Source organism: Ralstonia sp. 25mfcol4.1 (assembly GCF_900104095.1).
GTDB lineage: Bacteria > Pseudomonadota > Gammaproteobacteria > Burkholderiales > Burkholderiaceae > Cupriavidus.
Genome location: NZ_FNJO01000009.1, coordinates 1 through 56,107, shown reverse-complemented (window position 1 = coordinate 56,107; position 56,107 = coordinate 1). Strand labels below are relative to the sequence as shown.

The 56,107-nt window shown below is 67.2% G+C and carries 56 protein-coding genes; 41 read left to right on the top strand and 15 right to left on the bottom strand.

Features of this window, described 5'->3' with window-relative positions:
• The first annotated feature begins 14 nt into the window (after positions 1-14).
• From BLQ58_RS16890 to pcp, 3 genes are read left to right on the top strand one after another with little or no spacing between them, the layout of a single operon-like run.
• Entirely contained in the window at positions 15-755 is a 741-nt protein-coding gene (locus BLQ58_RS16890) for a DUF969 domain-containing protein (protein WP_092600373.1), read from the top strand.
• Positions 756-758: 3 nt separating this feature from the next.
• Positions 759-1,709: a DUF979 domain-containing protein gene (locus BLQ58_RS16885; RefSeq protein WP_092600371.1), complete on the top strand. Its 951-nt coding sequence runs from the start codon at positions 759-761 to the stop codon at positions 1,707-1,709.
• Positions 1,710-1,719: 10 nt separating this feature from the next.
• Positions 1,720-2,382 (top strand): pyroglutamyl-peptidase I, encoded by a 663-nt coding sequence (pcp, locus tag BLQ58_RS16880; RefSeq protein WP_092600369.1) that lies wholly within the window; start codon positions 1,720-1,722, stop codon positions 2,380-2,382.
• Between the two features lie 31 nt (positions 2,383-2,413).
• On the opposite strand, the gene BLQ58_RS16875 is transcribed toward pcp, so the two are convergent.
• From BLQ58_RS16875 to BLQ58_RS16855, 5 genes are all read right to left on the bottom strand, one after another.
• Positions 2,414-3,697, bottom strand: a complete 1,284-nt coding sequence (locus BLQ58_RS16875; RefSeq protein ID WP_092600367.1) for a VanZ family protein — start codon at positions 3,695-3,697, stop codon at positions 2,414-2,416.
• A 49-nt stretch (positions 3,698-3,746) separates the two neighbouring features.
• Entirely contained in the window at positions 3,747-4,427 is a 681-nt protein-coding gene (locus BLQ58_RS16870) for an ABC-type transport auxiliary lipoprotein family protein (RefSeq protein WP_254776002.1), read from the bottom strand.
• A 77-nt stretch (positions 4,428-4,504) separates the two neighbouring features.
• A complete protein-coding gene (locus BLQ58_RS16865; protein ID WP_175459937.1) occupies positions 4,505-5,446 on the bottom strand; it encodes an MlaD family protein in 942 nt (313 codons plus the stop codon).
• Positions 5,446-6,306 (bottom strand): ABC transporter ATP-binding protein, encoded by an 861-nt coding sequence (locus tag BLQ58_RS16860; protein WP_254775991.1) that lies wholly within the window; start codon positions 6,304-6,306, stop codon positions 5,446-5,448. Before BLQ58_RS16860 ends, BLQ58_RS16865 begins: the two co-directional genes overlap by 1 nt.
• Positions 6,303-7,403, bottom strand: coding sequence for an MlaE family ABC transporter permease (locus tag BLQ58_RS16855; protein ID WP_254776001.1), 1,101 nt, complete (start codon positions 7,401-7,403; stop codon positions 6,303-6,305). Before BLQ58_RS16855 ends, BLQ58_RS16860 begins: the two co-directional genes overlap by 4 nt.
• Positions 7,404-7,586: 183 nt before the next feature.
• Between BLQ58_RS16855 and BLQ58_RS16850 the strand changes: the two genes are divergently transcribed.
• The 3 genes from BLQ58_RS16850 (at position 7,587) to BLQ58_RS16840 (ending at position 10,140) form a co-directional block, all read left to right on the top strand.
• A complete protein-coding gene (locus BLQ58_RS16850; RefSeq protein ID WP_092600363.1) occupies positions 7,587-8,465 on the top strand; it encodes a biotin--[acetyl-CoA-carboxylase] ligase in 879 nt (292 codons plus the stop codon).
• Entirely contained in the window at positions 8,462-9,289 is an 828-nt protein-coding gene (locus BLQ58_RS16845) for a type III pantothenate kinase (protein ID WP_092600362.1), read from the top strand. Before BLQ58_RS16850 ends, BLQ58_RS16845 begins: the two co-directional genes overlap by 4 nt.
• Positions 9,290-9,351: 62 nt before the next feature.
• Positions 9,352-10,140, top strand: coding sequence for an SPOR domain-containing protein (locus BLQ58_RS16840; RefSeq protein ID WP_092600360.1), 789 nt, complete (start codon positions 9,352-9,354; stop codon positions 10,138-10,140).
• A gap of 69 nt (positions 10,141-10,209) precedes the next feature.
• Here BLQ58_RS16840 and rfaE2 read toward each other — a convergent pair whose 3' ends face one another.
• The 6 genes from rfaE2 to BLQ58_RS16810 all read right to left on the bottom strand — a co-directional run bounded on the left by rfaE2 (position 10,210) and on the right by BLQ58_RS16810 (position 15,948).
• Entirely contained in the window at positions 10,210-10,704 is a 495-nt protein-coding gene (gene rfaE2 / locus BLQ58_RS16835) for a D-glycero-beta-D-manno-heptose 1-phosphate adenylyltransferase (RefSeq protein ID WP_092600358.1), read from the bottom strand.
• Between the two features lie 93 nt (positions 10,705-10,797).
• Positions 10,798-11,643, bottom strand: coding sequence for a ferritin family protein (locus BLQ58_RS16830; RefSeq protein ID WP_092600356.1), 846 nt, complete (start codon positions 11,641-11,643; stop codon positions 10,798-10,800).
• 129 nt (positions 11,644-11,772) lie between these two features.
• The gene (locus BLQ58_RS16825; protein WP_254776000.1) at positions 11,773-12,954 is read right to left on the bottom strand and encodes a patatin-like phospholipase family protein; all 1,182 of its coding nucleotides are present in this window, start codon (positions 12,952-12,954) and stop codon (positions 11,773-11,775) included.
• 62 nt (positions 12,955-13,016) lie between these two features.
• Complete coding sequence (locus BLQ58_RS16820; protein ID WP_092600352.1) at positions 13,017-13,928, bottom strand: PhaM family polyhydroxyalkanoate granule multifunctional regulatory protein; 912 nt, start codon at positions 13,926-13,928, stop codon at positions 13,017-13,019.
• A gap of 51 nt (positions 13,929-13,979) precedes the next feature.
• The gene (locus BLQ58_RS16815) at positions 13,980-14,804 is read right to left on the bottom strand and encodes an enoyl-CoA hydratase/isomerase family protein (RefSeq protein WP_092600350.1); all 825 of its coding nucleotides are present in this window, start codon (positions 14,802-14,804) and stop codon (positions 13,980-13,982) included.
• A 163-nt stretch (positions 14,805-14,967) separates the two neighbouring features.
• Positions 14,968-15,948: a fumarylacetoacetate hydrolase family protein gene (locus BLQ58_RS16810; RefSeq protein ID WP_092600348.1), complete on the bottom strand. Its 981-nt coding sequence runs from the start codon at positions 15,946-15,948 to the stop codon at positions 14,968-14,970.
• 114 nt (positions 15,949-16,062) lie between these two features.
• Between BLQ58_RS16810 and BLQ58_RS16805 the strand changes: the two genes are divergently transcribed.
• The 4 genes from BLQ58_RS16805 (at position 16,063) to BLQ58_RS16790 (ending at position 19,307) form a co-directional block, all read left to right on the top strand.
• On the top strand, positions 16,063-16,935 hold the full coding sequence (locus BLQ58_RS16805) for an IclR family transcriptional regulator (protein ID WP_092600730.1): 873 nt from the start codon (positions 16,063-16,065) through the stop codon (positions 16,933-16,935).
• Positions 16,936-16,960: 25 nt separating this feature from the next.
• Complete coding sequence (locus BLQ58_RS16800; protein WP_092600346.1) at positions 16,961-17,959, top strand: DUF3108 domain-containing protein; 999 nt, start codon at positions 16,961-16,963, stop codon at positions 17,957-17,959.
• A 46-nt stretch (positions 17,960-18,005) separates the two neighbouring features.
• Entirely contained in the window at positions 18,006-18,836 is an 831-nt protein-coding gene (pcaD, locus tag BLQ58_RS16795; protein WP_092600345.1) for a 3-oxoadipate enol-lactonase, read from the top strand.
• Between the two features lie 213 nt (positions 18,837-19,049).
• Complete coding sequence (locus BLQ58_RS16790) at positions 19,050-19,307, top strand: BTH_I0359 family protein (protein WP_061956410.1); 258 nt, start codon at positions 19,050-19,052, stop codon at positions 19,305-19,307.
• A gap of 81 nt (positions 19,308-19,388) precedes the next feature.
• Here the strand turns inward: BLQ58_RS16790 and BLQ58_RS16785 are convergent, their stop codons facing one another.
• Positions 19,389-19,781 (bottom strand): rhodanese-like domain-containing protein, encoded by a 393-nt coding sequence (locus BLQ58_RS16785; protein WP_092600343.1) that lies wholly within the window; start codon positions 19,779-19,781, stop codon positions 19,389-19,391.
• A gap of 251 nt (positions 19,782-20,032) precedes the next feature.
• Here BLQ58_RS16785 and BLQ58_RS16780 point away from each other — a divergent pair, with 251 nt between their 5' ends.
• From BLQ58_RS16780 to BLQ58_RS16760, 5 genes are all read left to right on the top strand, one after another.
• A complete protein-coding gene (locus BLQ58_RS16780) occupies positions 20,033-21,097 on the top strand; it encodes a homocysteine S-methyltransferase family protein (protein WP_092600341.1) in 1,065 nt (354 codons plus the stop codon).
• Positions 21,098-21,134: 37 nt separating this feature from the next.
• Positions 21,135-23,882, top strand: a complete 2,748-nt coding sequence (gene metH / locus BLQ58_RS16775) for a methionine synthase (RefSeq protein ID WP_092600339.1) — start codon at positions 21,135-21,137, stop codon at positions 23,880-23,882.
• A gap of 328 nt (positions 23,883-24,210) precedes the next feature.
• Positions 24,211-24,600 carry a hypothetical protein gene (locus BLQ58_RS16770; RefSeq protein WP_092600337.1) on the top strand — a complete coding sequence of 130 codons (390 nt, stop codon included), beginning with the start codon at positions 24,211-24,213 and terminating at the stop codon, positions 24,598-24,600.
• Positions 24,601-24,909: 309 nt separating this feature from the next.
• Positions 24,910-25,542, top strand: a complete 633-nt coding sequence (locus BLQ58_RS16765) for a response regulator (RefSeq protein WP_061956399.1) — start codon at positions 24,910-24,912, stop codon at positions 25,540-25,542.
• 70 nt (positions 25,543-25,612) lie between these two features.
• Positions 25,613-26,020, top strand: a complete 408-nt coding sequence (locus BLQ58_RS16760) for a response regulator (RefSeq protein ID WP_092600335.1) — start codon at positions 25,613-25,615, stop codon at positions 26,018-26,020.
• Positions 26,021-26,318: 298 nt separating this feature from the next.
• Here the strand turns inward: BLQ58_RS16760 and BLQ58_RS16755 are convergent, their stop codons facing one another.
• The gene (locus BLQ58_RS16755) at positions 26,319-27,710 is read right to left on the bottom strand and encodes a sensor histidine kinase (protein WP_092600333.1); all 1,392 of its coding nucleotides are present in this window, start codon (positions 27,708-27,710) and stop codon (positions 26,319-26,321) included.
• Between the two features lie 282 nt (positions 27,711-27,992).
• Between BLQ58_RS16755 and BLQ58_RS16750 the strand changes: the two genes are divergently transcribed.
• Positions 27,993-28,157 carry a DUF1328 domain-containing protein gene (locus tag BLQ58_RS16750; RefSeq protein ID WP_066734861.1) on the top strand — a complete coding sequence of 55 codons (165 nt, stop codon included), beginning with the start codon at positions 27,993-27,995 and terminating at the stop codon, positions 28,155-28,157.
• Between the two features lie 72 nt (positions 28,158-28,229).
• On the top strand, positions 28,230-28,649 hold the full coding sequence (locus tag BLQ58_RS16745) for a DUF883 family protein (protein ID WP_092600331.1): 420 nt from the start codon (positions 28,230-28,232) through the stop codon (positions 28,647-28,649).
• 322 nt (positions 28,650-28,971) lie between these two features.
• On the opposite strand, the gene BLQ58_RS16740 is transcribed toward BLQ58_RS16745, so the two are convergent.
• On the bottom strand, positions 28,972-29,292 hold the full coding sequence (locus BLQ58_RS16740) for a DUF1840 domain-containing protein (RefSeq protein WP_092600329.1): 321 nt from the start codon (positions 29,290-29,292) through the stop codon (positions 28,972-28,974).
• 185 nt (positions 29,293-29,477) lie between these two features.
• On the opposite strand from BLQ58_RS16740, the gene argS reads away from it, so the two are divergent.
• The 5 genes from argS (at position 29,478) to BLQ58_RS16715 (ending at position 34,616) form a co-directional block, all read left to right on the top strand.
• Positions 29,478-31,298: an arginine--tRNA ligase gene (gene argS, locus BLQ58_RS16735; protein ID WP_092600327.1), complete on the top strand. Its 1,821-nt coding sequence runs from the start codon at positions 29,478-29,480 to the stop codon at positions 31,296-31,298.
• A gap of 54 nt (positions 31,299-31,352) precedes the next feature.
• Positions 31,353-32,090: an SPOR domain-containing protein gene (locus BLQ58_RS16730; protein WP_092600325.1), complete on the top strand. Its 738-nt coding sequence runs from the start codon at positions 31,353-31,355 to the stop codon at positions 32,088-32,090.
• A gap of 114 nt (positions 32,091-32,204) precedes the next feature.
• Complete coding sequence (locus BLQ58_RS16725; protein WP_092600323.1) at positions 32,205-32,843, top strand: thiol:disulfide interchange protein DsbA/DsbL; 639 nt, start codon at positions 32,205-32,207, stop codon at positions 32,841-32,843.
• Positions 32,844-32,991: 148 nt separating this feature from the next.
• Positions 32,992-33,789 carry an SDR family oxidoreductase gene (locus BLQ58_RS16720; protein WP_092600320.1) on the top strand — a complete coding sequence of 266 codons (798 nt, stop codon included), beginning with the start codon at positions 32,992-32,994 and terminating at the stop codon, positions 33,787-33,789.
• Positions 33,789-34,616, top strand: coding sequence for a helical backbone metal receptor (locus BLQ58_RS16715; protein ID WP_092600318.1), 828 nt, complete (start codon positions 33,789-33,791; stop codon positions 34,614-34,616). The genes BLQ58_RS16720 and BLQ58_RS16715 overlap by 1 nt, the downstream gene beginning before the upstream one ends.
• Here BLQ58_RS16715 and BLQ58_RS16710 read toward each other — a convergent pair.
• Complete coding sequence (locus BLQ58_RS16710; protein WP_092600316.1) at positions 34,613-35,689, bottom strand: MBL fold metallo-hydrolase; 1,077 nt, start codon at positions 35,687-35,689, stop codon at positions 34,613-34,615. The two genes, BLQ58_RS16715 and BLQ58_RS16710, sit on opposite strands and share 4 nt — an antisense overlap.
• Positions 35,690-35,865: 176 nt before the next feature.
• On the opposite strand from BLQ58_RS16710, the gene BLQ58_RS16705 reads away from it, so the two are divergent.
• From BLQ58_RS16705 to BLQ58_RS16615, 19 genes are all read left to right on the top strand, one after another.
• Positions 35,866-36,291: a MerR family transcriptional regulator gene (locus BLQ58_RS16705; RefSeq protein WP_092600728.1), complete on the top strand. Its 426-nt coding sequence runs from the start codon at positions 35,866-35,868 to the stop codon at positions 36,289-36,291.
• 160 nt (positions 36,292-36,451) lie between these two features.
• Positions 36,452-37,633, top strand: a complete 1,182-nt coding sequence (locus tag BLQ58_RS16700) for an isovaleryl-CoA dehydrogenase (protein ID WP_092600314.1) — start codon at positions 36,452-36,454, stop codon at positions 37,631-37,633.
• A gap of 124 nt (positions 37,634-37,757) precedes the next feature.
• Positions 37,758-39,569, top strand: coding sequence for a bifunctional isocitrate dehydrogenase kinase/phosphatase (gene aceK, locus BLQ58_RS16695; RefSeq protein ID WP_092600312.1), 1,812 nt, complete (start codon positions 37,758-37,760; stop codon positions 39,567-39,569).
• A complete protein-coding gene (gene can, locus BLQ58_RS16690; RefSeq protein WP_092600310.1) occupies positions 39,566-40,237 on the top strand; it encodes a carbonate dehydratase in 672 nt (223 codons plus the stop codon). Before aceK ends, can begins: the two co-directional genes overlap by 4 nt.
• 42 nt (positions 40,238-40,279) lie before the next feature.
• Positions 40,280-41,470, top strand: a complete 1,191-nt coding sequence (locus BLQ58_RS16685) for an acetyl-CoA C-acetyltransferase (protein ID WP_092600308.1) — start codon at positions 40,280-40,282, stop codon at positions 41,468-41,470.
• 43 nt (positions 41,471-41,513) lie between these two features.
• On the top strand, positions 41,514-42,194 hold the full coding sequence (locus BLQ58_RS16680; RefSeq protein ID WP_092600306.1) for an SDR family oxidoreductase: 681 nt from the start codon (positions 41,514-41,516) through the stop codon (positions 42,192-42,194).
• 12 nt (positions 42,195-42,206) lie between these two features.
• On the top strand, positions 42,207-43,337 hold the full coding sequence (locus BLQ58_RS16675; protein WP_092600304.1) for an acyl-CoA dehydrogenase family protein: 1,131 nt from the start codon (positions 42,207-42,209) through the stop codon (positions 43,335-43,337).
• Between the two features lie 51 nt (positions 43,338-43,388).
• Positions 43,389-44,048 (top strand): 2-hydroxychromene-2-carboxylate isomerase, encoded by a 660-nt coding sequence (locus BLQ58_RS16670; RefSeq protein ID WP_092600302.1) that lies wholly within the window; start codon positions 43,389-43,391, stop codon positions 44,046-44,048.
• Positions 44,045-44,731 (top strand): HAD family hydrolase, encoded by a 687-nt coding sequence (locus BLQ58_RS16665; protein WP_092600300.1) that lies wholly within the window; start codon positions 44,045-44,047, stop codon positions 44,729-44,731. The genes BLQ58_RS16670 and BLQ58_RS16665 overlap by 4 nt, the downstream gene beginning before the upstream one ends.
• On the top strand, positions 44,728-45,162 hold the full coding sequence (locus BLQ58_RS16660; RefSeq protein ID WP_092600298.1) for a YchJ family metal-binding protein: 435 nt from the start codon (positions 44,728-44,730) through the stop codon (positions 45,160-45,162). The genes BLQ58_RS16665 and BLQ58_RS16660 overlap by 4 nt, the downstream gene beginning before the upstream one ends.
• 59 nt (positions 45,163-45,221) lie before the next feature.
• Positions 45,222-46,829: a carboxyl transferase domain-containing protein gene (locus BLQ58_RS16655; RefSeq protein ID WP_092600726.1), complete on the top strand. Its 1,608-nt coding sequence runs from the start codon at positions 45,222-45,224 to the stop codon at positions 46,827-46,829.
• Between the two features lie 140 nt (positions 46,830-46,969).
• Positions 46,970-47,800 carry a dienelactone hydrolase family protein gene (locus tag BLQ58_RS16650; protein ID WP_254775999.1) on the top strand — a complete coding sequence of 277 codons (831 nt, stop codon included), beginning with the start codon at positions 46,970-46,972 and terminating at the stop codon, positions 47,798-47,800.
• A gap of 23 nt (positions 47,801-47,823) precedes the next feature.
• Positions 47,824-48,612, top strand: coding sequence for an enoyl-CoA hydratase/isomerase family protein (locus BLQ58_RS16645; RefSeq protein WP_092600294.1), 789 nt, complete (start codon positions 47,824-47,826; stop codon positions 48,610-48,612).
• A 501-nt stretch (positions 48,613-49,113) separates the two neighbouring features.
• The gene (bioA, locus tag BLQ58_RS16640) at positions 49,114-50,484 is read left to right on the top strand and encodes an adenosylmethionine--8-amino-7-oxononanoate transaminase (protein ID WP_368086172.1); all 1,371 of its coding nucleotides are present in this window, start codon (positions 49,114-49,116) and stop codon (positions 50,482-50,484) included.
• On the top strand, positions 50,474-51,694 hold the full coding sequence (gene bioF, locus BLQ58_RS16635; protein ID WP_092600290.1) for an 8-amino-7-oxononanoate synthase: 1,221 nt from the start codon (positions 50,474-50,476) through the stop codon (positions 51,692-51,694). Before bioA ends, bioF begins: the two co-directional genes overlap by 11 nt.
• Positions 51,691-52,440 (top strand): dethiobiotin synthase, encoded by a 750-nt coding sequence (bioD, locus tag BLQ58_RS16630; protein WP_092600288.1) that lies wholly within the window; start codon positions 51,691-51,693, stop codon positions 52,438-52,440. The genes bioF and bioD overlap by 4 nt, the downstream gene beginning before the upstream one ends.
• A 37-nt stretch (positions 52,441-52,477) precedes the next feature.
• On the top strand, positions 52,478-53,518 hold the full coding sequence (bioB, locus tag BLQ58_RS16625; RefSeq protein ID WP_092600724.1) for a biotin synthase BioB: 1,041 nt from the start codon (positions 52,478-52,480) through the stop codon (positions 53,516-53,518).
• Between the two features lie 66 nt (positions 53,519-53,584).
• Positions 53,585-55,627 (top strand): acetyl/propionyl/methylcrotonyl-CoA carboxylase subunit alpha, encoded by a 2,043-nt coding sequence (locus BLQ58_RS16620; protein ID WP_092600286.1) that lies wholly within the window; start codon positions 53,585-53,587, stop codon positions 55,625-55,627.
• 202 nt (positions 55,628-55,829) lie between these two features.
• Positions 55,830-56,107, top strand: a 278-nt coding sequence (locus BLQ58_RS16615) for a transposase (RefSeq protein WP_139186044.1), incomplete at its 3' end; no start/stop codon positions are given.

The window sequence follows — 56,107 nt, the reverse complement described above, 5'->3', positions numbered from 1 at the left end:
ATCAGGTGTTTCCCATGGAATCGGCTGTCAATCTTTGGCCCCTGCTCGGGGTCGGCGTCATCATCCTCGGCTTCGTCCTGCGGTTCAATCCCATGATGGTGGTGGCGGCAGCCGCCGTTGTCACGGGATTGGCCGCGTCGATGCCGGTCATGCAAATCTTCACTGCGATCGGCACGGCCTTCGTCAAGGCCCGTAACCTGCCGCTGATCATTCTGCTGCCCCTGGCCGTGATCGGCCTGCTGGAACGCCACGGGCTGCGCGAGCATGCGCAGGCGTGGATTTCGCGCATCGCATCGGCCACGGTCGGCCGCCTGCTGATCGTCTACCTGGCCGTGCGCGAGCTGACCGCCGCCGTGGGCCTGACCAGCCTGGGCGGCCATCCGCAGATGGTGCGTCCGCTGCTGGCCCCGATGGCCGAAGGCGCGGCGGAAACCCGCTTCGGTCACCTGCCCGAGCCGGTGCGCCAGCGCGTGCTGGCCTTCTGCGCGGCCACCGACAACGTCGGCCTGTTCTTTGGCGAGGACATCTTCGTGGCGTTCGGCGCCATCGCGCTGATGCACACGTTCCTGCTGTCGTCGAACATCGACGTCGAGCCGCTGCACATTGCCGTGTGGGGCATCCCCACCGCGATCTGCGCCTTCCTGATCCATGCCGTGCGCCTCAAGCGCCTCGATGGCTGGCTGGCCCGCGAACTCGGCGGCAAGCAACCGGCCGGCACGTCGGCCACCGTCGCCGCTGCGGCCAAGGGGGAGTAAGCGATGATTATCTCGATCGAATACCTCTACTGGCTGGCCGGCTTTGTCCTGCTCATCACCGCGCTGATGACGTTCACGGACAAGACGCATCCGCGCCGTCTGACCACGGGCCTGTTCTGGCTGCTCTATGCGGTCATCTTCCTGATCGGCGACAAGATCCCGCCGGCCGTGGTCGGCGTGGGCGCCGTGGTGATGGCACTGATCGCCGGGTTTGGCGGCGTGGGCCATGGCAAGCACGGCACGCTGCCGGAAGAAAAGCGCCGCGCCAGCGCCCAGCGCCTGGGCAACAAGCTGTTCATCCCGGCGCTGCTGATTCCGCTGATCACGGTGCTGGGCACGGTGCTGTTCAAGGACGTCAAGATTGCCGGACTGCCGCTGCTCGATCCGAAGAACGTCACGTTCGTGTCGCTGGGTGTTGGCTGCCTGGTGTCGCTGTTCGTGGTGTGCTGGCTGACGCGCGACACGCCGGCGCAGAGCATGCGCGAATCGCGCCGCCTGATCGAGGCGCTGGGCTGGGCGCTGGTGCTGCCGCAGATGCTGGCCATGCTGGGCCTGGTGTTTGCCGACGCCGGCGTGGGCAAGGCCGTGGCGCACCTGACCACGTCGTACATCAACATGGACTTCAAGTTCGTGGCGGTGACGGTCTACTGCGTGGGCATGGCGCTGTTCACGGTCATCATGGGTAACGGCTTCGCCGCGTTCCCGGTGATGACCGGCGGCGTAGGCGTGCCGATCCTGGTGGGGATGTTCCACGCGAACCCGGCCGTGATGGCGGCCATCGGCATGTTCTCGGGCTACTGCGGCACGCTGATGACGCCCATGGCGGCCAACTTCAACATCGTGCCGGCCGCGCTGCTGGAACTGGAAGACAAGAACGCCGTGATCCGCGCGCAATTGCCCACCGCGTTCGGCATCCTGATCGCCAATATCTTCCTGCTTTACTTCCTGATGTAAGGAAACTGCCATGTCCGTCCGTACCGTCCTGCTGACCGGCTTCGAGCCGTTTGAACAAGAGCCGATCAATCCCTCGTGGGAGGCGGTGCGGGCGCTCGATGGCGAGCGCGTGGGCGATGCAGTGATCGTCGCGCGCCAGTTGCCGTGCGTGTTCGGCAACGCCATCGACGCGATGGCGCAACTCGTAGAATCTTTGAATCCGGATGTGGTGATTGCGGTGGGTCAGGCTGGCGGCCGCACCGAGATGTCGATCGAGCGCGTGGCGATCAATGTGGACGATGCCCGCATCGCCGACAACGCCGGGGCTCAGCCCATCGACAACACGATTGCGCCGGATGGCCCGGCGGCGTATTTCTCGACGCTGCCGATCAAGGCCATCGTGCGCGACATGCGCGCAGCCGGCGTGCCGGCGATGGTGTCGCAAACTGCCGGTACGTTCGTCTGCAACCACGTGTTCTACGGACTGATGCATGCGTTGGCGCAACGCCGGGCAGCGGCCACGGTCACGCGCGGCGGCTTCATCCACATTCCGTACCTGCCGGAGCAGGCCGCCCGGCATCCCGGCGCGCCCAGCCTGGCGCTCGACACGCTGATCGCCGGCCTGCGCGTGGCGGTGGCCACGTCGCTGTCGACCGATGCCGATATCCGTGAGCAGGGCGGCCAGCTGCACTGACAAGTCGCCAGCGGCAATGGGCCGCTGACGCCTACTTCGACTCCTGCCGGGATTCCGTCGCCGCGGCCACGGCCCGCGCCGTCGCGCGGCGCTGGGCGCGCTTCTGCAGTCGCCGCCGCAGCGTGATCTGCTCGAAGCGCCAGACCACGTAGAAGAAGGCCAGGAATGGCCATACCCAGCCCAGCCATTGCGCAAGGCTGTTGAAGTGCACGAGGCGGCCCATGCGCCAGCCTTGCTCCGAGATCCACGCATACGGATTCGGCGGCAGGATATTGGTCAGTATCACCAGGCCGATCAGCGATACGACCGCCAGCACGGCGCGCAGCCATCGTGGCAAGCGCAGCAGCAGGACCAGCACCAGCGAGCTGGTCAGCAGGGCAAAACGGCCGCCTTCTGACAGCCAGTTGAACGCGTTGTCGTCGGGAAACTGCAGTTCCGCGACGCCCGCCTTGGTCATCAGCGCGGCGGTCAGCAGCGCCGCCAGGATGCGCAGCATCGGCGCGGTGCGCCGCATGGCAACCGACGCAAACAGGCCGGTGCCGATCCAGCTGGATGCGGTGACCATGGTTTCCAGCAGCAGCTGGTTCTGCAGGTCGTCGGGCCGCAGGTTGATGCTGTCCTGCCAGGCGACCAGCGCCGGGAAGTAGGCCTGCACCCACGCCATCGGCCAGGAATCGGGATCGGTCAGCCATTCGCGCACGATGCCGCCCATGCCGAACAGGTGTTCCTGCGGAAACACCTGCGCGAACGGCCACAGCACGATCAGCACGATCGCAAAGCTGGCATGTGGCTCGAACCACGCCATGCGCAGGCGGGTCATGTTGCCGCGGTCGATCAGCGCGCTTGTGAACGGCGCCACCACGGCGGCCCCCAGCAGCGCGCCCAGCGCGTTGGTAATCAGGTCGATGTTCGACGGGATGCGGGTAGGCAGCCACGTCTGCAGGGCTTCCATGACCGACGACAGCAGCGCGCCGGCCACCAGCGCGATCAGCGTGGCGCGCGCGCCCGATACGCGCGGATGCAGCGACAGCACCACGAGCGCGCCGAACGGGCAGTAGCCCAGCACATTGGTAAGCAGGTCGAATTCGGTGATGTAGCGCGGCTTGGGCGCGGTCAGGAAGGCGAACGGCGAGATGCCGTTGTTCATCCATCCCGAAAACGGATACAGGCTGGCGTAGACCACCAGCAGGGTGAAGCAGATCAGCCCCACACGCGCCAGCGGCGAATGACGTGGCAACCAGCCCTCCAGCTCCGGCTGCGGCGGGGCCTCTGGGGGCGTCGGGGGCGAAGGCGGCAGGGGGGTATCCGGTGCCATGGACGGCGTGAAACTTACGGCCTGATTCGCACTATAGGCTTTCCGCAACTCATTGGCGCGGGGGCGTGGGCTTGGGCGTTTCTTCGGTCGGCAGCGGCACCGCGTTGCGCCCGGGCGGGTTCACGCGCGGCAACGGCGCCGGGCCGGCGGCGGCGGCTTCCAGCGGCAGCGTGGCGGTCCAGTCGAGGATGGCGGCGATGACCGCATCGCTGCTGGCCGACAGCGCCTTCACGCCGCCCGCGCCGTCGGCACTGGGCGCCGGCAGTTCCGCGACAAAAGTCTTCTGCCCGATCAGTCCCTTGTGGAATACCGTGGCGCGCGCGCGCACCACGCCCCGGCTGCTGGTGGGCGAGTCGAAGACCTGCTCGAAGCCCAGCAGGTCTACCTTGATGGCCGGCACGCTGGTGTCGCCGTACCACGTCAGTTCGCCGCGCCCGGACACCGCGTCGCGCAGGCGGTCGTCGAACAGCCGCGTCGGGGCGTCCACCCAGCGTTGCGTGGCGTAAGCCTGCAGCCGCTGGGCCTGGGTGTATTGCAGCCGGTAGTAGATGCCCCGGCCGTCCATCCACGTCGGGCCGCCGGTCTCGGCCACGCGCAGCTTGGGCAGGCGGGCGGGCGGCTGGGACGGCGCGGCAGCAAGCGGGCCCAGGTCGTAGGTCGTGCTGGGCTTGGCGGGCGACAGCACGCTGCAGCCGGACAGGGTGGCCACGGCGGCCAGCGCCATTAGCATGGCCAGCGAGGCAAGGGCGGAACGGGTTTTCATGATGGATTCCCGACGGTGGGTCTGACGCATGGCGTGGCGGCGGTTCACGGGGTGTGGAAGCCCGGTTCGCCGGGTCCGGGGGCCACGGCCGAGCCGCCGAACAGCACGCTGCTCGGCTGATCGTTGAACTGGCCGGCCGCCCGGTCGATGCTGCGCGTGGCCTGGCGGGCATCGCGCGCCAGCCCGTTGATCTGCGGCAGCGTTTCCTGGGTGAAGATGCCGGCCGCCTGCTGCACCGAATCGGCGGCGCCCTGCATGTTCTCGCCCACGCGGTTCACGGTGCTCATCACCGTGCCATGCGGGTTGGCCAGGTCATCGGCCAGCCGGCGCGTGGACGCCAGCGTGGCGTTCAGGTTGTCCACGGCCTGCGGCAGGCGGGCGGCCGCGGGCTGCAGCGACGCGGCCAGCTTCGAATAGTCGTCGGCGGTCTTGTGGACCGACTTGATGGCGGCCATCAGCTCGTCGCGGTTGGTGGTCTGGAACATCTCGTTGAGCGACGACATCAGTGTCTCGGTCTGGGTCAGCAGCGAGTCACCGCGCTTTTCCAGCTCCTCGAAGAAGCCGGGCCGCATCACGATGCGCGCCGGTTCGCGTGCCGACGTATGCAGCGGCGGCGAACTGGTGGTGGCGCCATCCTCGCGCGCGGTGTCGTCCAGCTGCACATAGGCGATGCCTGTCACGCCCTGGAAGCCCAGCGTGGCATAGGTGGTGCGCGTGATCGGCGTGTCCTGGTTGACGCTGATGCGCACGATGATCTGGCCCGGCACCTGCGGATCGAACTTGATCGACAACACCTTGCCGACATCGAGCCCGCGATACTTCACGTCGGCCTGCGGTCCCAGCCCGTTGACCGTCGAACGTGTGATCAGGTCGTACGGCACGCGCACGGCGTGGTCGCTGCTGAACCAGAACAGCGAGAACAGCACCAGGATCGCCAGTCCGATGGTGAACACGCCTGCCAGGAAGGCGTTTGACTTGTTTTCCATCAGGTGTCTCCAGTGTTTCCAGTTGGCGCTGCCGGGCTGCCGGGGCCCTTGAGGGCGGGCAGCGCCTGCAGCGCGCGCTGGGCGCGGTCGCCCAGAAAATATTCGCGGATGAACGGATGATCGACCTTGATCACCTCGGCAATGGGCGCGGCGGCCAGTACCTTGTGGTCGGCAAGCACGGCCACGCGGTCGGACAGCGCCACCAGGGTGTCGAGGTCGTGCGTGATCATGACCACCGTCAGGCCCAGTTCGCGGCGCAATTCGCGGATCAGGGCCACATAGTCGTCGGACGCCATCGGATCCAGGCCCGCCGTGGGTTCGTCCAGAAAAACCAGCTCGGGTTCCAGTGCCAGCGCACGCGCCAGCGCCACGCGCTTGATCATGCCGCCCGACAGGTCCGACGGCATCTTGTCGGCGTCCCTGGCCGACAGGCCCACGAGCTGCAGCTTCAGCAGCGATGCCTGGCAGATCAGGTTGTCCGGCAGCGCGCGCATCTCGCGCAGCGGCAGCGCGATATTGTCGATGACCGACAGCGCCGAAAACAGCGCGCCGCGCTGGAACTGCAGGCCCCAGCGGTTGCGCAGCGTCTGCAGTTGGGCGGCGTTCAGGCTGGCCGGGTTCTCGCCGAAGACCTTGATGGTGCCCGACGTCGGCCGCTCCAGCCCCACGATCTGGCGCAGCAGCACGGTCTTGCCCGTGCCCGAGCCGCCCACGATCGACAGCACCTCGCCGCGATAGACGTCCAGGTTCAGGCCGTCGTGCACCACGTTGTCGCCATAGCGCTTGACGAGGTTCTGCACCTCGATGATCTTCTCGCGCGGAGTGTCGGGGCCGACTTGCGGCATGGCGATGGTATTCATAGCCCCACGTTCTTGAACAGGATGGCAAAGACCGCATCGGCCAGGATCACGACGGTGATCGACGTCACCACCGAGGCCGTGGTGCCCTGGCCCAGGCTCTGCGTGTTGGGCTTGATGCGCAGCCCGAAGTGGCAGGCGGTCAGCGCAATCAGCATGCCGAACGCCACGCCCTTGCCCAGGCCCAGCCACAGGTTGGCCACCGGCACCGCATCGGGCAACTGGCGCAGGAAGAACGCGTAGCTGATGTCGAGCTGGTAGCGCGCGGCCACCATGCCGCCGGCCAGCGCCATCACGTCGGTCCACGCCACCAGCAGCGGCATCGAGATGGCCAGCGCGATCACGCGCGGCATGATCAGCCGGAAGCCGTGCGAGATGCCCATCACGCTCATCGCGTCAAGCTCCTCGGTCACGCGCATCACGCCGATCTGGGCGGTAATGGCCGAGCCGGAGCGGCCGGCGATCAGGATGGCGGCCAGCACCGGCCCCAGTTCGCGGATGACCGCCATGCCCAGGATGTTGACGATAAAGGTGCTGGCGCCGAACGTGCGCAACTGGTTGGCCGACAGATAGGACAGCACGATGCCGATCAGGAACCCGACCAGCGCCGTGATCCCGAGTGCCTTATAGCCCACGTTGTACACATTCGCGGAGATCTCGCGCCAGGGGCCGCGATGCGGTGCGCGCGCGAAACGCAGCAGGTCGAACGCAAGCTGGCCCAGCATGGTGATGCCGTTGGCCAGCTGGGCGAAGAACGACAGCAGCTTGGCACCCAGCAGGGTCACCGGATTGAAACGGTCGATCATCGTCTTGCGCCAGCCGTCGGTGCGCAGATTCTGGATGCGCTCGAACACCCGGCGCTGACCGTCGTTCAGTTCCACGCGCTCGGGCATGCGGCCGTTCCAGGCCTGCCAGATCAGTTGCGCGCCGATATGGTCCAGCCGCGTCACGGCGGCCAGCGACCATTCGGCATGCTGGGGCGCCTCGGTCAGTTCGTGCAGCTGGGCGCGCAGGCCGCGCGCTTCATGGCAGCCGGCAAGTGCAAGAGCAGTCCAGTCCCCTTGCAGCTGTATGCTGCAGGCTCCGTCCTGGCGGGAGATATCGATGGCGGGCGTCGGCTGGCGATCCAAAAGCGGCGATGATGTGATGGCTGAGTCTCGATTCTATGCTACCAACCGGGGTCACGCGACCGGACATCCGCTGACACGGCCACGGCTACAATCTCGCCAGACTCCGTGCCATGCTTCGCCCCGCCGGATTGATTCCAGGTTCCTGCCGTCCCCATGCCAGACTTTCCCGATTCCGCTGCCACTCACCGTGCCGTCGATCCCGCCGTCCTGCCGGCATGGCGGATCGACACGGACACCCTGCGCCAGGCGCTCGATGGCGGTCCCGCCCGGTCATGGCAGGTCGAGGTCGTGGCGGAAACCGGATCGACCAATGCCGACCTGACCCAGGCCAGCCGCAGCGCGCCATGGGCCGACGACGCCGCGCGCGTGCGCGTGGCGTACCGGCAGACAGCCGGCCGTGGCCGGCAGGGGCGGCCCTGGCAGGGTGCGGGGCTGATGTTCTCGGTGGCGATGCCGCTGGCGCTGCCGCCGGCGCGGCTCAGCGGCCTGAGCCTGGCCGTGGGGCTGGCCGTGGCACAGGCGCTGGAAGACTGCGACGCCGCCTGCGGCCCGCGCGTGGGCCTGAAGTGGCCCAACGACCTGCAGATCGACGGTCGCAAGCTGGCCGGCATCCTGATCGAATCGGTGCCGGCCGGTCCGCAGCGGCTGTGGGCCGTGATCGGCATCGGGCTGAACCTGATGCGCGACGCCGGCATGGAAGCGGCGCTGGGCCGCGAACTGGCGGGCGTGTCCGAGGCCATGGCGTCGTTCGATCCGCAGCGCGACCCCACGCGCATCCTGGCCGCCGTGCTGAACCGGCTGGCGGCCATGCGTGCCACGTTCCTGGCCCAGGGCTTTGCGCCGCTGGCGCCGGCGTGGTCGGCGCGTGATGCCTTCCGCAACGAGCCTGTGCGCCTGCTGCATGACGGGCAGGTGATGGCGGAAGGCCTGGCGCGCGGCGTGGACAGCGACGGCCACCTGCTGCTGGAAACCGCCGAGGGATTGCAACGGATTGCCAGCGGCGAGGTGTCGCTGCGCGGAGCCAGCGCATGAGTACGCTGCTGATCGACATCGGCAATACGCGGCTGAAATGGGCCTGGTGCGACGATGATCTGCCCGCTCCGGCCCCAGCGGCCGGCGCACTGCCCACGCCCTGGCAGCACGCCGGCGCGACCACGCATACCGCGCCCGCCGAGCGGGCCGCCCTGCTGGGCACGTGGCAGCAGGTGGCCGGCGGCCGCGTCCCGGCGGTGTGGATCGCCAATGTGGCCGGCCCGACGCTGGCGGGCAAGGTCGATGCCTTGCTGGTGGAGGCTTTCGGCAGCGCGGCCGCGCTGACATGGGTACGCACCACGGCCGCGCATGGCGGGCTGGTCAATGGCTATCGCGAGCCGACGCAGCTTGGCGTGGACCGCTGGGTGGGGAGCATCGGCGCGCATCGCTGGCTGCCGGATCAGACATTGCTGATCGTCACGGCGGGCACGGCCACGACACTGGACATCGTGACCCCGACGCCCGATGGCGCCCGGTTCGAGGGTGGCCTGATCCTGCCGGGCCTGCAACTGATGCTGGGGACGCTGGCGCGCAATACCGCACAGCTGCCCGAACTGGATGTGCTCGATACCGGCGCCGGCGCCACGCGCGCGGTGCAGGCGTTGGGCGCGGACAACACCCACGATGCGATTGCGGCGGGCTGCCTGGCCGCGCAAGCCGGCGCCATCGAGCGTACATGGCGCGCGCTGGCCGAACGCGGCCCGGTGCGCTGCCTGCTGTCGGGCGGCGCGCGGCACGCGGTGGCCGGGGCGCTCGCGATGCCGTTTGAGATGCACGATAATCTTGTGCTGCTTGGGTTGCACGCGATGGCGCTGCCCGCCTGAGCCGTATTCATCATCGCTGACCACCCTTTGCCGTGCCCCATCACTCGACCGACTCGCGCCAAATGTCCCGGAGAGGCCTGACCGTCCTGCTGCTGATCCTGCTGATCGCCAACCTGCTGATGCTGGCGGCCGTGCTGGGCGTTTTCGGGCCGCATCCGCTTGGCGGCACGCTGGAGAGCCCGCGCGAGCCGCAACGTGTGGATCAGCAGGTGCGCCGCGAACGCATGGAGGTGCTGCCTCAGCCGGTGGAGGCATCGGCGCCCGCGCCGCGCAGCGAGATGCCTGCCGTCGCGCCTGCGGGCACGGCGGCACCGGGCAGCGTGACGCTGGCCGCCGCGCCGGCCGATGCCTGCCTGGAGATGGGCGGCTTCACGTCGCAGGCCGTGCAGCGCGCGAAGGAAGACCTGGCCGCCATCGCGGCGGGTTCGCCGCTGGCGGTGGAGCAGTTCGAACGCAGCGAGCAGGTGCGCTGGTGGGTCCATCTGCCGGCCCAGCCAACGCGCGAGAACGCCGACCGCAAGCTGGCCGAACTGCGCCGGCGCAAGGTGACCGATGTCTCGGTGGTGAGCGCCGATGACCCCGCGTCGTACACGGTGTCGCTGGGCCTGTTCCGCGAGCGCGAACGGGCCGACCGGTTCCTGGAAACGCTACGCGGATTGGGCGTGCGCACCGCGCTGGTCAGCGACGCGCCGCGTGCCGTGTCGCGCCAGTGGCTGCGCGTGGCGCATGCCGACGAGGCTGTGCGGACCCGCATGGATGAAGTCCGCCTGCGCTACGGTGCCGAGTTGCTGCAGTCCTGCAAGGGGATGACGCAGGCGCGCGGCGAAGGTAGTGCCGCGCGGGCAGGGTAGAGCAGGTTTTCCCCTCTACCGCGCATCGCGCAAGAGGGGCGCCGCGTCGCCAGCGCGGCGGGCAAGGCGTCAGCCGTGCGCCCGCACCTTCGTCAGCAGCTTGGTCGTCGAGCGGTCGTGCAGGAACGGGATGGCATAGGCCTGGCCGCCCCAGCTGCGCACCAGGCGGGTTTCTTCCAGCGTGTCGATGTCGTAGTCGCCGCCCTTCACGTAGATGTCCGGACGCACCAGGCGGATCAGCTCCACCGGGGTCTGCTCGCGGAACATCGCCACCAGGTCCACCGACCCCAGCGCGGCCAGCAGGGCCATGCGGTCCGCTTCGTGATTGAGCGGGCGGTCATCGCCCTTGCCAAGCATCTTCACCGACGCATCGCTGTTCACGCCCACCACCATGCTGGCGCCCAGTTCGCGTGCCTGCGCCAGGTACGTGGCGTGGCCGCGATGGAGGATGTCGAACACGCCATTGGTAAAGACCAGCGGACGCGGCAGCGCGGCCACGGCGGCGTGCAGCGCGGCGATGTCGTCGGCGGGTACCAGCTTGGATTCGAAGGCGGGTGCGGTCATGGATCGGGTCGGGAGAGGGCGCGGCGCCCCAAAATGAAAAACCCCATCGTAGCCGACGGGGTCTCGTTGCAGCGGCTGGAACCGGAAAATCCTTCAGGCCTGGGCGGCCTGCAGGTTTGCGTTCAGTTCCTTGCGGTAGCGGTTCAGGTCCTGCACCGATTCGAACGTGCGTTCGAACAGCAGCGACATGTTGTGCAGGATGCGCTCGATCACCTTCTTTTCCCAGACCTCGTCGAAGCGGATCTGCTCGTCGAGCCAGTGCTCGAGCCAGTCGGGGTCCGGCAGGCGCGACTGCACCGTGTCGTTCGGGAACAGGGCCTTGTTCACGTGCAGGTTGGTCGGGTGGAGCGGCTTTTCCGTGCGGCGGGCCGATGCCATCAGCACGCCGATCTTGGCAAACGCGGCGCGCGCCGAATCGCCAAACTGGGAAAGGTACTTCTTCATGTAGCGCAGGTAGGCGCCGCCATGGCGGGCTTCGTCCTGCGACAGCGTCCGGTAGATGTGCTTGATGACCGGCTCCGAGTGCCACTCGGCGGCACGGCGGTACCAGTGGTTCAGGCGGATCTCGCCGCAGAAGTGCAGCATCAGCGTTTCCAGCGGCGGGGCCGGGTCGAACTCGAAGCGCACGGCGTGCAGTTCTTCCTCGGTCGGCACCAGGTCCGGGCGGAAGCGGCGCAGGTACTCCATCAGCACCAGCGAATGCTTCTGCTCTTCGAAGAACCAGATGCTCATGAAAGCCGAAAAGTCGGAATCGTGGCGGTTGTCGCGCAGGAACATCTCCGTGGCGGGCAGGGCCGACCACTCGGTGATCGCATTCATGCGGATGGTCTTCGCCTGGTCGTCAGTAAGCAGGCTCGGGTCGAAGGTATCCCAGGGGATGTCCTTGTCCATGTGCCAGCGGACCGCTTCCAACGATTTGAACAGTTCGGGGTAGAGCATGCTAAGCCTTTGAAATTACGGGCGGATTCTACCAGACAAGAATCATTCTCGAATGTTTTCTCTACTCCGTTTTAGCCCTGATGCGATGGATTGCATAGGCGGAGCGCCTGGCAGGCGGCGAAAGTGGCGCTACGACGACACTTCGGACATTTCCTGTGCCGCGGGCCTGGTTTCCGGCACCACGCCGTACAGGAAGGCGGCGATCTCGTCGGCCTGGGCGGCCGCGTCGCGTTCGCCCAGCGCCAGCAGGGCCTGTGTGAACTCGGGTTCGAACAGCAGGTAGCTGGCAAAAGCGGCGCCGCGTGCCTCGGTGCCGCCCAGCGGCGACAGCAGCGCGCGCACGGTGCGCGGCAGCCGGTGCAGGTGTTCGGCGGCAATGGCCTCGATGGGCTCGCTGGGCGAAATCGTCATCACCTGCACGGGGCGCCAGCCTTCGGCATCGTTGGCCATCTCGGGCATGCGCGACAGCAGCCGGTTGATGTGCATGAGCCGTTCGATGTCGGCCTGCAGGCCATCCAGGAAGATGCTGGCCAGCGCCTGCCCACCCACCTGCGCCAGCGACGGATAGCCGCCCGACGGCACCGTATCGAACCAGCCCGCGCGCTGGCGCGACGCCGCGCCGATGGCCAGGATGCGCGAGGCGCCCAGGTGGATGGCCGGCGACAGCGGCGACATCTGCCGCATCGTGCCGTCGCCGAACCATTCGTGATGGCCCTCGATTTCCAGCGGCATGGCCGGGAACAGGAACGGGATCGACGACGAGGCGAGCAGATGATCCACGCCGATGGCGGCTTCCACGGCCAGCCGCTGGCTGCGCTGCCACGGATGAATGCGCCGGTGCGACTGGTAGAACGTGATGTGGCGCCCCGTGCTGTACGACAGCGCCGTCACGGCGAACGCGTGCAGCGCGCCGCTGTCGAGGCTGGCCTGTACCCGCCCGGGTTCGAACAGTTCGGTCAGGAAGCTGCCCAGCGGCGCGTTGTCGAACAGCGCACGCGGCGCGCGGCGGGTGATCCAGCCGAAGGCCAGCGACGACAGCCAGCGCGCGCCCGACACGCCCATCTGCACCACGTCGGTCCGGTAGACATCGTCGGCATGCAGGCTGTGCCAGAGCGCCGCCAGCGTGTCGGCTGCGGCGCGGAAGTCGGCGGCGCCGGTGGCCAGCCCGGCGCCATTGATGGCCCCTGCCGACGTGCCGGCAATGATGCCGAACGGCAACGGGCAGTGGTCCAGCCCGTGGCGCGCCGCGATCTTTGCGATGCCCGACAGCACGCCGGACTGATATGCGGCGCGGGCGCCGCCGCCCATCATCACCAGCGCCGTGCTCTGGCGCTGGCTGGCACGTGCGAAGGCGCTGGCGGGCGTGGCCGGGGTCACTCGAAGCCGTCCTCGGGCGTGCCCGGCGCGGGCGGCGTGCCGGTGTGGGATCCGGTGGCGGCATTCTTGGCCGGCGCCTTGCCTGCGGCGCCCTTTGCCGTACCCGTTGCAGCGGCTTTCTTCACTGCGGGCTTCTTGGCCGCAGGCTTCCTGGCGGCGGCCTTGCCCGCTGCAGGCTTGGCCTTGCCGTTGGCGGCCGGCTTGCGCTGCGCGGGCGGATCGCCCTTCACGCCCGGCTCCACGCCCTCGGCACCGGGGGCTGCCCCCGTACCGAAGCCGGCCATGCCGGCAAACGGCGTGGCGCTGGCTGCCGCGGCACTGGCGGCCGCTGCGCTGCTGGCGATCTGCGAGAACTGCTGCTGCAGCAGGTTCCACCACAGCGACGCGTTGGGCGGCAGCGGGGCCGCGCCGGGCTGGGCCGATGCAGCGTCGCCGTCAGCCTGGGCCGCGGCGTCGGCGGCTTCTGCGCCGTCGGGGGGCGCGTCATCGTCGTCCGGCTCGTCGTTCTCGGCGTCGGCCTGTGCCTCGGACACGGTCTGGCCCGTGCCGAACGGGTGGTGATGCTGCGGGGGATGCGCGCTGGGCGCGTTGGCGGCGCGCGCGACGTTTTCCATCGCGTTCTGCATGGCCTCGGGCGACAGCGCGTTGCCGAATGTCTGCAGGGCGACCAGCGTGGCGCGCTGTACCTCCAGGCCCTGGATGGTCGTGCGCAGCAGGTTCGCGTTCAACTGCAGCCAGCTTTCCACGGCCTTGAGGTCGTGGATGCGCTTGTCCACCTCATCGAGATCCATCGGCGGCGTCATCGCGCCCAGGCCTGGCATCAGGCCGCCGGGCATGCCGCTGCCGGTGGCCCAGAGCTTGCGCAGGAATTCGAAGCTGTTGCCGAAATCGGGAATCTGTCCAAACATGGTGCGGCACCCCTGTCGTGTGGGCCATCCGCGCGCAAGGGCGACGGCCGGTTACTGGAATTCGGGCGGCCGCTTCTGACGCAGGCTCGCCATGCCTTCGTGCACGTCGGGGCCGGCAAAGCCCATGAATTCGAGCGCCAGCGAGGTATCGAACGCGGGACCGGCCATGCGCAGCCAGTTATTGAGCGCGTACTTGGTCCAGCGGATGGCGGTTTGCGATCCCGCCGCGAGCCGGTTGGCCACCTCGAACGCCTTGGCCACCAGTTCGTCTTCCTCCACCGCCAGCGATACCAGGCCGATCCGCTCGGCTTCCTCGCCGCTGACCGACTCGCACAGCATCAGATAGTACTTGGCCTTGGCCATTCCGCACAGCAGCGGCCACACGATGGCGGCGTGGTCGCCGGCGGCCACGCCCAGGCGGGTATGGCCGTCGACGATGCGCGCGGTCTTCGACGCGATCGAGATATCGGCCAGCAGCCCCGCCACCAGCCCCGCGCCCACGGCCGGGCCGTGCATGGCGGAGACGATCGGCTTGTCGCAGTTGATGACGTTGTAGACCAGGTCGCGGGCCTCATGCCAGACCCGTGTGCGGGTTTCGAAGTCGTTGGCCATGTCTTCGACCAGCGCCAGGTCGCCGCCGGCCGAAAAACCCTTGCCTTCGCCACGGATCAGGGCCACCCGGATGTCGGGATCGGCCGAGACGTCGCGCCAGATCTCGGCCAGCTCGCGGTGCATGCTGGCGTCGGCCGTGGCCAGCTTCTGGTTGGCCGACTGCGCCGCGCCCATGATGACTTCGAGCACCGGGCCGTGGCGGCGCAGCGTCAGGGCCTGGTAGCGGGCCAGGCGGGGGGAGAGCGTGTTGGCGTCGGCGGTCATGGGGCGAGTTCCGGAAAGAAGGCGCCGGGTGGGCGCGGGGCAAGGCGATGATCCGGCCGATTTCCCGACCGGGCGGTCGGGGAATTATAGGCGCAACGGTGCGGTGCGACGCAAGCCGGGGCTTGGCCCGATGCGGACGCTGGCCCGGCCGGGTAGCAGGGGGTCAGCGGGCCGCCACCACCTGGTCGATGGCGCCGAAGATCGACTTGCCGTCGGCATCGAACATCTCGATGCGCACGGCGTCGCCGAACTTCATGAACCCGGTCTCGGGCTTGCCATTCTCGATGGTCTCGATCATGCGCTTTTCGGCGATGCAGGCGTATCCCTTGCTGCGGTCGACGTTCGAGATGGTGCCCGACCCGACGATGCTGCCGGCGCGCACGTTGCGGGTCTTGCAGATGTGGGCGATCAGCTGGCCGAAGTCGAACACCATGTCGGTGCCGCAGTCTGGGGCGCCCACCTTCTTGCTGTTCCAGAGGACCGTCATGGGGCGATGCACCTTGCGGTCGCGCCATGCGTCGCCCAGTTCGTCGGGCGTGACCGCCACGGGCGAGAACGCGGTGGCCGGCTTGCTCTGGAAGAAGCCGAAGCCCTTGCCCAATTCGGCGGGGATCAGGTTTCGCAGCGACACGTCGTTGGCCAGCATCACCAGGCGGATGGCCTCGGCGGCCTGCTCGGGCGTGGCGCCCATGCGCACGTCGCCGGTGATCACGGCCACCTCGGCCTCGAAGTCGATGCCGAACGCCTCGTTCGGGCACACGATGTCGTCCTGCGGGCCGATGAAGTCGTCGGACCCACCCTGGTACATCAGCGGATCGGTCCAGAATTCGGGCGGCATCTCGGCGCCGCGCGCGCGGCGTACCAGTTCCACGTGGTTCACGTAGGCGGAGCCGTCCGCCCACTGGTAGGCGCGCGGCAGCGGGGCCATGCAGTCCTTCGGCTGGAACGGGAACGGATGGCGCGCCCGGCCCGCGTTCAGCGCGTCGTACAGGTCCTGCAGCTGCGGGGCGTAAAAGTGCCAGTCGTCCAGCGCGGTCTGCAGCTTGCCGGCGATTTCGGTGGCAAAGTGCGCGGTCTTCAGATCACGCGAGACAACGACCAGCTGGCCGTCGCGCGTACCGTCCTTCAGGGTGGCGAGTTTCATGCGAAATCGAACATTGGCAGGAATGAATGGCCGGTAGTCTACCGGAGCGGCCCGGGTTGCCCGCTGGCCGCGTATAGAATGGCCGGCATCACATTCCTGTTTCCCGAGCTGCGCATGACCGCTGTGGACGATGACGATTCCCGCGACGACCTGGCACACGAGGATGGCCGCGACGACGCCAAACGCGCCGGCATCCAGTCCATCGAGGTGGGATTCCGGCTGCTGCAGGCGCTGGCCGCATCGCCGCGCGCGATGATGCTGCGCGACCTGGCCGCCGCCGCCGGCATGAGCCCGGCCAAGGCGCATCGCTACCTGGTCAGTTTCCAGCGCCTGGGGGCCGTCACGCAGGACGCCGTGAGCCAGCGTTACGACCTGGGGCCGTTCGCGCTGCAGCTTGGCCTGGCCGGCCTGAACCGGCTGGACCCCGTGCGCAAGGCCCGGCCCATCCTGTCGCAACTGCGCGACGAGATCGACCAGACCGCCGGCATTGCCGTGTGGGGCAACCATGGGCCCACCATCGTCCACTGGGAAGAATCCAGCCATCCGGTCAGCGTGAGCCTGCGGCTGGGCGATGTGATGCCGCTGCTCAATTCCGCCACGGGCCGGCTCTATGGCGCGTACCTGTCCCGGCGCCAGACACTGCCGCTGATCGAGCGTGAACTGGCCACGCGTGGCGATGTCGCCCTGCCTGACATGCCTGCGTCGCTGGCCGACTACGATGCCATCTGCGCCGAAGTGCGCGAGCGCGGCGCGGCGCGTACGCGTGGCGGCGTGCTGCCGGGCATCAATGCCATCTCGACGCCGGTGTTCGACGCCAACGGTCATTTGTCGATGGCGCTGATCGTGCTGGGCGCGCAAAGCGTATTCGATGCAGAATGGGGCGGCGCGGTGGACCGCCGTGTGCGCGATATCGCGCGACAGATTTCGTCGGAACTTGGTTATCTTGGCGACAGCCAGCCGTCCACAAGGGACGGAGCCCCCTCGTAAGCGTCCGCGGCGCCTGCGCCGATGGATGGTGGTGATCGCACTGGTGGCGATCGCGCACGCGCTGTTGCTGTTCAGCCTGGTGCGCGTGCCGATCCCGGCATTGCCCGATCCGCGCGAGACGCCGCCCATCGAGGCGGTGCTGCTGCCTCCGCCAAAGCCCCCGGCGCCGCCCGCCCCGCCGCGCCCCGCGCCGAAGCCGGCGCCGCAGGCCCAAGCACCTGTTCCAGCCCCCGAACCTGCCGGGGAGCCCGCGGCTCCCGCGCTGGCCACGGCCGATAGCGGCGATACATCGGCCAGCACGGGCGCCGGAGGCACCGGCACGGGCACCGCCAGCGCCCAGCCAGCGCCGGCCGAGACATCGGCGCCGCCCACGCCCCCTGGGCCGCGCTATGCGGCCCCCCCTTCGGTCACCCTGCGCTACGCCAGCTTCGTCAACGGCGTGCAGAACCCCGACGGCATCATCCGATGGGAACAGGACGGCAAGCACTACCGGCTGGCCGTGGAGACGCGCGTGCTGTGGTTCCGCTTTGCATTCCAGAGCAGCGGCGACATGACCGATCGCGGACTGGCGCCCACGCGATATGAAGAGGCCCGCCGCAGCAAGGTGGAAGTGGCACGCTTCGACCGCGCCGCCAATACCGTGGTGTTTGAAACGCGTGGCGGCCAGGTGCCGATGCCCACCGCCTTCCAGGACCGCTTCAGCATCTTCCTGCAACTGGTGGGCTGGGTGCGGGGCGACCCGCAGCGCTATGCCACGCCGGGTGTGGTCGAGTCGTTCAACGTGGCCGACACCCGCGAGGTAGAGCCGATGCAGATCCAGTACGTGGGCGACGAAGACATTGATATCGGCACAGACGTGGTGCGCGCGCGACACTTCGTGCGGCTTGCACGCCACCCGAATGACAAGCGGCGCGTGGAAATCTGGCTGGCGCCGTCGTTGAACTGGATGCCTGCGCGGCTCCGTCAGACGGAGCCCGATGGCACTCAGATCGATCTGGTCTATCGTAGTAGTGAAGGAAGGTGATGCCGTAGCCGCGGTGACACGTGCTGACCACGCGGGAGACTGAAACATGCCTGACACATTGGCGCAGCGAATACGCGCTGGCGACGTCCAGCTGCAGGCGCGCATCGATGGCCGGGAAGGGCCATGGGTGGCTCTGATCCATGCGCTCGGTGCGAATCTGACACTGTGGGACGATACCGCGCGTCATTTGTCTGATCGCTATCGTGTGTTGCGATTCGACCTGCGCGGCCACGGGGGCAGCGACGCGCCGGTGGGCGCCTACACGATGACCCGGCTGGCCGACGACGCCGTGGCCCTGATGGACGCGCTGGACATCGGACAGGCCCATGTCTGCGGCGTATCGGTGGGCGGCATGGTGGCCCAGACGCTGGGTGTGCGCCACGCGGACCGTCTGTTGTCGCTGACCCTGGTGGACACGATCGACCATACCCCGATGGAAGCTCACCCGATGTGGGCCAACCGGATCGGACAGGCCGAGGCGCACGGCATGGCGGGCATGGCGCCGTCCACGATGGAACGCTGGCTGACGCAGCCGTTCCGCGCGAAGCATCCCGACCAGGTGGAACGTATCAACCGGATGTTGCTGGCCACGCCGGTGCAGGGTTACGTGGGGGTCGCGCAGGCCATCGTGGCATTCGACCTGGCGGACGCGATCGGCCGTATCCATTGTCCGACCCTTGTAGTGACAGGGGATAAGGACGAAGGGGCGCCCGTATCGATGGCCCAATCCATTGCGCAGAAAATTCACGGTGCGAAGCTGGAGGTACTGCCCGACGCCGCGCACCTGTCGTTTATCGAACAACCGGAACGCTTCCATGCGATCTTCGATGCGTTCCTGGGGCATGCGGCATGTGGCGGGCAGTGTGATATTCCGTAACGCCATTGGGAAGATCGCAACACAGTAATGTCAGGCGCTCAAGAAACTTGCGGCAGGCGCCGATGCCCAACATAGGAGGGCAGCAATAGCACGCAAAGGTTCGTCCGGGCAGTAAAACTTGAATTACGGACGACTACCCTCAGCTTGGAGAGGAAATCGCGTCATCCCGGCAGGCTTGGGACCGGCGCCAACCATACGCCAGGAGGTAGTGCGATGCAAATGATCTACAACAGCGACAACTATTGCATTGTCGAGTTTGGCGCAGATGTCGAGCATGCGACCCTTGCCTCGGGCGGCTACGAAATCGTCGACAAGAACCTGAAACGCGAAATTTTCCTCGGCGGTCATATGGCCGAGACCTTCCGCGCCGACGTGACGCGTCTGATCGAAAGCGAGCCATCCGTGGAGGAAGTCGACGAGTTTCTGGGCAAGTTCGACACCGTCATGAACAATCCGCTGGTGATGCACTGAGCATTGCCGGCACGGCCCAAATGAAAGACGCCCGCTGGCCAAGCGGGCGTTTTTCATTGGCACGCCAGGGCACCGGGTGCTTCAGTATTGCTCCCACGGCAACCCGTCGTGCCGCCAGCCGTTGACGGTGTTGCGATGGCGATGGGCGTCGAGATCGCCCTCGAAACCGTGCAGGACGTTGTAGACCGTGGTGAAGCCGGCCCCCTCCAGCGCCCGGGCCGCCGCCGACGACCGGTTGCCGCTGCGGCAGATCAGCACCACGGGCCGCGCCGATACCTGTCCGGCCAGTTTCTTCACGGCCTGGACGAAGTGCGGATTGACCTCCCAGTCCGGGCCGTCGTTCCAGGGCACGTTGTGCGCGCCCTGCGGATGGCCGACGAACAGGTATTCCATCTCGCTGCGGCAGTCGATAAAGAGGGCATCGGGCTCGGTGCCGAGCAGCGCCAGGGCGTCGTTGGGGCTCAAGTGTTGCATGGGAACTGACGAAAATCGGACGAAAGCGGACGATAGCGGATGATGGCCGACGGGAGCGAAGGTCGGTTCGTGGCGAATACGTCTCCTAGTGTAGGCGTGCCGTCTCCGGCTGACAACCGCGCCCAGACGCTGCGGCGCGGGACGGGGCGCCCGCCCGCAATCCCTTGATCTACCTGATAAAATCGCCCTCTTGCCCAAATTTGCGCATTCGGCCCGCCGGCCGGGCGCGCGCATCACAACCAGGCCCCACCATGAGCGCAGTCCAATCCGCCCCCCGCCCCTATACCCGGGCCGCCAGCCTGCCCCGGCTGCTGCGTGAACGCATCCTGATTCTCGACGGCGCGATGGGTACGATGATCCAGCGCTACAAGCTGGGCGAGGCCGAGTACCGTGGCACGCGCTTCGCTGACCATCCGATCGACGTGAAGGGCAACAACGAACTGCTGCTGCTGACGCGTCCGCAGGTCATCAGCGAGATCCATGAGCAATACCTGGCCGCGGGCGCCGACCTGATCGAGACCAATACCTTCGGTGCCACGAGCGTGGCGCAGGAAGACTACAAGATGGCCTCGCTGGCGTACGAGATGAACGTCGAGGCGGCACGCCTGGCGCGCGCGGCCTGCGACAAGTACAGCACGCCCGAGAAGCCGCGTTTCGTGGCCGGCGCGTTCGGCCCGACGCCGAAGACCGCCAGCATCAGCCCCGACGTCAACGACCCCGGCGCGCGCAATATCACCTTCGAGGAACTGCGCGATTCCTATTACGAACAGGGCAAGGCCCTGCTCGAAGGCGGCGCCGATGTGTTCCTGGTCGAGACGATCTTCGACACGCTGAACGCGAAGGCCGCGCTGTTCGCGATCGACCAGCTGTTCGAGGACACCGGCGAGCGCGTGCCCGTGATGATCTCGGGCACCGTGACCGACGCATCGGGCCGCATCCTGTCGGGCCAGACCGTGGAAGCGTTCTGGAACAGCCTGCGCCATGCCAGGCCGGTCACGTTCGGCCTGAACTGCGCGCTGGGCGCCACGCTGATGCGCCCGTACATCGCCGAGCTGGCCAAGGTGTGCGACGCCGCGGTGTCGTGCTATCCGAACGCCGGCCTGCCGAATCCGATGAGCGACACGGGCTTTGACGAAACGCCCGAGGTCACGTCCGCGCTGGTGGAGGAATTCGCCGCGTCGGGCCTGGTGAACCTGGTGGGCGGCTGCTGCGGCACCACGCCCGATCATATCGCCGCCATTGCCCGCCGCGTGGCCGACAAGACGCCGCGTGCCTGGCCGGGCCAGTATCGCGAAGACGCCGAACAGGCAGCCTGAAAACATCGTACGCACCGAGCATTAGAGAAGACACATCATGAGCCAGAGCAAGCTGCCCCCGCGTCCGATGCGCCTGTCCGGCCTGGAGCCGTTCCTGATCGATGACGACACGCTGTTCGTCAACGTCGGCGAACGCACCAACGTCACGGGTTCCAAGGCGTTCGCCCGCATGATCCTGAACGGCCAGTTCGACGAAGCGCTGGCCGTGGCCCGCCAGCAGGTGGAGAACGGCGCCCAGATCATCGACATCAACATGGACGAGGCGATGCTCGATTCCAGGGCGGCGATGGTCCGGTTCCTGAACCTGATCGCGTCGGAGCCGGACATCGCGCGCGTGCCGATCATGATCGATTCGTCGAAGTGGGACGTCATCGAGGCCGGCCTGCAGTGCGTGCAGGGCAAGGCCGTGGTGAACTCGATTTCGCTCAAGGAAGGCGAGGAGCAGTTCCGCCACCATGCCACGCTGATCCGCCGCTATGGCGCCGCCAGCGTGGTGATGGCCTTCGACGAAAAGGGCCAGGCCGACACCTTCGAGCGCAAGACCGAGATCTGCAAGCGCAGCTACGACGTGCTGGTGAACGAGGTGGGATTCCCGCCCGAGGACATCATCTTCGACCCGAACATCTTCGCGGTGGCCACGGGTATCGAGGAACACAACAACTACGCGGTGGATTTCATCGAAGCCACGCGCTGGATCAAGCAGAACCTGCCCTACGCCAAGGTGAGCGGCGGCGTGTCGAACGTGTCGTTCTCGTTCCGCGGCAATGACACGGTGCGCGAGGCCATCCACACCGTGTTCCTGTACCACGCGATCGAGGCGGGCATGGACATGGGCATCGTCAACGCCGGCCAGCTTGGCGTGTACGACCAGCTCGACCCGGAACTGCGCGAGCGCGTGGAAGACGTGGTGCTGAACCGTCGCGACGACGCCACCGACCGCCTGCTGGAGATTGCCGACCGCTTCAAGGGCGGTGGCCAGAAGAAGGAAGAGAACCTGGCCTGGCGCGGCACGCCGGAGGCGCCGGTGCCGGTGGGCGAGCGTCTGGCCCATGCGCTGGTGCACGGCATCACGACGTTCATCGTCGAGGACACCGAGGAAGTGCGCCAGCAGGTGGCGGCGCGCGGCGGCCGCCCGATCGAGGTGATCGAGGGCCCGCTGATGGACGGCATGAACATCGTCGGCGACCTGTTCGGCGCGGGCAAGATGTTCCTGCCGCAGGTGGTCAAGAGCGCCCGCGTGATGAAGCAGGCCGTGGCGCATCTGCTGCCGTTCATCGAGGAAGAAAAGCGCCTGCTGGCCGAGGCCGGCGGCGACGTGCGCGCACGCGGCAAGATCGTGATCGCCACCGTGAAGGGCGACGTGCACGACATCGGCAAGAACATCGTGTCGGTCGTGCTCCAGTGCAACAACTTCGAAGTCGTGAACATGGGCGTGATGGTCCCGTGCAACGAGATCCTGGCGCGCGCCAAGGTCGAGGGTGCGGACATCGTGGGCCTGTCGGGGCTGATTACGCCTTCGCTGGAGGAAATGGCCTACGTGGCCTCGGAGATGCAGCGCGACGACTACTTCCGCGTGAAGAAGATTCCGCTGCTGATCGGCGGCGCCACCACGTCCCGCGTGCACACGGCCGTGAAGATCGCGCCGAACTACGAGGGCCCGGTGGTCTACGTGCCCGATGCCTCGCGCTCGGTCAGCGTGGCGTCGAGCCTGCTGTCCGACGAGGGCGCGGCGAAGTACCTGGACGACCTGAAGTCGGACTACGACCGCATCCGCGCCCAGCACGCCAACAAGAAGGCCACGCCGATGGTGTCGCTGGCCGAGGCGCGCGCCAACAAGACGCCGCTGGACTGGAGCACCTACGTGCCGCCGAAGCCGAAGTTCATCGGCCGGCGCGTCTTCCGCAACTACGACCTGGCGGAGCTGGCCAATTTCATCGACTGGGGCCCGTTCTTCCAGACATGGGACCTGGCCGGCAAATTCCCGGACATCCTCAACGACGAGATCGTCGGGGAGTCGGCACGCCGTGTGTATTCGGACGGCAAGAGCATGCTGGCCCGCCTGATCCAGGGCCGCTGGCTGACCGCCAACGGCGTGATGGCGCTGCTGCCGGCCAATACGGTCAATGACGACGACATCGAGATCTACACGGACGAATCGCGCAGCAAGGTGGCGCTGACCTGGCACAACCTGCGCCAGCAGAGCGAGCGCCCGGTGGTGGACGGCGTGCGCCGCCCGAACCGCTGCCTGGCCGACTTCGTCGCGCCGAAGTCGAGCGGCGTGGCCGACTACATCGGCGTGTTCGCGGTCACGGCCGGCATCGGCGTGGACAAGAAGGAAGCACAGTTCGAAGCCGACCACGACGACTACAGCGCGATCATGCTCAAGTCGCTGGCCGATCGCCTGGCCGAGGCCTTTGCCGAATGCCTGCACCAGCGCGTGCGGACCGACCTCTGGGGCTACGACGCGGCCGAAACGCTCGACAACGACCAGCTGATCGCCGAGGCGTACCGCGGCATCCGTCCGGCGCCCGGCTATCCGGCCTGCCCCGAGCACACGGTCAAGGCGCCGATGTTCGAATTCCTGGACGCCGCCGAGATCGGCATGGGCATTACCGAGGGGTTGGCCATGACGCCGGCCGCGTCGGTGAGCGGCTTCTACCTGTCGCACCCTGACTCGACGTACTTCAGCGTCGGCAAGATCGGCCAGGACCAGCTCGACGACATGGTGGCGCGTCGCGGCGAAGACCGTACGACGCTGGAACGCGCGCTCGCACCGAACCTGTAAGCAGCTTCGCTGCAGCTGTAAGCAGTTGCAATGACCGGGGCCCCGCGTAACAGCGGCGCCCCGGTTTTTTTATGGCGCGCGGCCGCTGCCGACGCCGCCGCAACGGCCGTTGAAACATAAGGGAAATACGACGAAATCGTTTCCCGGCGCGGTGTGGAGGGCATCGGCGCGCCATGTTTGCAATGTCTTCACGACTGCTTACAGAAGCTGACAAGTGCTCACACCCGGCCAGGGCCGGCTCCATAGACTGGAACCCAGTTCACGTGACACCGCGTGAATGCCGCAGCGAATGTTTCGCTGCGGAGCATTCAGTAAAGGAGTCTCTCCCATGAAGAAGCTGCTGATCTCCCTGTCCGCCCTGTCGATTGCCGCCGCCTCGTCGTTTGCGATGGCCCAAGGCACTGGTGCCACGGCTGGCACCCAAGCGGGCGTCGGCGCCTCGGTGAACGCCCCCTCGCAGAATGCCAGTCCGAATGCCGGGCTGAACGCCGGCGGCGCGGCCGGCGGTGCCGTGACCCCGGCCAGCCCGAGTTCGGCGGATCCGGGCAGCAAGGCCGGCCTGGGCGCGAAGTCGGGCGCCGACACCTCGCTGTCGACGACCCCGACCGACAAGGAAAACAAGGGCAAGCACACCGGCCACGCCAAGTCCAAGTCGAAGAAGGGCGACGTGGGCGCCAATGCCGGAGCCGGCGCGGATGCCGGCACAAAGATCCAGTAAGCGCCGGACGGGATGCGGGCGGGCCCCTCCAGACCGCCCCATCCCGGCAGTATGCAAATGGACTGACGGACGCCTTCGGGCGTCCGTCTTGCATTGGGGAGGCGTCGCCCGATACGCGTCGCACTGCAGCATTTTCCGGTGACCTGCGCTGGCTCGCGGCGCGCCTTCGCCCGCGTCGCGGCTGTCGCCGTGGCGCGTCATGTCAGCCTGACACCGACATATTCGGCGTCGCGCCGGCACTACAATGCAGGAAACCGGCCCGGACCGTGCTCCGGCAGGCGGGCCGCCCCCCTCACCGTGGAGACACCGATGATCCGCGTCTTGATCGCCGACGATCATGAGATCGTGCGCGCCGGTCTGCGCCAGTTCATTTCAGAGGAACCCGACATCAAGGTGACGGGCGAAGCCGCCAGCGGCGACGAAGTGATGGCGCAGTTGCGCGACAGCGAGTTCGACGTACTCGTACTCGACATTTCCATGCCGGACCGGAACGGCATCGATGTGCTGAAGCTCATCCGGCAGCGGTTGCCCAACCTGCCGGTGCTGATCTTGTCCACCTATCCCGAAGACCAGTACGCGATCAACCTGATCCGTGCCGGCGCCTCGGGCTACCTCACCAAGGAATCGGCGCCGGACGACCTGGTGAAGGCCATCCGCACGGTGGCCCAGGGCCGCCGCTACGTGAGCCCCACCGTGGCCGACCTGCTGATCGGCGGGCTCGACAAGCCGACCGAACAGCCGGTGCACCAGACCCTTTCCGAGCGAGAGTTCCAGATTTTCTGCAAGCTGTCACGCGGCCAGTCGGTCTCGGTGATCGCCGACGAACTGTTCCTGAGCGTGAAAACCGTGAGTACCTACCGCTCCCGCATTTTGGAGAAGATGGGCATGAAGACCAATGCCGACCTGACCTACTACGCCATCAAGAATGGGCTCGTGGAATAGGCCGGACTTTGGATTTCCCGTGCCAGAACCGTTAATCGTCTATCTCTTCGCCTGACAGTTGCCAAGCGCCATGCCGGAGCAAGCCACGGCCTCCTCGAACCGTTCGCTGCGGGTCCTCCTGATCGAGGACTCCGAAGTCTTGCGGGGCATGCTGCTGGAATATCTGACGGCCTTTCCGTTCGTCGAGTCGGTGGACTGGGCCGATACCGAAAGCGGCGCGGTGAAGCTGGCCACCCACGGCCAGTACGATGTGTCGATCGTCGACCTGCAACTGCGCCAGGGCAATGGCATCAACGTGCTGCGCGAAATGCAGAAGGCGGGGCTGTCCGGCATCCGCATCGTCTACACCAACCATGCGCAGGTGTCGATGTACCGCCGTCAATGCACCGAGGCCGGCGCCGACTATTTCTTCGACAAGTCGCTCGAACTGGAACAGGTGTTCCGCGTGATCGAGGACTACGCGACCTCCGCCTCCTAGATTGCCTCCTGGATTGCGTTCCTGGATAGCCGTTCGACGAAACGGGCCGGGGCCCATGGCGCCGAATCGCCCTGCTGGGGGCGCGGACTCGGGGCTCGGGCTTCGGGGCTCGGGCTTGGGGCTCGGACGGCTCTCAGGCTTGGGGCTCGGATTTCGCTCAGGCTTCGGCGCTCAGGCTTCGGGGCTCGGACTTCGGCGCTCAGGCTTCAGGGCTCGGACTTCAGGGCTCACGCTTTCGGCGCTCAGGCTTCGGGGCTCGGACTTCAGGGCTCAGGCTTCGGCGCTCGGACTTCGGGCCTCAGACTTCGGTGGTCTCTTCCGGCGGCGCCAGGACCGATGTGGTCAGCGGCACCTCGACGCGGATCGACACGCCCTGGCCAGGCGCCGAATCGATGTGCATCGTGCCGCCCAGCGCCAGCACCCGCTGTTCCATCCCCAGCAGGCCGTGATGGCCGGCGATGCTGCCGGCTTCGAAATCAGGCGGCAGGCCGCGACCGTCGTCGCGAATCGTCAGGGTCAGCTGCTGCGGCGTGCAGGCCAGCGACACGGAGATATGCCGCGCCTCGGCGTACTTGCTGGCGTTGTTCAGCGATTCCTGCACGATCCGGTACAGCGCGATGGCCGCGTTGTCGCGCAGCGGCGGCAGCGACTCGGGCAGATCGACCTGGGTTTCCCACTGGTTGCGGGCGCCCACGTCTTCCACCTGCTGCACGATGGCCTCGCGCAGCCCCAGGTTCAGCAGCACCGTAGGCCGCAGGTCCTCGATCAGCCGGCGCTTGATCTGGATGGCCTGGTCGGCATGCTGCATCACGCGCGTGATCTTGTCGCGCGCCTCGGGGTGTGTCTGCTGCACCCGCATCTTCACCCAGTGCAGGTCGAGCTTGATGGCGGTCAGGATGGCACCCAGTTCGTCGTGCAGTTCGCGCGACAGCCGCGTCTTTTCGTCCTCGGTCACGCGCTGCAGGTGGGCCGCCAGCGCCGATAGCTGGCGCGTGCGCGCGCGCACCTTGCGATCCAGCCGCGCGCTTTCCTCTTCCAGTTGCTCGCGCGCGGCCTCGGCCATCGTCATGCGGCGCTGATGGCCCATGCCCACCGCCACCAGCAGCAGGATGTTGATGGCTGTCAGCAGCCCGATGCCGTAGCGCGACAGCTGCAGGTCGTGCTCGGCGGCTTCGAGGTTGTGGGTGACCGTGCCCGATTCGCGCACCTGCAGGTGTTCCAGGCCGCGCCGCGCGCTTTCCATGGTCTGCTTGCCGAAGTCGGTGCGAATCATGTCCAGTGCCACATCGACGTCGCGCTTGCCGTAGACCAGCGTCAGCGCCATCTCGTTGAGCTTGCGCGTGACGAACTGCGACGCCTCGCCGAACTGGCGCAGCCCTTCCGGATCATTGGCGTAGTGCTGGCGGATGCGCGACATCAGCTCGCTGATGTGGGGCAGCGCCTTGTAGTACGGGTCGAGGTAGCTTTCCTTGCCGGTCAGCAGGTATCCGCGCTGGCCGGCCTCGGCGTTGACCAGTTCGGCAATCAGCTCGCCCAGGTCGCTTTGCAGCTGCTGCGACCGGATGGCTTCGGTGTAGCCCTCGCGCAGGCGCAGGTTGCCGGTTTCCGACGCGATCAGCACGGCCAGTGTCAGCACGATGCCGCCGGCGAGCAGCAGGGTGTTTCTCAGGAGTAGGGAATGCTTGGCCATCGGGGGTCACTGGTTTGATGCGCCGCCGCGCCGGGGCGGAAGAGCGGCCATGGAATCACATCGTCATGGTGCGGTCAATCGTACCGGGGCGGCAGGCGTACCGCATCCGGCGCGAAGCGGCGTGCGCTGTAGGACTTGGCTGACATCTGAATCGGTCTGGAATCGGTGTGCGGTCCAAGGGTGGAACCCTACGATGAGGCTATGAGCTTGCGCACCGTGGCGCAAGCCGAACGCACCACCAGCCTCCAGGCGGGTGCGCTCGCTAACCTCGGGAGACTGGTCATGTTGTACTACGCACTCGTCTTTTTCATTGTCGCCCTGGTGGCGGCCATTTTCGGCTTCGGTGGTATTGCAGCCGGCGCGGTGGAAATCGCGAAGATCCTGTTCTTTATCTTCCTGGTCGTGGCGCTGGTCGCTGCGGTAATGGGGCTGGTGCGCCGACGGTAAGCGCAGCAGCACGCGTTGCCTGACCGGGGGACCGGCGGGCAACTCCGCCAGGGACTGGACATAGGAGTACCCATGCTCACGCAGAATCCAAAGATCCGCAAGGAAATCACTCATCTGCAGGACAGTGCCGACTCGGCTGTGCGCCAGTTCCGGCATGCCGCGCGGGATACCCGCGACGCGGTGGCCCCGGTGTCGGGCGAGGTCAAGGCGCTGATTGCGCAACTCCAGCAAACGATCGACGTGCTGGCGCATGAAGGCTCCGCCGAAGGCATGGCCGCTGGCCGCCGCCTGCGGGCCCGCGCGCAGGAACTGTCCGGCCGCGTCCGCGATCGCAGCCTCGACGGCATGCACTGGGCGCGCGATCAGGTGGATGTGGCCGTCGACCACGGCCGGCAGCGCGTGGTGGCTTCGCCACTGAAGGCAGTCGGCGTGGCCGCGCTGGTCGGCGCCTGTATCGGCCTGATGCTGGCCGGCCGGCGCAACGGCGACTAGATCACCGACGGCGGGCGGCCAAGCTAGCCGGCGCCTCAGGGATACGCAGGTAGACAAAGACGTTTCAAGGGTCTCTCCCCTTACCCCTGCAGCAACCCCCTTTCCGGATATATCCCTGATCCGGGACGCCCGGGCACCAAGCGGTGTCCGGGTTCTTTTTTGCGCGCCACGCATCCATGGCGACAACCTTTCAGTCTGCTTTCTACGGGGAGGCGAATCGGGGCGGGCGGCCCGTGCAGGCCGCCGTCGAAGACGGGCACCGGCGCCGCGCAAGGCGCGCCGGTGCGTGACGATCAGGCCGGAAGATGCCGGCGATGCGGGCTCAGACGCCCCACATCACGTCGGTGCCTTCCTTCTGCGACAGGCGCAGCATGTCCAGGAACGGGTAGGCGCGCTGCCCCAGGTGCAGCGGCTCCTCTTCCCGGTCGTCGTCCGGGCCCGGGTGTACCGTGGTGTCGGCCGGGTGGATCTTCTTGGCGTCCTGGACGGCGGCTTCCAGCTTGCGGATCGCCGCCGGCATTTCCTCGGTCGTGATCACCCCACGGTCGCCCAGATGCTTGCCGATGATGCCAAGCAGCGTGATGGCAAGATCCTTCATCATGATCAGGTCTTGCGCCGCGTGGGATTTGAAGGTGATCAGCATGATGTTTCCTTTCACGAGTGGCGACATGACTGGCGCGGGGCGCACAGGTCGTCGCATGATGTCAGCATAGCACCTGATAAAATTCCGCGTTTCCCGATTTCCACCGCCGGCGCACGGGGCGGGGCCTTCACTTTTCGCCCCTCCTGGCCCCGGTCGCATTTCAGCTTTCCAAGGCCCAGATATCCATGCTGCCTGTTCAGACCTCCCAACTCGCCGCCGCGTTCACCGATGCCGTGCGCGCGCTCGCCCCGGCCGACGCCGCCCTGCCCGCGGTCACGTTCGAGCGCCCCAAGCAGGCCGCTCACGGCGATCTGGCGTGCAACATCGCCATGCAGGTGGCCAAGGCACTGAAGACCAACCCGCGCGAACTGGCGCAGAAAGTGGTGGATGCGGTGGCCGCCGATCCCCGCGCATCGGCGCTGGTGACGGCGCTTGAGATCGCCGGCCCCGGCTTCATCAACCTGCGCCTGAGCCCGGCGGCCCGCGCCGAGGTGCTGCGCGCGGTGCTGGGCGACGGCGACCGCTACGGTGCCCGTCCGGCCGGCGAGCATGGCCAGGTGCTGGTGGAGTTCGTGTCGGCCAACCCGACCGGCCCGCTGCACGTCGGCCACGGCCGGCAGGCCGCGCTGGGCGATGCGCTGGCCAACCTGCTGGCCTGGCAGGGCTGGAAGGTCCATCGCGAGTTCTATTACAACGACGCCGGCGTGCAGATCCACACCCTGGCGGTGTCGGTCCAGGCCCGGGCGCGCGGCCTGAAGCCCGGCGACGCCGGCTGGCCCGAATCGGCCTACAACGGCGACTACATCGCCGACATCGCCGCCGACTTCCTGGCCGGCAAGACGGTCGCGGCGTCGGACGGCGAGCCGGTGACGGCGTCGGGCGACGTCGAGGATCTGGAGTCGATCCGCAAGTTTGCCGTGACCTACCTGCGCAACGAGCAGGACATCGACCTGCAGGCGTTCGGCGTGAAGTTCGACCGCTACTACCTGGAATCGTCGCTGTACAGCGACGGCCGCGTGGAAGCCGCCGTGCAGTCGCTGATCGGCCGCGGCAAGACCTACGAGAGCGAAGGCGCGCTGTGGCTGCGCACGACGGACGACGGCGACGACAAGGACCGCGTCATGAAGAAGAGCGACGGCACGTACACGTACTTCGTGCCGGACGTGGCCTACCACACCACCAAGTGGGAGCGCGGCTTCGCCAAGGTGATCAACGTGCAGGGCAGCGACCACCACGGCACCATTGCCCGCGTGCGCGCCGGCCTGCAGGGCCTGGATATCGGCATCCCGCAGGGCTATCCCGACTACGTGCTGCACAAGATGGTCACCGTGATGAAGAACGGCGAGGAGGTGAAGATCTCCAAGCGCGCGGGCTCCTATGTGACCGTGCGCGACCTGATCGAGTGGAGCAACGGCGGCGACGAGACCATCCGCGGTTGCCTGGAAGCCGGCGTGGCCGACTGGCCGGCGCACTTCACACGCGGGCGCGACGCCGTGCGCTTCTTCCTGCTGTCGCGCAAGGCCGACACCGAATTCGTGTTCGACGTGGACCTGGCGCTGAAGCAGAACGACGAGAACCCGGTGTACTACGTGCAGTACGCCCACGCGCGCATCTGCTCGATCTTCGAGGCCTGGGGTGGCGCCGACTGGCAGGCGCGCCTGCCGGAACTGGCCAGCGTGGACCTGTCGGCCGTGACCGCCGCCGACGTGAGCCCGCAGGCCATCGCGCTGGGCCGCCGCCTGGCCGAGTTCCCCGACATGCTGGCTGCCGCCGCCGGCGAACTGGCGCCGCACGCCGTGGCGTTCTACCTGCGCGACCTGGCGGGCGACTTCCACGCGTTCTACAACGCCGACCGCGTGCTGGTGGACGACGAAACGGTCAAGCGCGCCCGCCTGGCGCTGCTGGCCGCCACCCGGCAAGTGCTCAAGAACGGCCTGGCCGTGATCGGCGTATCGGCGCCGCAACGGATGGACCGTGCCCCGGAGCAGGAAACGCCCGCGGCCTGAACTTCGCGTCATCGGACTGGCTCTATAATCCCCGGCAACACCGAAGAGGACTACATGCAACACAATGCAAAGCGCGCCCCGCGCGCCGTCCGCCATCGCCAGACGCAGCGTGGCGGCACGTTCCTGGGCCTGGTGCTCGGGCTGATCGTCGGCCTGGCCATTGCCGTGGTCATCGCGCTGTACATCACCAAGTCGCCCGCGCCGTTCAAGGGCAACGGCAACAGCGGCCCGGCGCCGCGCCCGACCGAGCCCGGCAACGTAGCCAGCACGCTGCCCAACCCGACCCAGCAGGCGCAGCAGCCCCAGCCGGGCGCCGAGCCGGCCGATCCGAACAAGCCGCTGTGGAGCAAGACGCCCGCCAAGCCGGTGGGCCAGCCCGAACAGCCGGCGGCGCAGCCGCCCGTGGCCACCAGCCGTCCGGCCGAGGCGCCGGCCAGCAATGGCGCGGTGGCCAGCAAGCCGGCCGAAAAGCCGGCCGAAAAGCCCGCCGCGCGTCCGGCCGAAAAGCCGGTGGCCGACCCCATCGCCGAAATTGCCCAGGCCGATGCCAACAAGGTGGGCTACCTGCTGCAGGTGGGCGCGTTCCGCTCGCAGGACGACGCCGACCGCCAGAAGGCCAACCTGGCCATGCAGGGCTTCGAGGCCAAGGTGACCGACCGCGACGTCAACGGCGTCAAGATGTACCGCGTCCGCCTGGGGCCGTTCAACCGGATCGAGGACATGAACCGTGCGCGCGACCGCTTGCAGTCGGCCGGTTTCGACGCTTCGGTGATCCGTTTCACGAAGCAGTAATCTGGCGAAATATTCGGTCCGGGGAGGCCTGGCGCGAACCATGTGCCGCCGCCCCGGTCATAGACGCTATCCCATCGCTCGTCGAGCACGTTCAACCCGTAAGGCCCTTCTGACATGAAGAAAATCGCCGCACTGATCGCCACCGCTGCCGCCGTAGGCGGCCTGCTGATGTCCGCGCCCGCCGCCATGGCTGCGCCGGCCGAAGGCAAGGACTACACGGTTCTGAAAGCCCCGCAGCCGGTGCCGGCCGGCAAGATCGAGGTGACCGAGTTCTTCTGGTACGGCTGCCCGCACTGCTACGATTTCGAGCCCGAACTGGAAGCCTGGGTCAAGAAGCAGGGCAAGGACGTGGTGTTCAAGCGCGTGCCGGTGGCCTTCCGCGACGACCTGCTGCCGCATACGAAGATCTTCTACGCGCTGGAATCGCTGGGCAAGCTCGACGCCCTGCACACCAAGGTGTTCGACGCCATCCACAAGCAGCGCAAGCGCATGGTGGACACCAATGAAATCGCCGATTTCATGGCCGCCAACGGCATCGATCGCAAGCAGTGGCTGGACACCTACAACTCGTTCTCGGTGACCACCAACTCGCAGCGCGCCAACAAGATCGCGGACGCCTACAAGATCGATGGCGTGCCGACCGTCGTGGTGCAGGGCAAGTACGTAACCTCGCCGTCCATCGCCGGCACGAAGTCCGCTGCCATCCAGGCCATGGATTTCCTGGTCACGGGCGTACGCGACAAGAAGCTCTGATCGATCGCCGGCCCGGCCGATCGACGCCAACAGCCCGGTGCAGCCGATGCGCCGGGCTGTTTTGCTTTGGGGGCGGAGGTGCTGCCCTGCGACGGATTGCCGCGCCAGCCGCCGACCCGGACCCGCCACCCGCGCTATATTCCCACCCATGACCCCCCAGAAAATCTTCCTGACCGGCGCGTCCAGCGGCATTGGCCAGGCCCTGGCGCGCGCCTATGCCGCCCAGGGCGCGACGCTCGGCCTGGTGGGCCGACGTGAGGACGCGCTTCGCGCGTTTGCCGCCAGCCTGCCCAATCCCGCCGCCGTGCGGGTCTATGCCGTAGATGTCCGCGACGCCGATGCCATGAACGCGGCGGCGTCCGACTTCCTGGCCAATGTCGGATGCCCCGACGTGGTCGTCGCCAACGCCGGTGTTTCGGTGGGCACCGTCGCCAGCGAGCGCGAAGACCTGGAAGTCTTCCGCACGGTGATGGATACCAACTGGTTTGGCACGCTGACCACATTTCAGCCATTTTTGCAGCCAATGCGCACGCAGCCCATCGGGCCGGACGGCTGGCGTGGCACGCTGGTCGGCATTGCCAGCGTGGCGGGCGTGCGTGGCCTGCCGGGTGGCGGGGCGTACAGCGCATCGAAGTCGGCCGTGATCAAGCTGCTGGAAAGCCTGCGGCTGGAACAGTCGCGGGAGCGGATTCGCGTGGTGACGATCGCGCCCGGCTACATTCGTACGCCGATGACCGCGCATAACCCGTACAAAATGCCGTTCCTGATGGATGCCGATGTGTTCGCGCGCAAGGCCGTGCGCAAGATCGGCGCCGGTACGCGCTTTGCGGTGATTCCGTGGCAGATGGGCGTGGTGGCGTCGCTGCTGCACGTGATGCCGCGCTGGCTTTACGACGCGCTGTTTCGTCGCGCGCCGCGCAAGCCGCGGCAGTCGCGGCGCGCATGATGTGGACCGATGCGGTTGGCCAGTCTCACGGCCCGGCCGAAGGCACGGTGCGCATCGCGTCGCTGGTGCCGTCCATCACCGAATTGCTGTTCGACCTGGGGCTGGCTGACCAGATCGTGGCGCGCACCGGCTTCTGCATCCACCCGGAACCGGCCGTGCGCGCGGTGGCGAAGGTGGGCGGCACCAAGGACGTCAAGCTCGACCGCCTGCGCGCGCTGGCACCGACGCACGTGATCGTCAATATCGACGAGAACCGGCGCGAGACCGTGGACGACATCCGAAGCTTCGTGCCGCATGTGATCGTCACCCATCCGTGCCGGCCAGCGGACAACTTCGCACTCTATGCATTGCTGGGCGGGATCTTTGGACGGCAGGCCGGGGCGGACCGGCTGGCGGCGGACCTGCGGGCCAGGCTCGATGCATTGCGCACCCGGCCATGGCCCGCGCGGCGGGTGCTCTACGCGATCTGGCAGGACCCGTGGATGACGGTGTCGCGCGATACCTATATCAGCCAGATGCTGGCGCTGGTGAACTGGGCCACGTGGCCGGACGCCGCGCCGCAGACGTGTGTCGATGGCGATTGCAGCCGCCCCAACGCGGCTGGCGAACGGTATCCGACCTTTCGATGGAGCGACGCGCTGGTGCGCGACCTGGACGCCGTGCTGCTGTCCACCGAACCGTACCGCTTCACAGAGCACCATGCCGACGCGCTGGAGCGGCAGATCGGCAAGCCGGTGCTGCTGGTGGATGGCGAGATGCTGTCGTGGTACGGCAGCCGCGCCGTGGCCGGCGCGCGCTACCTGAAGACGCTGGCGGAAGGGTTCTAGGCCTTCGTAAAGCGGATGACGCCGTCGTCGCCCACCTGCCGTACCAGTTCGCCGCGATGCCACAGCGCGTGCAGGTGCGCCAGCGCCTCGCCCATCGCGAACGTCAGCTGGTGGATGTCGAACTGGCGGCGGAAGATCACGCCGACGATGTCGTGCGCGTTGCACGGCTTCTCGGCGCAGGCGGCCAGCGTCTCGGCCAGGCGGTCGACGTGGTGTTCGCGCAGTTGCTGGATCCGCGTGTGGAGATTGCGGAACGGCCGGCCGTGCGACGGCAGGATCAGCACGTCTTCGGGCAGGTCGAGGTACTTGCCCAGCGAATCGACGTAGAGTTGCAGCGGATTGGCTTCGGGCTCCATGTCGAACACGCTGACATTCGTCGAAATACGAGGCAGCACCATGTCGCCCGAAATCAGCACGTTGGTGGCCGCGTTGTACAGCGCCACGTGTTCGGGAGCATGGCCGTAGCCGGTGATCACGCGCCACGACGCGGTGGCCGGATCGGCGCCGATCTGGACGGTGTCGCCGTCCATCAGGCGGCGGTACTGGGTCGGCAGGTCCGGCACCAGCGACGGGTAGTAGCTCTTGCGGCCGCGCAGCTTTTCGAGATTGTCGGGGTCGGTCAGGCCGTGGCGTGCGAAGTGGCTGGCCGCGAAGTCGCCGCCGGCGTTGGAGCCGACGCCCGAGCCGCCTGCCATCACGCGGGCCGACATGTAGTCGCCCAGGCTCATCCACAGCCGCACATCCCACCGCTTGCAGATCCAGTGCGCCAGGCCGACGTGGTCGGGGTGGCAGTGCGTGACCAGCACGCGGAGCACGGGCAGGCCTTCCAGCTCGTTGGCGAAGATGGTTTCCCAGTGCGCCTGGATGGTGTCGTTGGTGATGCCGCAATCGACGATGGTCCAGCCGTCGCGGCCGTCGATGCGGTCGCGCAGCAGCCACAGGTTGATGTGATCCAGCGCGAAGGGCAGCGGCATGCGCAGCCAGTACACGCCCGGCGCGACTTCCTGGCGCCTGCCCGGTTCGGGCATGGTGTCGCCAAACGGATATTGGAGCTGATGTTCGAGTGCGTTCATGGGTTTTGTCTCGTCGATAACGGCGTCCTCGGCGGGCACGCTCTTGTCCGGATTGTCATGCGCTGCAGTTGACGCTAACGTTAACGTCAATTCGCAAACCATGCACGTCATCTTAGACGAAAAAGTTGATGATGCAACGAATCCGCGAACGACCGTTCATTTTTGCAGGACGCCATATGTCGGCTCAGCCATCTTCCGCCACCTATACGATTACCGATCTTGCGCGCGAATTCGAAGTGACGCCGCGCGCGATCCGCTTCTACGAGGACCAGGGCCTGCTGTCGCCGGACCGGGAAGGCCCCAGCGGCCGCAAACGCGTCTACAACGGCCGCGAACGCACGCGCCTGAAACTCACGCTGCGCGGCAAAAGGTTAGGGCTTACTCTCAACGAAATCCGTGAAATTCTGGATCTCTACGAGTCGCCGCGTGACACCGCCCCGCAGCTTGAACGCTTCCTGCACCTGCTGGCCCAGCATCGCGGCACGCTGGAGCGGCAGCTCGAAGACCTGCAGGCCCAGCTGGCCGAGATCGACCAGCACGAACGCCAGTGCAAGGCGCTGCTGGCCACACACCATGACGCCGGCCACACCCACACGGCCTGATCCGGCCGCGAAGCCGGCACTTCGTGGCAACTCCAATTGACGTTTACGTAAACGTCAATAAAATAACTCCGACATACCGATCCCGAACCCTGCGCCGACCGCGACCGCACAGGTGACAGAACCGGCGACAGACCCAGCGACAGAACCAGGAGACAACACCATGACCGAACTTCCCGGCCTCAAATTCGACCTTGGCGAAGACATCGAGATGCTGCGCAAATCGGTGCGCAGCTGGGCCCAGGCCGAACTGGCGCCGCGCGCCGGCGAGATCGACCGTACCGACCAGTTTCCGATGGATGCCTGGAAGAAGATGGGCGACCTGGGCGTGCTAGGCATCACTGTGGCCGAGGAGTACGGCGGCGCCAACATGGGCTACCTGGCCCACATGATCGCGATGGAGGAAATCAGCCGCGCATCGGCGTCGGTGGGCTTGTCGTATGGCGCCCACTCGAACCTGTGCGTGAACCAGATCCACCGCAATGGCACGGCCGCGCAGAAGGCAAAGTACCTGCCCAAGCTGGTGTCGGGCGAATGGATTGGCGCGTTGGCCATGAGCGAACCCAACGCCGGGTCTGACGTGGTCAGCATGAAGCTGCGTGCCGACTTCAAGGGCGACCGCTTCGTGCTGAACGGCACCAAGATGTGGATCACCAACGGCCCGGACTGCGACGTGCTGGTGGTCTACGCCAAGACCGAGCCGGACCTGGGCGCGCGCGGCATGACCGCCTTCATCGTCGAAAAGGGCATGAAGGGGTTCTCGGTGGCGCAGAAGCTCGACAAGCTCGGCATGCGCGGGTCCCACACCGGCGAACTGGTGTTCCAGGACGTGGAAGTGCCGGTGGAGAACATCCTCGGGGCCGAAAACGGCGGCGCCAAGGTGCTGATGAGCGGGCTGGACTACGAGCGCGCCGTGCTGTCGGGCGGCCCGGTCGGCATCATGCAGGCCTGCATGGACGTGGTCACGCCGTATATCCATGACCGCAAGCAGTTCGGCCAGAGCATCGGCGAATTCCAGCTGATCCAGGGCAAGGTGGCCGACATGTACACGACGCTGCAGGCCGCCCGCAGCTACCTGTACACGGTGGGCAAGAACCTGGACGCGCTGGGCACCGACCACGTGCGCCAGGTGCGCAAGGATTGCGCGGCCGTCATCCTGTACACGGCCGAGAAGGCGACCTGGATGGCTGGCGAATCGGTGCAGATCCTGGGCGGCAACGGCTATATCAACGAATATCCGGTGGGACGCCTGTGGCGCGATGCCAAGCTGTACGAGATCGGCGCGGGCACCTCGGAAATCCGCCGCATGCTGATTGGCCGCGAACTGTTCGCGGAGACGATGTAAACCGAGGTAAAAAGCGGAAAGTGCTTCATAAGGCGTTCGTGGGTATCCCCCGGGGGTCGCTCCCGAACGCCGTTACAATTTCGACTGCCAGCCGTTTCTCGCGCCCGTCCGGAACCTTCGCGTCATGTCTCACTTCCCCAAGCTGCTCGCCTCGCAGATTGCCTACGATGTGGCGCGGACCCTGCTCGACGGATTCGACAAGCATTACCGGCTGTTCCGCGAAGCCGGCGTCGCGGCCAAGGCGCGCTTCGAGGCCGGCGACTGGCACGGGCTGCAGGCGCTGCAGCGCGACCGCATCGCGTTCTATAACGACCGGGTGCATGAGGCCGTGGTGACGCTGCAGGACGAATACGACGCCGAGCAGCTCGACGACGACATCTGGCAGCAGATCAAGCTGCACTACATTGGCCTGCTGACCAACCACCACCAGCCCGAACTGGCCGAGACCTTCTTCAACTCGGTCTGCACGCGCATCCTGCACCGTTCGTACTTCAACAACGACTTCATCTTCGTGCGCCCGGCCGTTTCGACCGAGTACATCGAGAACGAGGAGTCGCCCACCCGGCCGACCTACCGGGCGTACTACCCGGGCAGCCGCGAGGGGATGGCCGCCTGTTTCGAGCGGATTGTCCACAACTTCCAGCTCGACGCGCCGTTCGAGGACCTGAAGCGCGACGTCGGCTACGTGCTGCGCGCGCTTGACGAGCATGCCGGCGAATTCCGCGTGGCGCCCAATTTCCAGGTGCACACGCTGTCGTCGCTGTTCTTCCGCAACAAGACCGCGTTCATCATCGGCCGGGTGCTGAACGGCGACCAGACGTATCCGATGGCGATTCCGGTGATCCACGGGCCGTCCGGCAAGCTGGTGCTCGACACCGTGCTGCTGCGCCCGGAACAGCTGCTGGTGCTGTTCTCGTTCGCCCACGCCTATTTCCTGGTCGACATGGAGATCCCGTCGGCCTACGTGACCTTCCTGCGCGACCTGCTGCCGCGCAAGTCGCGGGCCGAGATCTACACGTCGCTAGGCCTGCAAAAGCAGGGCAAGAACCTGTTCTACCGCGACTTCCTGCACCATCTGCAGCATTCGTCGGACAAGTTCGTCGTGGCGCCCGGCATCCAGGGGCTGGTGATGCTGGTGTTCACGCTGCCGTCGTTTCCGTATGTATTCAAGGTGATCCGCGACGAGTTCCCGCCGCCCAAGGAAACGACCCGAGCCCTGGTGAAATCGAAGTACCAGCTCGTGAAGCAGCACGACCGCGTGGGCCGCATGGCCGATACGCTCGAATACTCGAACGTGGCGTTTCCGCTCTCGCGTTTTGACGATGCGCTGCTGCGCGAACTGACCCGGCACGTGCCGTCGATGCTCGAATACCAGCGTAGCAGCGACGGCAGCGACGAAATCGTGGTGCGCCACCTGTATATCGAACGGCGCATGACGCCGCTGAACATCTGGCTGCAGGAAGGCACCGACGCCCAGGTGGACCACGGCATCCGGGAATACGGCGACGCCATCAAGGAACTGATCGCCGCGAACATCTTCCCGGGCGACATGCTTTACAAGAACTTCGGCGTCACCCGGCACGGCCGCGTGGTCTTCTACGACTACGACGAAATCGAGTACCTGACCGACTGCAATATCCGCCGCGTGCCCGAGCCGCGCAACGAGGAAGAGGAAATGTCCGGCGAGGTGTGGTACACCGTACATCCGCACGACATCTTCCCGGAGACCTATCGCACGTTCCTGCTAGGGGACGCGCGCGTGCGGGCCGCGTTCCTGCGGCACCATTCCGATTTCTTTGACGCTGCCATGTGGCAGCAACACAAGGACCGGCTGCTGGCCGGCCATGTACATGACTTCTTTGCCTATTCACAACAAGAACGCTTCATCCACCGCTACGGCGCAGCAGCAACCGACGACGCAAGGAGGGCAGCATGAGTGACGCCATCGCCCAATTGTTCCGCAACAATCGCGAGTGGGTAGATCGCGTCAACGCGGAAGACCCCACATTCTTCACGCGCCTGGCCAACCAGCAGGCGCCCGAATACCTGTGGATCGGCTGCTCCGATTCGCGCGTGCCTGCCAACCAGATCCTGGGCCTGGCACCGGGCGAGGTGTTCGTACATCGCAATATCGCCAATGTGATCTCGCATAGCGACCTGAACGCGCTGTCGGTGATCCAGTTTGCCGTGGAAGTGCTGAAGGTGCGCCACATCACCGTGGTGGGCCACTATGGCTGCGGCGGCGTGAAGGTGGCGCTCAAGCGCGAGCGCGTGGGCCTGTGCGACAACTGGCTGCGCCACGTGCAGGACGTGGCCGACAAGCATTCGGCCTACCTGGGCACCGTGCTGCGCGAGGACGATGCCCACACGCGCCTGTGCGAGCTGAACGTGATCGAGCAGGTCAACAACATCTGCCAGACCACCGTGCTGCAGGACGCCTGGGACCGGGGCCAGCAGGTGACGGTGCACGGCTGGATCTACGGCGTGTCCGACGGCCTGCTGCGCGACCTGGGCATGGCCGCCAGCAGCAACGAGGAACTGCAGACGCAGATTGCCGCCGCCCTGCAGCAATACGGCGATCCGCCACAAGCATCGATTCGCTGATTTACTACGACTGAAGCCCACCTGCTTCGAGGAGACACAGACATGCAAAACCCGAACGACCCGATCGTCATCGTTTCCGCCGCGCGTACCCCGATGGGTGCGTTCCAGAGCGAACTGAGCAGTCTGACCGCGCCGCAGCTTGGCGCCGCCGCCATCCGCGCGGCGGTGGAGCGCGCCGGTATCAAGCCGGAGCAGGTGCAGGAAGTGGTATTCGGCTGCGTGCTGCCGGCCGGGCAGGGCCAGGCGCCGGCCCGCCAGGCCGCGCTGGGCGCGGGCCTGCCGCTGGACGTCGCCTGTACCACGGTCAACAAGATGTGCGGCTCGGGCATGCGCGCGGCCATGTCGGTCTATGACGGCCTGCTGGCCGGCTCGTTCGACATCGCCGTGGCAGGCGGCATGGAAAGCATGACCAACGCCCCGTACCTGATTCCGAAGGGCCGGGGCGGCTACCGCATCGGCCACGGCATGATCTACGACCACATGATGCTGGATGGCCTGGAAGACGCCTACGACAAGGGCCGCGCCATGGGCACCTTCGGCGAGGACTGTGCCGCCAAGTACCAGTTCACGCGCGAGCAGCAGGATGCCTTCGCGATGGAATCGGTGCGTCGCGCCCAGCGTGCCACCGAGGCTGGCGATTTCCGCTGGGAGATCACCCCGGTCACGGTGTCGGGCAAGGGCGGCGACACGGTCGTCGATACCGACGAAGGCCCGCGCCGCATCAAGGTGGACAAGATTCCGTCGCTGAAGCCGGCCTTTGCCAGGGACGGCACGATCACCGCCGCCTCGTCTTCGTCGATCAACGACGGCGCCGCCGCGCTGGTGATGATGCGCGAATCCACCGCGAAGCAGCTGGGGCTGGTGCCGGTCGCGCGCATGCTGGGCCATACGTCGCACGCCCAGGCGCCGGGCTGGTTCACGACCGCGCCGGTGGAGGCCATCGCCAAGCTGTACCGCAAGCTCGACTGGACCACCGACAGCGTGGATCTGTTCGAGATCAACGAAGCGTTCGCCGTCGTACCGATGGCCGCCATGCACGACCTCAAGATTCCGCATGACAAGGTCAACATCCATGGCGGGGCCTGCGCATTGGGCCATCCGATCGGCGCCTCGGGCGCGCGCATCATCACCACGCTGATCGGCGCGCTGCGCAAGACCGGCGGCAAGCGCGGCGTGGCCAGCCTGTGCATCGGCGGGGGCGAAGCCACGGCCGTCGGCATCGAAATCGTCTGATCGACACACACCACCGCAAACGACAACAAGCAGGAGTCTCGCCATGCCTACCGCGCTCGTCCTTGGTGCTTCCCGGGGTCTCGGCCTTGAATTCGTCAGGCAGTACCGTGCCGATGGCTGGCGCGTGGTGGCCGCCGCGCGCAGTGCCGAAGGCGTGGAGGCGCTGAAGGCGCTGGGGGCCGAAGCCCACCAGCTTGACCTGACCGACGCCGGTGCGGTGGCGGGTCTGGGCTGGAAGCTCGATGGCGAGTCGTTCGACGTGGCGATCTACAACGCCGGCGTGATCGGCCCGCGCACCGAGGGCGCGCAGCCCATCGCGCAGCCGGAGTTCGACGCCGTGATGCACACCAACGTGCTGGGGCCGATGATGGCACTGCCGTTGCTGCTGCCGTTCGTCGAGACCGGCAACCACGGCCGGGGCGGCGTGCTGGCCGTGCTGTCATCGAAGATGGGCAGTATCGGCGGCATGGACAGCAACGGCGCGTGGATGTACCGCATCAGCAAGGCCGCGGCCAACGCGGTGCTCAAGAGCGTGTCGCTGGACGCCCGCCACGCCATCTGCGTGGCGCTGCATCCGGGCTGGGTGCGGACCGACATGGGCGGCCCGAACGCCGACCTGACGCCGCAGCAGAGCGTGGCCGGCATGCGCCGCACGCTGGCCGGCCTGACGCACAACGACAACGGCAGCTTCCACAACTACGATGGCACGGCCATCCCTTGGTAAGGACCGACGCTCATGCTGCTGACCCCCGAGCAGGAAATGATCCGCGATGCCGTGCGGCAGTTCGCGCAGGACGTCATCGCACCGCAGGCCGCCCAGTGGGACCGCGACAAGACCTTTCCCAAGGACGTGCACAATGAACTGGCCCGCCTGGGTGCCTACGGCGTGGCGGTGCCCGAGGAACTGGGCGGCGCGGGGCTCGACTACCTGTCGCTGGCGCTGATCCTGGAAGAGATCGCCGCCGGCGACGGCGGCACGTCCACCGTCATCAGCGTCAACAATTGCCCGGTCTGCAGCATGCTGATGGCCTTCGCCAATGACGCGCAGAAGCAGCGTTGGCTGGTGCCGCTGGCCCGCGGCGAGATGCTCGGCGCGTTCTGCCTGACTGAGCCGCATGTGGGCTCCGATGCGTCGGCGCTGCGCACCACGGCCACGCGCGATGGCGACCACTTCGTGCTGAACGGCGTGAAGCAGTTCATCACCAGCGGCAAGCATGCCGACGTGGCGATCGTGATGGCCGTGACCGACAAGGCCGCCGGCAAGCGCGGCATCAGCGCCTTCCTGGTGCCGACCAGCACGCCGGGCTACATCGTCGCCCGTCTCGAAGACAAGCTCGGGCAGCATTCGTCCGATACGGCGCAGATCGTGTTCGAGGACTGCCGCATTCCGGCCGGCTGCCTGCTGGGCGAGGAAGGCGCCGGCTACAAGATGGCGCTGTCGGGGCTGGAGGGCGGCCGCATCGGCATCGCGTCGCAGAGCATCGGCATGGCGCGCGCCGCGTTCGACGCCGCGCTGGCCTACGCCAAGGAGCGCGAAAGCTTCGGCCAGCCGCTGTTCCAGCACCAGGCCGTGCAGTTCCGCCTGGCCGACATGGCCACCCAGATCGACGTGGCGCGGCAGATGGTGTGGCACGCCGCCTCGCTCAAGGACGCCGGCCGGCCCTGCCTGAAGGAGGCCGCCATGGCCAAGCTGTTCGCCAGCGAGATGGCCGAGCGCGTATGCTCGGACGCCATCCAGGTGTTCGGCGGCTACGGCTATGTGAACGATTTCCCGGTCGAGCGGATCTATCGGGATGTGCGCGTGTGCCAGATCTACGAAGGTACCAGCGACATCCAGAAGATTCTGATCGCCCGCGCGCTTGGATGACAGATCAGACGTTCCCCCCAAACCGTCGCACCTGAACCGGAGCCACCTGCGATGACCGCACCGATCGATTTCTACTTCGACTTCTCCTCGCCTTACGGCTACTTCGCCAGCACGCGCATCGACGAACTGGCCCAGAAGTACGGCCGGGGCGTGATGTGGCATCCGGTGTTGCTCGGGGTGGTGTTCAAGACCACCGGCTCGTCGCCGCTGCCGTCGATTCCGCTCAAGGGCGAGTACTGCTGGCGCGATTTCGAGCGCACCGCGCAGTTCCACGGCATCGACTACAAGCGCCCGACGCACTTCCCGCTGCCGACCCAACACGCCGCCCGCGCCATGCTGTGGCTGCAGAACCACCACGGCGCCGACCTGGCGGCCGCGTTCGCCAAGGCGGTGTACCGCGCGCTGTTCGTCGACGACCTGAACATCGCGGAGCCGGCCGAACTGGCCAAGCTGGCCGAGGCGCTGGGCGTCGATCCGGTGGCGATGAACGAAGGCGCCACGAGCTACCAGATCAAGGACCAGCTCAAGGCCGAGATCGACGTGGCGATGGCCAAGGGCGTATTTGGCTCGCCGTTCGTGATCATCGACGGCGAACCGTTCTGGGGCTTCGACCGCTTCGAGCAGGTTGAAGCCCACCTGAAGAGCCGGCGGCAGACCGAACTGCGCGCCGTCGGCGGCAACGAACTCAACAAGGAAAAGAAGCCCGCATGACCGCAGCAAACCAGGCCGCACGCTTCGATTGCGTAATCTTCGACTGTGACGGCGTGCTCGTCGACAGCGAGCCGATCGTCCATCGCGTGCTGAACCGCGTGCTCAACGAGCTTGGCATCGAGATCACGCTGGAGGAATCGACGAAGTGGTTCCTCGGCCGCGCGGTGCGCGACGAGCTTGGCAATATCGAGGCGCGTCTCGGCAAGCCGCTGCCGCGCAACTTCCTGTCCGAATGGTTCGTGCGGCGCGATGCCGCCCTGATCGAGGAGCTGGAAGCCGTGCCGCATATCCGCCAGACGATCGAGGCGATCAAGGCAAGCGGCCTGCCGGTGTGCGTGGCATCGGGCGCCGACCGCATCAAGGTCAAGCTCCAGCTGACGCACACCGACCTGCTGGGGTTGTTCGTCGATCCGCAGGACAAGCGCGAGCACATCTTCTCGGCCACCGAAGTCGAGCACAGCAAGCCCGCGCCGGACGTCTACCTGCTGGCCGCACGCACGCTGGGCGTGGAGCCGTCGCGCTGCGCCGTGGTGGAAGACAGCCCCACCGGTGCCACCGCCGGCGTGGCGGCGGGCATGACCGTGTTCGGCTATGCCGCCCGTACCGACGCCGACGAACTGCGCGCGGTGGGCGTGAAGGCCATCTTTACCGACATGCGCGACCTGCCGGAGCTGATCGCATGACAGCCAAGCGTCAGTCCGGCGCCGTTGCGGAGCCTTGCCCCTGCGGCAATGGCGCCTACGCCACGTGCTGCGGCCGTTTTCACCGTGGCGAGGCGGTGCCGCCCACGGCCGAGGCGTTGATGCGCTCGCGCTACAGCGCCTATGTGCTGGGCGACGAAAGCTGGCTGCGCCAGACCTGGCATGTGTCGACGTGTCCGCAGGACCTGTCGGCCGATGCCGGCACGCGCTGGCTCGGGCTGACGGTGAAGTCCCACGCGCAGCAGGACGACACGCACGCCACGGTGGCCTTCGTGGCGCGCTACAAGGTGGGCGGGCGCGCGCACCGGCTCGAAGAGCTGAGCCGCTTCGTCTTCGAGCCGCGCGAACCCGGCACCCCGGCCCGCTGGCTCTACGTGGATGGCGACCTGAAGGAACAGGAAGGAAAGGAATGACGGGCGGCGCCCGTTACCGGCTGAACTGGCACGAAAAGCAAGAGAACACAGGAAGAGACATGCCCACGCTGGAAACCAAACTGAACGCACGCTCGGAATCGTTCAAGGCCAATGCCGAGACCATGCAGGCGCTGGTGGCCGACCTCAGGCAGAAGATCGCGAAGCTGGCCGAAGGCGGCGGCGAGGATGCCCGCGCCAAGCACCTGTCCCGTGGCAAGCTGTTGCCGCGCGACCGCGTGCAGCAGCTGCTCGATCCGGGCACGCCGTTCCTGGAGCTGTCGCAGCTTGCCGCCTATGACATGTACGACAATGCGGCCCCCGGCGCGGGCGTCATCACCGGCATCGGCCGCGTGGCCGGGCAGGAGTGCGTGATCGTCTGCAACGACGCCACGGTCAAGGGCGGCACCTACTACCCGATGACGGTCAAGAAGCACGTGCGGGCGCAGGAGATCGCCGAGCAGAACAACCTGCCCTGTATCTACCTGGTGGACTCCGGCGGCGCGAACCTGCCGAACCAGGACGATGTGTTCCCCGACCGCGATCACTTCGGCCGCATCTTCTACAACCAGGCGAACCTGTCGGCCAAGGGCATCCCGCAGATCGCCGTGGTGATGGGCTCGTGCACGGCCGGCGGTGCCTACGTGCCGGCGATGAGCGACGAGTCGATCATCGTCAAGAACCAGGGCACCATCTTCCTGGGCGGCCCGCCGCTGGTGAAGGCCGCCACGGGCGAGGAAGTCAGCGCCGAAGACCTGGGCGGCGCCGATGTGCATACGCGGCTGTCGGGCGTGGCCGATTACTTCGCGCAGAACGACCACCATGCGCTGAGCCTGGCCCGCAATATCGTGCAGCACCTGAACCGCCGCAAGCCGGACCAGATCCGCCTGCACGAACCACAGGAGCCGCTGTATCCGGTGGAAGAACTCTATGGCGTAATCCCCACCGACACGCGCAAGCCGTACGACGTGCGCGAGGTCATCGCCCGTATCGTCGACGGATCGGAATTCGACGAATTCAAGGCGCGCTACGGCACCACGCTGGTCTGCGGCTTCGCGCGGATCTGGGGCTACCCGGTGGGCATCATCGCGAACAACGGCATCCTGTTCTCGGAGTCGGCGCTCAAGGGCGCGCACTTCATCGAGCTGTGCTGCCAGCGCAAGATCCCGCTGGTGTTCCTGCAGAACATCACCGGCTTCATGGTGGGCCGCAAGTACGAGAACGAAGGCATCGCGCGCAACGGCGCCAAGATGGTGACGGCCGTGGCCACCGCCCAGGTGCCCAAGTTCACGGTCATCATCGGCGGCTCGTTCGGCGCCGGCAACTACGGCATGTGCGGCCGTGCCTATTCGCCGCGCTTCCTGTGGATGTGGCCGAACGCGCGCATTTCGGTGATGGGCGGCGAGCAGGCGGCCAGCGTGCTGGCCACCGTGCGCCGCGACGGAATCGAAGCGAAGGGCGGCCAGTGGGGCGCCGACGAGGAAGAGGCGTTCAAGGCGCCGATCCGCGACCAGTACGAGCGCCAGGGGCATCCGTACTACGCCAGCGCGCGGCTCTGGGACGATGGTGTCATCGACCCTGCGCAGACGCGCACCGTGCTGGGCCTTGGTCTGTCCGCCAGCCTCAATGCGCCGATCGGCGACATGAAGTTCGGCGTGTTCCGCATGTAGTTTTTTATTGGCAGATTGGTTTTTTCTGAAGGTTGGTTGTTGTCATGTCCCGTGTTGTCCCCACCCCCTGCCGCGCAGCGGTTGCGCTGGCCGCGCTGGCCTTCACCATCTGGTGCGGCCTGGCCGTCGCGCAGGTGGCGATGCCGGCGCAGTCGGTCGAGCAGGTGGTGATGGTGCCGAAGGTGGGGATGGAAGCCACGGTCGACCTGGAAACCACGATCTTCCGGCCGGCCGGCGAGGGTCCGTTTCCGATGGTGGTGATCAACCACGGCAAGTCGCCGGGCAAGCCCGCGTTCCAGGGCCGTGCGCGCTTTGCGGCGCAGACCGCCGAGTTCGTGCGGCGCGGCTATGTGGTGGCGCTGCCGATGCGGCAGGGGTTTTCCAAGTCGGGCGGCCAGTACGTGGGCGGCAGTTGCGATGTGCGCGGCAACGGCATGATGCAGGCCGAAGACGTGATGGCCGCGCTGGACTATTTGGTGCAGCAGCCCTATGTCGATGCCACGCGTATCGTCGTCATCGGGCAGTCGCATGGTGGCCTGTCGACCATGGCGCTGTCGGCCATCGGCTACCCCGGCGTGGTGGGCGTGGTCAATTTCGCGGGCGGCCTGCGCAACGACAACTGCGTGGGCTGGGAAAACAACCTGATCGACGCGTTTGGGGATTACGGGCGCGGGGCGCGCTATCCGTCGCTGTGGATCTACGGCGACAACGACAGCTACTGGCCGTGGCCGCTGCCCGAGCGCATGTTCAACAGCTACAAGGCCAACGCGAGCGGGGCGGCAAAGGATGCGCGCTTCGTGGACGTTGGGGAGTTCGACGGCGATTCGCACCGCCTGTTCAGCAACCGCGCGGGCGTGGCGGTGTGGCTGCCCGAGGTGGACGCGTTCTTCCGGCAGCTGGGCTTGCCGTTCGACGAAATACCGGAACGGACCCAGCCCGCCAGATCGAAGACCGCCGGCCAGGCATCCTGACCATCCAAGAATCCGGAGGAGACATGCAATTCACGACACTTTCAGTGACCGCCGAGCGCCATATCGCCACGGTCACGCTGAACCGGCCCGATGTGCGCAATGCGTTCAACGAGACCGTCATCGCCGAACTGACCGGCGCCTTCCGGGCGCTGGGCGACACGCCCGAGGTGCGCGCGATCGTGCTGACGGGCAACGGCCCGGCATTCTGCGCCGGGGCCGATCTGAACTGGATGAAGAAGATGGCCGGCTACTCGGACGACGAGAACCGTGCCGATGCGCTGACGCTGGCGCAAATGCTCCACACGGTCTGGGTCTGCCCCAAGCCAGTGATCGCGCGCGTGCAGGGCGATACCTACGCCGGCGGCATGGGACTGGTGGCCGCCTGCGACATCGCGGTGGCGTCTGCCACGGCCAACTTCTGCCTGTCCGAGGCGAAACTGGGCCTGCTGCCGGCCACCATCAGCCCGTACGTGATCCGCGCGATGGGCGAGCAGGCCGCGCGCCGCTACTTCATTACGGCCGAGCGGTTCGATGCCGCGGAGGCGCTGCGCCTGGGCTTCGTGCACGCTGTGGTGCCGCCGCAGGACCTCGACGAAAAAGTGGCGGAGATCGCCGCCACGCTCGCCGGCAACAGCCCCAACGCCGTGCGCGAAAGCAAGCGACTGGTGCAGGAAGTGGCGGGGCGCGAGATCGACAGCGACCTGCTGGCCGACACCGCAAACCGGATCGCCGCGATCCGGGCATCGGAAGAAGGGCGCGAAGGCGTGCGGTCGTTCCTGGAAAAGCGCGCCCCATCGTGGAAGCCGCAGTAGGGGGGCGGACAACGACTGAGGGCGTTCTCCCCTCTCCCACGAGCGGGGGCCGGGAGAGGGGCGAGAGAGGGGCCGAGGAGAGGGCCATGGCGGATCAAATGGCGGACGTCGTACCTTGAGCGGCTCGCCCTCTCCCCCAACCCCTCTCCCCAAGTGGGAGAGGGCAGCAATCAGACGCTTGCAGAGACAGTGGCCGCCACACATTTTTTTAACACCCATTTCCCGGACGTTACCCGCGAGAAGCAGGATTTCAGGCGCCATGCACGTCACGTCAGCCCGCAACATCGCCCATATTCGCTCAACCTGACGCCAACGCGCCGACAGCGCCTGGTTTGCCAAGACAAGACGGACCTTCCTAACATGAGCCTCCCCAATCCGCCCGCAGCCCCAGCGCGTCCCGGCCTTGCCGTGACCGGCGCCGGCATGGGCGGACCTGGCAATCAAAGGAGGGTCCCCTTGACACATCCTGTCCCCAATCCCGCCGGCGCAGCCGCCGATGACATGACGCTCGCGGCTCGCAGCCAGCGCGCTGTCTGGCATCCGTGTACGCGTCTGCGTCCCGATGCGGCCGCCAACGAGCCGCCGCTGGCCATCGTCCGTGGCGAAGGGCCGTGGCTGATCGATGCCGATGGCCGCCGCTACTTCGACGCCATCAGCTCGTGGTGGGTCAACCTGTTCGGCCACGCCAACCCGGCGATCAATGCCGCACTGGTCGCGCAGCTGAACACGCTCGAACACGTGATGCTGGCCGGCTGCACCCACGCGCCGGCCGTGGAACTGGCCGAACGGCTCGGCGCATTGACCGGCGGCGTGCTGGGCAATGCGTTCTATGCATCCGATGGCGCATCCGCGGTGGAAATCGCGCTCAAGATGAGCTTCCACTACTGGCGCAACACGGGCCTGTCGGCCAAGCGCGAGTTCGTGTGCCTGCGCCACGGCTACCACGGTGAGACCTTGGGTGCGCTGGCCGTGACCGACGTGGAAATCTTCCGCGACGCCTACGATCCGCTCACGCGCCGTGCCCATGTGGTGATGTCGCCCGATGCCCGTCAGGCCGGCCGTGGCGAATCGGCCGCCGACGTGGCCCGGCGTGCGCTGGCCGAACTGGAAGCCCTGCTGCGCGAGCGCGCCGGTCAGATCGCCGCACTGATCGTCGAGCCGCTGGTGCAGGGCGCCGCCGGCATGGCGATGTACGACCCGTCGTACCTGGAAGGCGCACGCGCGCTGTGCGACCGCTACCGCGTGCACCTGATCGCCGACGAGATCGCCGTGGGATGCGGGCGCACCGGCACGTTCTTCGCCTGGGAGCAGGGCCGCGACGGCGAACCGGTACCGGCGCATGCCTGGCCCGACTTCCTGTGCCTGTCCAAGGGCATCACGGGGGGTTACCTGCCGCTGTCGCTGGTGCTGTCGCGCCCGGAAATCCAGCGGGCCTTCGTGGCCGACGACATCGCGCGCAGCTTCCTGCATTCGCACTCGTACACGGGCAATCCGCTGGCCTGCCGCGCCGCGCTGGCCACGCTGGACCTGTTCGACGCCGACGACGTGCTGGCCCGCAACCGCGAGCGCGCGCAATGGCTGGCCGACGCGATGGCCGGCCTCGCTGCCGATCCGCGCGTGGGCCACGTGCGCCAGCGCGGCATGATCTGGGCCGCCGATATCGACCCGGAGGCCGCCGGCCCCGACTTTGCCGCACGCTTCCACCTGGCCGCGCGCGAACGCGGCGTGCTGGCACGGCCGATCGGCAACACGCTGTACCTGATGCCGCCCTATGTGTTCGACGCCGCGCTGGCCCACTGGCTCGGCGAGCAATTGCTGGACACGCTGCAGGCAGTGCTGGCACCCACCGAGGAGGCCCGCCATGCTGCTTGACCACCTGAAGCGCGCGGCCGCCGAGCGCGAAGCGCAATCGCTGACGCGCCGCCGCCGCATCGCGCACACGGCCTGCGCCCCGCACCAGTCGGTCGGGGCCGCCGGCGCCACGCCAACGCCGCTGCTGACCTTCTGCAGCAACGACTACCTGGGCCTGGCCAATCACGCGTCGATCGCCCACGCGCTGGCCGAAGGCGCGCACCGCTACGGCGCCGGCAGCGGCGCCTCGCACCTGGTCAGCGGCCACTCGCTGGCGCACGCCGAGCTGGAACACGCGCTGGCGCGCTGGCTGGCGCCCTATATCCCGCAGGCGCAGGCGCTGTACTTCTGCACCGGCTACATGGCCAACCTGGCGGTGCTGACGTCGCTGGGCACGGCCGATGCCACGCTGTTCTGCGAGACGCTGAACCATGCGTCGCTGATCGACGGCGCGCGGCTGGCCCGCGCCGACGTGCAGCGATATCCGCACGGCGACACCGAGGCACTCGATGCGCTGCTGCGGGCCAGCCAGGCCAAGCTGAAGCTGATCGTCACCGACAGCGTGTTCAGCATGGACGGCGACCTCGCGCCGCTGGCCGCGCTGCTGGCGCTGGCCGAACGCCACGACGCCTGGATCATCGTCGACGATGCGCACGGCTTCGGCGTGCTGGGCGACCACGGCCACGGCGTGCTGGAACACCTGGGCCTGCGCTCGGAGCGGCTGATCTATATCGGCACGCTGGGCAAGGCGGCCGGGGTGGCCGGGGCGTTCGTGGCGGCGCACGAGACCGTCATCGAACACCTGGTCAACACGGCGCGCCCGTACATCTATACGACGGCCGCGCCGCCGGCCGTGGCGCACGCGCTGCTGACCAGCCTGGAAATCATCGCCGGCGAGGAAGGACGCAGCCGCCGCGCGCACCTGGCCGAACTGATCGCGCAACTGCGCCAGGGGCTGGCGACGCTGGCCGCGCAGGCCGGCTGGACGCTGGGCGCCAGCGATACCGCGATCCAGCCGCTGATCGTCGGCGACAACGCCGCATCGCTGGCGCTGTCGGCGGCGCTGGAAGCCGATGGCATCCGCGTGGGGGCGATTCGGCCGCCCACGGTGCCGGCCGGCACGGCGCGACTGCGCATCACGCTGTCGGCGTCGCATACGGCGGCGGACGTGACGCGCCTGCTCGACGCCATCGCGCGCGCCATGCCGCGCCAGCACAAGGAGGCCGCATGATCGCCAACAAACCTGAACGCTTTGCCTGCTTCGTCACGGGCACCGATACCGGCGTGGGCAAGACCCACGCCACCGCCACGCTGCTGCACGCGCTGTACGGGGCCGGCTACAGCACGGTGGGCATGAAGCCCGTGGCGGCCGGCGGCGAGTGGCTCGACGACCGCTGGCAGAACGACGATGTCGACCAGCTGCGCGCGGCGGGCTCGGTGATCGTGCCCCAGGAAGAAATGTGCCCGTTCTTCTTCCGCACGCCGGCATCGCCGCACCTGGCGGCCGCGCTGGAGGGCGAGCGCATCACGCGCGGGCCGATCCGTGCCGCGTTCGACTCGCTGAGCACCCGGGCCGATGCCGTGGTGGTGGAGGGCGTGGGCGGGTTTGCCGTGCCGCTGGACGTAGGTGCGGTGCGGTGGAATACCGCCGACCTGGCCGTGATGCTGGACCTGCCCGTGATCCTGGTGGTGGGCGTGCGGCTGGGCTGCCTGAGCCACGCGATGCTGACCGCCGAGGCAGTGCGCGCCCGTGGCCTGAAGCTGGCCGGCTGGATCGCCAACCGCATCGACCCGGACATGCTGCTGCCCGCCGAGAACATCGTCACGCTGCAGGACACGCTGGACGCACCGATGCTGGGCGAGCTGCCCTGGCAGGTGGCGCCGGCCGTCGCCGCCCAACACCTGGACCTTGCGCCGCTGCTGGCCAGCATGCCGCCGGTTGCACCGTCCAACCTCGCCGCGCCGCGTCACGCCTGACCCGCGCATCGTGAAACCGAATACGTATTTCCAGAACATGACTCAAATCGCTGAAACCCAGACCGTCGCCACCATCTCCGCCGAAGCACTGCGCCAGTTGGCCCGCAACATCGCCGCCGCCGCACCCCGGGAGGGCGACGCCTGGCGCGTGGACGACGTGGCCGCACTGTTCGCGCTGCCGTTCAACGACCTGCTGTTCCGTGCGCAGCAGGTGCATCGCGAGAATTTCGACGCCAACACCGTCCAGTTGTCCACGCTGCTGTCGATCAAGACCGGCGGCTGCGAGGAAGACTGCGGCTACTGCCCGCAGAGCGCGCACCATGACGCCGGCGTGACGGCCGAGAAGCTGATGGACCTGGAAGCCGTGCTCGACGCCGCCAAGGCAGCCAAGGCCAACGGCGCCACGCGCTTCTGCATGGGCGCCGCCTGGCGCAGTCCGAAGGACCGCCACCTGGAGCCCGTGATCGACATGGTGCGCGAGGTGAAGGCGATGGGCCTGGAAACCTGTGTGACGCTGGGCATGCTCAAGGCCGAACAGGCGCAGCGCCTGAAGGACGCGGGCCTGGACTACTACAACCACAACCTCGATACGTCGCCCGAGTTCTACGGCAAGATCATCACCACGCGCACGTACCAGGACCGTCTGGACACCATCGGCCATGTGCGCGATGCGGGCATCAACGTCTGCTGCGGCGGCATCGTGGGCATGGGCGAAGCGCGCGAGGCGCGTGCCGGCCTGATCGCGCAGCTGGCCAACATGGACCCGTACCCCGAGTCGGTGCCCATCAACAACCTGGTGCAGGTGGAGGGCACGCCGCTGGCGGGCACCGAAGCCCTGGACCCGTTCGAGTTCGTACGCACGATCGCCGTGGCACGCATCACGATGCCGCGCGCGATGGTGCGCCTGTCCGCCGGCCGCGAGGCCATGGACGAAGCGTTGCAGGCGCTGTGCTTCATGGCCGGCGCCAATTCCATTTTCTATGGCGAGAAGCTGCTGACGACCGGCAACCCGCAAGCCGAGCGCGACCGCGCCCTGCTGGCACGTCTCGATATCCGCGCCGAAGGTTACGCGGGGTAAGCGACGTACAACCTGCCGATCCGAAGGAGCCTGGCTCGCCTTGACCCGGAGACAAAGGGAGGAGCCATGTTCAACAAGATCCTGATCGCCAACCGTGGCGAGATTGCCTGCCGTGTGGCGGCCACGTGCCGCCGGCTCGGCATCCGTACGGTGGCCGTCTATTCCGACGCCGATGCCGACGCGCGTCACGTCGCGTTCTGCGACGAAGCCGTGCATATCGGCGGTGCGGCCGCGCGCGACAGCTATCTGCGCGCGGACCACATCATCGAGATGGCAAAGGAAACCGGCGCCCAGGCCATCCACCCGGGCTACGGCTTCCTGTCCGAGAACGAGGACTTCGCGCGCGCCTGCGCCGAGGCCGGGCTGGTGTTCATCGGCCCGCCGGCGGATGCCATCCATGCGATGGGCAGCAAGAGCGCGGCCAAGCAGCTGATGGAAAAGGCCGCGGTGCCGCTGGTGCCGGGCTATCACGGCGAAGATCAGGATGCGGCGCTGCTGCGGCGCGAGGCCGACCGCATCGGCTATCCGGTGCTGATCAAGGCCAGCGCCGGCGGCGGTGGCAAGGGCATGCGGGTGGTGGAGGCCGGTGACGGCTTCGAGGCCGCGCTGGCGTCGGTCAAGCGCGAGGCGTCGGCCAGCTTCGGCGACGACAAGGTGCTGGTCGAGAAATACCTGACGCGCCCCCGCCATATCGAAATCCAGGTGTTCGCCGACACGCAGGGCAACTGCGTCTACCTGTTCGAGCGCGACTGCTCGGTACAGCGCCGCCATCAGAAGGTGCTCGAAGAAGCGCCGGCCCCCGGCATGACCGAAGAGCGTCGCCGCGCGATGGGCGAAGCCGCGGTGGCCGCCGCGCGCGCCGTGGGCTATGTGGGCGCCGGCACCGTGGAGTTCATCGCCAACCAGGATGGCTCGTTCTACTTCATGGAGATGAACACGCGCCTGCAGGTCGAGCATCCGGTCACCGAGATGATCACCGGCCAGGACCTCGTCGAATGGCAGCTGCGCGTCGCGGCCGGCGAGCCGCTGCCGCTGTCGCAGGACCAACTGAAGATTGACGGCCACGCGCTGGAGGCGCGCATCTACGCCGAGAATCCGGACAAGGGCTTCCTGCCTTCGACGGGCACGCTGCGCTTCCTGCGCACGCCGCCGGCCGTGCAGTTCATGCGCGGCGGCGACGCCCATGGCCCGGCTGGCGTGCGGATCGACGCCGGCGTGCGCGAAGGCGACACCATCAGCCCGTTCTACGACCCGATGATCGCCAAGCTGATCGTCTGGGGCCGCGACCGCGACGAGGCGCTGTCGCGCATGGCGCAGGCGCTGGCCAACTATCACGTGGTGGGCCTGTCCACCAACGTGGCGTTCCTGCAGCGGCTGGTCAAGTCCGAGGCGTTCCGTACCGCCGATCTCGATACGGGCCTGATCGAGCGCAACCAGACCGCGCTGTTCCCGCCGCAGAAGTCGGTCGGCATCGAGGCCATTGCGCTGGCCGTGGCGGCGCTGCTCGAACGCGAGACGCGCGAGCGCCGCGTGGACGAGGCCGACCGCCACTCGCCGTGGACCCACGCCGGGGGCTGGCGCCTGAACGCGCGCGACGTGCGCACGCTGTACTTCGAGGGCGCCGGCCACAAGCTGGAGGTGGTACTCAAGGGCGACGCGCGCGACACCCGCCGCAATACGCTGATCTACGCCGACCAGGCCGCGCCTTTCGCCTACACCTTCAACGCCGACGACATCCGCGTGGATCTGGGCACGCGTCGCACGCACGGGCAGGTGCACCTGGAGGGCGACACTTTCCACGTGTTCCATGCGGGCCGCCACACGGTGCTGGAGTGGCTCGATCCGCTGTCCCACGCCGGGGAAGCCGAGGGCGAGGGCGGCAAGCTGACCGCGCCGATGCCGGGCAAGGTGATCGCCGTGATGGTCGAGCCGGGCAGCAAGGTCACGCGCGGCACGCCGCTGCTGGTGATGGAGGCCATGAAGATGGAGCACACCATCGCCGCGCCGGCCGACGGCGTGGTCAGCGAGGTGCTCTACGGCGTGGGCGAGCAGGTCGCCGAAGGCGCCCAGCTGCTGGCGTTCGCGCAGGCGGAAGACGCTGCTGCCTGACGTTTTGCTCCCCGCTCTCGCCGGGCGGAAGAGGGGCCGGGGGAGAGGGCGCGGCGCTTCCGTTGACGACATGTCGGCAAGCAGGGCCTCGATGCCCTCTCCCCCAACCCCTCTCCCATTGCATGGGAGAGGGGAGTGCAGTGGTCCAATTTCCTCAGACAGGTCGATAGGTGGAAAATCACGATCGACGAGGAAAGACGACATGACAAAGCAACGCCGCAAGTTTGACGCCGCCTTCAAGCTGGAGGTAGTCCGGATGGTCCGGGATCAGGGCCTATCGGTCGCCGAGGTTTGCCACACGATGGCGATTGGGGAGACCGCCCTACGGCGCTGGCTGGTCCAGTATGACCTTGAAGTGGCTGGCGGCAAGGGAGTGGGCAAGCCGCTGACGCCTGAGCAGCAGCGCATTCGCCAGCTCGAAGAGGAAAACCGCCGCCTGAAGGAGGACAACCTGATCCTAAAAAAGGCATCGGCCTTCTT

Coding starts and splice junctions, on each gene's coding strand:
- BLQ58_RS16890 (WP_092600373.1), top strand. CDS start 15: ATGGAATCGGCTGTCAATCTTTGGCCCCTGCTCGGGGTCGGCGTCATC.
- BLQ58_RS16885 (WP_092600371.1), top strand. CDS start 759: ATGATTATCTCGATCGAATACCTCTACTGGCTGGCCGGCTTTGTCCTG.
- pcp (WP_092600369.1), top strand. CDS start 1,720: ATGTCCGTCCGTACCGTCCTGCTGACCGGCTTCGAGCCGTTTGAACAA.
- BLQ58_RS16875 (WP_092600367.1), bottom strand. CDS start 3,697: ATGGCACCGGATACCCCCCTGCCGCCTTCGCCCCCGACGCCCCCAGAG.
- BLQ58_RS16870 (WP_254776002.1), bottom strand. CDS start 4,427: ATGCTAATGGCGCTGGCCGCCGTGGCCACCCTGTCCGGCTGCAGCGTG.
- BLQ58_RS16865 (WP_175459937.1), bottom strand. CDS start 5,446: ATGGAAAACAAGTCAAACGCCTTCCTGGCAGGCGTGTTCACCATCGGA.
- BLQ58_RS16860 (WP_254775991.1), bottom strand. CDS start 6,306: ATGAATACCATCGCCATGCCGCAAGTCGGCCCCGACACTCCGCGCGAG.
- BLQ58_RS16850 (WP_092600363.1), top strand. CDS start 7,587: ATGCCAGACTTTCCCGATTCCGCTGCCACTCACCGTGCCGTCGATCCC.
- BLQ58_RS16845 (WP_092600362.1), top strand. CDS start 8,462: ATGAGTACGCTGCTGATCGACATCGGCAATACGCGGCTGAAATGGGCC.
- BLQ58_RS16840 (WP_092600360.1), top strand. CDS start 9,352: ATGTCCCGGAGAGGCCTGACCGTCCTGCTGCTGATCCTGCTGATCGCC.
- rfaE2 (WP_092600358.1), bottom strand. CDS start 10,704: ATGACCGCACCCGCCTTCGAATCCAAGCTGGTACCCGCCGACGACATC.
- BLQ58_RS16830 (WP_092600356.1), bottom strand. CDS start 11,643: ATGCTCTACCCCGAACTGTTCAAATCGTTGGAAGCGGTCCGCTGGCAC.
- BLQ58_RS16825 (WP_254776000.1), bottom strand. CDS start 12,954: ATGATGGGCGGCGGCGCCCGCGCCGCATATCAGTCCGGCGTGCTGTCG.
- BLQ58_RS16820 (WP_092600352.1), bottom strand. CDS start 13,928: ATGTTTGGACAGATTCCCGATTTCGGCAACAGCTTCGAATTCCTGCGC.
- BLQ58_RS16815 (WP_092600350.1), bottom strand. CDS start 14,804: ATGACCGCCGACGCCAACACGCTCTCCCCCCGCCTGGCCCGCTACCAG.
- BLQ58_RS16810 (WP_092600348.1), bottom strand. CDS start 15,948: ATGAAACTCGCCACCCTGAAGGACGGTACGCGCGACGGCCAGCTGGTC.
- BLQ58_RS16805 (WP_092600730.1), top strand. CDS start 16,063: ATGACCGCTGTGGACGATGACGATTCCCGCGACGACCTGGCACACGAG.
- BLQ58_RS16800 (WP_092600346.1), top strand. CDS start 16,961: ATGGTGGTGATCGCACTGGTGGCGATCGCGCACGCGCTGTTGCTGTTC.
- pcaD (WP_092600345.1), top strand. CDS start 18,006: ATGCCTGACACATTGGCGCAGCGAATACGCGCTGGCGACGTCCAGCTG.
- BLQ58_RS16790 (WP_061956410.1), top strand. CDS start 19,050: ATGCAAATGATCTACAACAGCGACAACTATTGCATTGTCGAGTTTGGC.
- BLQ58_RS16785 (WP_092600343.1), bottom strand. CDS start 19,781: ATGCAACACTTGAGCCCCAACGACGCCCTGGCGCTGCTCGGCACCGAG.
- BLQ58_RS16780 (WP_092600341.1), top strand. CDS start 20,033: ATGAGCGCAGTCCAATCCGCCCCCCGCCCCTATACCCGGGCCGCCAGC.
- metH (WP_092600339.1), top strand. CDS start 21,135: ATGAGCCAGAGCAAGCTGCCCCCGCGTCCGATGCGCCTGTCCGGCCTG.
- BLQ58_RS16770 (WP_092600337.1), top strand. CDS start 24,211: ATGAAGAAGCTGCTGATCTCCCTGTCCGCCCTGTCGATTGCCGCCGCC.
- BLQ58_RS16765 (WP_061956399.1), top strand. CDS start 24,910: ATGATCCGCGTCTTGATCGCCGACGATCATGAGATCGTGCGCGCCGGT.
- BLQ58_RS16760 (WP_092600335.1), top strand. CDS start 25,613: ATGCCGGAGCAAGCCACGGCCTCCTCGAACCGTTCGCTGCGGGTCCTC.
- BLQ58_RS16755 (WP_092600333.1), bottom strand. CDS start 27,710: ATGGCCAAGCATTCCCTACTCCTGAGAAACACCCTGCTGCTCGCCGGC.
- BLQ58_RS16750 (WP_066734861.1), top strand. CDS start 27,993: ATGTTGTACTACGCACTCGTCTTTTTCATTGTCGCCCTGGTGGCGGCC.
- BLQ58_RS16745 (WP_092600331.1), top strand. CDS start 28,230: ATGCTCACGCAGAATCCAAAGATCCGCAAGGAAATCACTCATCTGCAG.
- BLQ58_RS16740 (WP_092600329.1), bottom strand. CDS start 29,292: ATGCTGATCACCTTCAAATCCCACGCGGCGCAAGACCTGATCATGATG.
- argS (WP_092600327.1), top strand. CDS start 29,478: ATGCTGCCTGTTCAGACCTCCCAACTCGCCGCCGCGTTCACCGATGCC.
- BLQ58_RS16730 (WP_092600325.1), top strand. CDS start 31,353: ATGCAACACAATGCAAAGCGCGCCCCGCGCGCCGTCCGCCATCGCCAG.
- BLQ58_RS16725 (WP_092600323.1), top strand. CDS start 32,205: ATGAAGAAAATCGCCGCACTGATCGCCACCGCTGCCGCCGTAGGCGGC.
- BLQ58_RS16720 (WP_092600320.1), top strand. CDS start 32,992: ATGACCCCCCAGAAAATCTTCCTGACCGGCGCGTCCAGCGGCATTGGC.
- BLQ58_RS16715 (WP_092600318.1), top strand. CDS start 33,789: ATGTGGACCGATGCGGTTGGCCAGTCTCACGGCCCGGCCGAAGGCACG.
- BLQ58_RS16710 (WP_092600316.1), bottom strand. CDS start 35,689: ATGAACGCACTCGAACATCAGCTCCAATATCCGTTTGGCGACACCATG.
- BLQ58_RS16705 (WP_092600728.1), top strand. CDS start 35,866: ATGTCGGCTCAGCCATCTTCCGCCACCTATACGATTACCGATCTTGCG.
- BLQ58_RS16700 (WP_092600314.1), top strand. CDS start 36,452: ATGACCGAACTTCCCGGCCTCAAATTCGACCTTGGCGAAGACATCGAG.
- aceK (WP_092600312.1), top strand. CDS start 37,758: ATGTCTCACTTCCCCAAGCTGCTCGCCTCGCAGATTGCCTACGATGTG.
- can (WP_092600310.1), top strand. CDS start 39,566: ATGAGTGACGCCATCGCCCAATTGTTCCGCAACAATCGCGAGTGGGTA.
- BLQ58_RS16685 (WP_092600308.1), top strand. CDS start 40,280: ATGCAAAACCCGAACGACCCGATCGTCATCGTTTCCGCCGCGCGTACC.
- BLQ58_RS16680 (WP_092600306.1), top strand. CDS start 41,514: ATGCCTACCGCGCTCGTCCTTGGTGCTTCCCGGGGTCTCGGCCTTGAA.
- BLQ58_RS16675 (WP_092600304.1), top strand. CDS start 42,207: ATGCTGCTGACCCCCGAGCAGGAAATGATCCGCGATGCCGTGCGGCAG.
- BLQ58_RS16670 (WP_092600302.1), top strand. CDS start 43,389: ATGACCGCACCGATCGATTTCTACTTCGACTTCTCCTCGCCTTACGGC.
- BLQ58_RS16665 (WP_092600300.1), top strand. CDS start 44,045: ATGACCGCAGCAAACCAGGCCGCACGCTTCGATTGCGTAATCTTCGAC.
- BLQ58_RS16660 (WP_092600298.1), top strand. CDS start 44,728: ATGACAGCCAAGCGTCAGTCCGGCGCCGTTGCGGAGCCTTGCCCCTGC.
- BLQ58_RS16655 (WP_092600726.1), top strand. CDS start 45,222: ATGCCCACGCTGGAAACCAAACTGAACGCACGCTCGGAATCGTTCAAG.
- BLQ58_RS16650 (WP_254775999.1), top strand. CDS start 46,970: ATGCCGGCGCAGTCGGTCGAGCAGGTGGTGATGGTGCCGAAGGTGGGG.
- BLQ58_RS16645 (WP_092600294.1), top strand. CDS start 47,824: ATGCAATTCACGACACTTTCAGTGACCGCCGAGCGCCATATCGCCACG.
- bioA (WP_368086172.1), top strand. CDS start 49,114: ATGACGCTCGCGGCTCGCAGCCAGCGCGCTGTCTGGCATCCGTGTACG.
- bioF (WP_092600290.1), top strand. CDS start 50,474: ATGCTGCTTGACCACCTGAAGCGCGCGGCCGCCGAGCGCGAAGCGCAA.
- bioD (WP_092600288.1), top strand. CDS start 51,691: ATGATCGCCAACAAACCTGAACGCTTTGCCTGCTTCGTCACGGGCACC.
- bioB (WP_092600724.1), top strand. CDS start 52,478: ATGACTCAAATCGCTGAAACCCAGACCGTCGCCACCATCTCCGCCGAA.
- BLQ58_RS16620 (WP_092600286.1), top strand. CDS start 53,585: ATGTTCAACAAGATCCTGATCGCCAACCGTGGCGAGATTGCCTGCCGT.